Annotated in this window: 46 protein-coding genes, 1 tRNA gene and 1 pseudogene; 18 read left to right on the top strand and 30 right to left on the bottom strand. The window is 67.9% G+C overall.

Translation table 11 applies throughout. The features are described from left to right. A partial coding sequence (locus AB0E63_RS38645) for an ISAs1 family transposase (protein ID WP_360377454.1) occupies positions 1-872 on the bottom strand: 872 nt, incomplete at its 3' end. Continuing rightward, positions 835-954, bottom strand: a pseudogene (locus AB0E63_RS38640) (hypothetical protein); the annotation flags it as partial. The pseudogene AB0E63_RS38640 and the gene AB0E63_RS38645, both read right to left, overlap by 38 nt. A gap of 297 nt (positions 955-1,251) precedes the next feature. On the opposite strand from AB0E63_RS38640, the gene AB0E63_RS38635 reads away from it, so the two are divergent. Continuing rightward, positions 1,252-1,635, top strand: a complete 384-nt coding sequence (locus AB0E63_RS38635) for a VOC family protein (RefSeq protein ID WP_360377451.1) — start codon at positions 1,252-1,254, stop codon at positions 1,633-1,635. An 83-nt stretch (positions 1,636-1,718) separates the two neighbouring features. Here the strand turns inward: AB0E63_RS38635 and AB0E63_RS38630 are convergent, their stop codons facing one another. Beyond that, positions 1,719-2,006, bottom strand: coding sequence for a hypothetical protein (locus tag AB0E63_RS38630; protein ID WP_360377449.1), 288 nt, complete (start codon positions 2,004-2,006; stop codon positions 1,719-1,721). Positions 2,007-2,180: 174 nt separating this feature from the next. Here AB0E63_RS38630 and AB0E63_RS38625 point away from each other — a divergent pair, with 174 nt between their 5' ends. Continuing rightward, complete coding sequence (locus tag AB0E63_RS38625; protein ID WP_360377447.1) at positions 2,181-2,483, top strand: hypothetical protein; 303 nt, start codon at positions 2,181-2,183, stop codon at positions 2,481-2,483. An 81-nt stretch (positions 2,484-2,564) separates the two neighbouring features. Here AB0E63_RS38625 and AB0E63_RS38620 read toward each other — a convergent pair whose 3' ends face one another. Then, positions 2,565-2,822, bottom strand: a complete 258-nt coding sequence (locus tag AB0E63_RS38620) for a hypothetical protein (protein WP_360377444.1) — start codon at positions 2,820-2,822, stop codon at positions 2,565-2,567. A gap of 672 nt (positions 2,823-3,494) precedes the next feature. Between AB0E63_RS38620 and AB0E63_RS38615 the strand changes: the two genes are divergently transcribed. After that, positions 3,495-4,250, top strand: a complete 756-nt coding sequence (locus AB0E63_RS38615) for a hypothetical protein (protein WP_360377442.1) — start codon at positions 3,495-3,497, stop codon at positions 4,248-4,250. Positions 4,251-4,535: 285 nt separating this feature from the next. Then, positions 4,536-4,775, top strand: a complete 240-nt coding sequence (locus AB0E63_RS38610; RefSeq protein ID WP_360377441.1) for a hypothetical protein — start codon at positions 4,536-4,538, stop codon at positions 4,773-4,775. 145 nt (positions 4,776-4,920) lie between these two features. Here the strand turns inward: AB0E63_RS38610 and AB0E63_RS38605 are convergent, their stop codons facing one another. Next, positions 4,921-5,472 (bottom strand): CPCC family cysteine-rich protein, encoded by a 552-nt coding sequence (locus AB0E63_RS38605; protein ID WP_360377439.1) that lies wholly within the window; start codon positions 5,470-5,472, stop codon positions 4,921-4,923. Positions 5,473-5,489: 17 nt separating this feature from the next. Then, the gene (locus tag AB0E63_RS38600) at positions 5,490-6,374 is read right to left on the bottom strand and encodes a hypothetical protein (protein ID WP_360377437.1); all 885 of its coding nucleotides are present in this window, start codon (positions 6,372-6,374) and stop codon (positions 5,490-5,492) included. A gap of 787 nt (positions 6,375-7,161) precedes the next feature. Between AB0E63_RS38600 and AB0E63_RS38595 the strand changes: the two genes are divergently transcribed. Continuing rightward, on the top strand, positions 7,162-7,599 hold the full coding sequence (locus tag AB0E63_RS38595) for a hypothetical protein (RefSeq protein WP_360377434.1): 438 nt from the start codon (positions 7,162-7,164) through the stop codon (positions 7,597-7,599). 80 nt (positions 7,600-7,679) lie between these two features. On the opposite strand, the gene AB0E63_RS38590 is transcribed toward AB0E63_RS38595, so the two are convergent. Together AB0E63_RS38590 and AB0E63_RS38585 are read right to left on the bottom strand one after the other, a co-directional pair. Further along, positions 7,680-7,886, bottom strand: a complete 207-nt coding sequence (locus AB0E63_RS38590; protein ID WP_360377432.1) for a hypothetical protein — start codon at positions 7,884-7,886, stop codon at positions 7,680-7,682. A 388-nt stretch (positions 7,887-8,274) separates the two neighbouring features. Beyond that, positions 8,275-8,592 carry a hypothetical protein gene (locus AB0E63_RS38585; RefSeq protein ID WP_360377429.1) on the bottom strand — a complete coding sequence of 106 codons (318 nt, stop codon included), beginning with the start codon at positions 8,590-8,592 and terminating at the stop codon, positions 8,275-8,277. 315 nt (positions 8,593-8,907) lie between these two features. Here AB0E63_RS38585 and AB0E63_RS38580 point away from each other — a divergent pair, with 315 nt between their 5' ends. Together AB0E63_RS38580 and AB0E63_RS38575 are read left to right on the top strand one after the other, a co-directional pair. After that, positions 8,908-9,576, top strand: a complete 669-nt coding sequence (locus tag AB0E63_RS38580) for a Type 1 glutamine amidotransferase-like domain-containing protein (RefSeq protein ID WP_360377427.1) — start codon at positions 8,908-8,910, stop codon at positions 9,574-9,576. 254 nt (positions 9,577-9,830) lie between these two features. Further along, entirely contained in the window at positions 9,831-10,601 is a 771-nt protein-coding gene (locus tag AB0E63_RS38575; protein ID WP_360377424.1) for a hypothetical protein, read from the top strand. Between the two features lie 24 nt (positions 10,602-10,625). Here the strand turns inward: AB0E63_RS38575 and AB0E63_RS38570 are convergent, their stop codons facing one another. From AB0E63_RS38570 to AB0E63_RS38535, 8 genes are all read right to left on the bottom strand, one after another. Next, positions 10,626-11,150 carry a hypothetical protein gene (locus AB0E63_RS38570; RefSeq protein WP_360377421.1) on the bottom strand — a complete coding sequence of 175 codons (525 nt, stop codon included), beginning with the start codon at positions 11,148-11,150 and terminating at the stop codon, positions 10,626-10,628. A gap of 214 nt (positions 11,151-11,364) precedes the next feature. Beyond that, positions 11,365-12,213: a VOC family protein gene (locus AB0E63_RS38565; protein WP_360377419.1), complete on the bottom strand. Its 849-nt coding sequence runs from the start codon at positions 12,211-12,213 to the stop codon at positions 11,365-11,367. Positions 12,214-12,547: 334 nt separating this feature from the next. After that, a tRNA-Ala gene (locus AB0E63_RS38560) sits at positions 12,548-12,620 on the bottom strand. Between the two features lie 477 nt (positions 12,621-13,097). Further along, positions 13,098-13,745, bottom strand: coding sequence for a histidine phosphatase family protein (locus tag AB0E63_RS38555; protein WP_360377417.1), 648 nt, complete (start codon positions 13,743-13,745; stop codon positions 13,098-13,100). Beyond that, on the bottom strand, positions 13,742-14,119 hold the full coding sequence (gene rsfS / locus AB0E63_RS38550) for a ribosome silencing factor (protein WP_360377414.1): 378 nt from the start codon (positions 14,117-14,119) through the stop codon (positions 13,742-13,744). The genes AB0E63_RS38555 and rsfS overlap by 4 nt, the downstream gene beginning before the upstream one ends. A gap of 7 nt (positions 14,120-14,126) precedes the next feature. After that, on the bottom strand, positions 14,127-14,738 hold the full coding sequence (gene nadD, locus AB0E63_RS38545) for a nicotinate-nucleotide adenylyltransferase (RefSeq protein WP_360377411.1): 612 nt from the start codon (positions 14,736-14,738) through the stop codon (positions 14,127-14,129). 20 nt (positions 14,739-14,758) lie between these two features. Next, a complete protein-coding gene (locus AB0E63_RS38540; RefSeq protein ID WP_360377409.1) occupies positions 14,759-14,917 on the bottom strand; it encodes a hypothetical protein in 159 nt (52 codons plus the stop codon). 79 nt (positions 14,918-14,996) lie between these two features. Next, positions 14,997-15,125, bottom strand: coding sequence for a hypothetical protein (locus tag AB0E63_RS38535; RefSeq protein WP_360377407.1), 129 nt, complete (start codon positions 15,123-15,125; stop codon positions 14,997-14,999). A 143-nt stretch (positions 15,126-15,268) separates the two neighbouring features. Here AB0E63_RS38535 and AB0E63_RS38530 point away from each other — a divergent pair, with 143 nt between their 5' ends. Continuing rightward, the gene (locus tag AB0E63_RS38530) at positions 15,269-15,718 is read left to right on the top strand and encodes an Lrp/AsnC family transcriptional regulator (RefSeq protein ID WP_360377404.1); all 450 of its coding nucleotides are present in this window, start codon (positions 15,269-15,271) and stop codon (positions 15,716-15,718) included. Here the strand turns inward: AB0E63_RS38530 and AB0E63_RS38525 are convergent. After that, entirely contained in the window at positions 15,651-16,850 is a 1,200-nt protein-coding gene (locus AB0E63_RS38525; RefSeq protein ID WP_360377401.1) for an MFS transporter, read from the bottom strand. The genes AB0E63_RS38530 and AB0E63_RS38525 overlap by 68 nt on opposite strands. Positions 16,851-16,906: 56 nt before the next feature. On the opposite strand from AB0E63_RS38525, the gene AB0E63_RS38520 reads away from it, so the two are divergent. Next, positions 16,907-17,794, top strand: coding sequence for a winged helix-turn-helix transcriptional regulator (locus AB0E63_RS38520; RefSeq protein WP_360377399.1), 888 nt, complete (start codon positions 16,907-16,909; stop codon positions 17,792-17,794). On the opposite strand, the gene AB0E63_RS38515 is transcribed toward AB0E63_RS38520, so the two are convergent. Next, positions 17,781-18,668 (bottom strand): alpha/beta hydrolase, encoded by an 888-nt coding sequence (locus AB0E63_RS38515; RefSeq protein ID WP_360377397.1) that lies wholly within the window; start codon positions 18,666-18,668, stop codon positions 17,781-17,783. The genes AB0E63_RS38520 and AB0E63_RS38515 overlap by 14 nt on opposite strands. A 66-nt stretch (positions 18,669-18,734) precedes the next feature. On the opposite strand from AB0E63_RS38515, the gene AB0E63_RS38510 reads away from it, so the two are divergent. Continuing rightward, complete coding sequence (locus AB0E63_RS38510; protein WP_360377394.1) at positions 18,735-19,313, top strand: PadR family transcriptional regulator; 579 nt, start codon at positions 18,735-18,737, stop codon at positions 19,311-19,313. Beyond that, a complete protein-coding gene (locus tag AB0E63_RS38505; protein WP_360377392.1) occupies positions 19,310-20,017 on the top strand; it encodes a 4'-phosphopantetheinyl transferase superfamily protein in 708 nt (235 codons plus the stop codon). Before AB0E63_RS38510 ends, AB0E63_RS38505 begins: the two co-directional genes overlap by 4 nt. Here the strand turns inward: AB0E63_RS38505 and AB0E63_RS38500 are convergent. The 12 genes from AB0E63_RS38500 to AB0E63_RS38445 all read right to left on the bottom strand — a co-directional run bounded on the left by AB0E63_RS38500 (position 20,002) and on the right by AB0E63_RS38445 (position 33,715). Next, the gene (locus AB0E63_RS38500) at positions 20,002-21,246 is read right to left on the bottom strand and encodes a glutamate-5-semialdehyde dehydrogenase (protein ID WP_360377390.1); all 1,245 of its coding nucleotides are present in this window, start codon (positions 21,244-21,246) and stop codon (positions 20,002-20,004) included. The two genes, AB0E63_RS38505 and AB0E63_RS38500, sit on opposite strands and share 16 nt — an antisense overlap. 43 nt (positions 21,247-21,289) lie before the next feature. Beyond that, positions 21,290-21,685, bottom strand: a complete 396-nt coding sequence (locus AB0E63_RS38495; RefSeq protein ID WP_360377387.1) for a spore germination protein GerW family protein — start codon at positions 21,683-21,685, stop codon at positions 21,290-21,292. A 47-nt stretch (positions 21,686-21,732) separates the two neighbouring features. Then, positions 21,733-21,918, bottom strand: a complete 186-nt coding sequence (locus tag AB0E63_RS38490) for a hypothetical protein (protein WP_360377384.1) — start codon at positions 21,916-21,918, stop codon at positions 21,733-21,735. Between the two features lie 51 nt (positions 21,919-21,969). Continuing rightward, a complete protein-coding gene (gene proB / locus AB0E63_RS38485) occupies positions 21,970-23,082 on the bottom strand; it encodes a glutamate 5-kinase (protein ID WP_360377381.1) in 1,113 nt (370 codons plus the stop codon). 3 nt (positions 23,083-23,085) lie between these two features. Further along, the gene (obgE, locus tag AB0E63_RS38480) at positions 23,086-24,669 is read right to left on the bottom strand and encodes a GTPase ObgE (RefSeq protein WP_360377379.1); all 1,584 of its coding nucleotides are present in this window, start codon (positions 24,667-24,669) and stop codon (positions 23,086-23,088) included. A 111-nt stretch (positions 24,670-24,780) separates the two neighbouring features. Continuing rightward, on the bottom strand, positions 24,781-25,041 hold the full coding sequence (gene rpmA, locus AB0E63_RS38475; RefSeq protein ID WP_112245816.1) for a 50S ribosomal protein L27: 261 nt from the start codon (positions 25,039-25,041) through the stop codon (positions 24,781-24,783). Positions 25,042-25,053: 12 nt separating this feature from the next. Further along, a complete protein-coding gene (gene rplU / locus AB0E63_RS38470; RefSeq protein ID WP_012919954.1) occupies positions 25,054-25,371 on the bottom strand; it encodes a 50S ribosomal protein L21 in 318 nt (105 codons plus the stop codon). Between the two features lie 185 nt (positions 25,372-25,556). Then, positions 25,557-28,865, bottom strand: a complete 3,309-nt coding sequence (locus AB0E63_RS38465; protein ID WP_360377376.1) for an Rne/Rng family ribonuclease — start codon at positions 28,863-28,865, stop codon at positions 25,557-25,559. A gap of 145 nt (positions 28,866-29,010) precedes the next feature. After that, on the bottom strand, positions 29,011-29,838 hold the full coding sequence (locus tag AB0E63_RS38460) for a TIGR03936 family radical SAM-associated protein (RefSeq protein ID WP_360377373.1): 828 nt from the start codon (positions 29,836-29,838) through the stop codon (positions 29,011-29,013). Positions 29,839-29,898: 60 nt separating this feature from the next. After that, the gene (locus AB0E63_RS38455; RefSeq protein ID WP_360377371.1) at positions 29,899-30,399 is read right to left on the bottom strand and encodes an anthrone oxygenase family protein; all 501 of its coding nucleotides are present in this window, start codon (positions 30,397-30,399) and stop codon (positions 29,899-29,901) included. Between the two features lie 91 nt (positions 30,400-30,490). Then, entirely contained in the window at positions 30,491-31,411 is a 921-nt protein-coding gene (locus tag AB0E63_RS38450; RefSeq protein ID WP_360377369.1) for an aminoglycoside phosphotransferase family protein, read from the bottom strand. Between the two features lie 48 nt (positions 31,412-31,459). Then, positions 31,460-33,715, bottom strand: a complete 2,256-nt coding sequence (locus tag AB0E63_RS38445) for a M64 family metallopeptidase (RefSeq protein ID WP_360377366.1) — start codon at positions 33,713-33,715, stop codon at positions 31,460-31,462. A gap of 148 nt (positions 33,716-33,863) precedes the next feature. On the opposite strand from AB0E63_RS38445, the gene AB0E63_RS38440 reads away from it, so the two are divergent. The 7 genes from AB0E63_RS38440 to AB0E63_RS38410 all read left to right on the top strand — a co-directional run bounded on the left by AB0E63_RS38440 (position 33,864) and on the right by AB0E63_RS38410 (position 42,332). Beyond that, on the top strand, positions 33,864-34,667 hold the full coding sequence (locus tag AB0E63_RS38440; RefSeq protein ID WP_360377364.1) for a lysophospholipid acyltransferase family protein: 804 nt from the start codon (positions 33,864-33,866) through the stop codon (positions 34,665-34,667). Positions 34,668-34,706: 39 nt separating this feature from the next. Further along, on the top strand, positions 34,707-35,585 hold the full coding sequence (locus AB0E63_RS38435; RefSeq protein WP_360377362.1) for a prephenate dehydratase: 879 nt from the start codon (positions 34,707-34,709) through the stop codon (positions 35,583-35,585). A gap of 97 nt (positions 35,586-35,682) precedes the next feature. Further along, positions 35,683-36,213 carry a GNAT family N-acetyltransferase gene (locus AB0E63_RS38430; protein WP_360377360.1) on the top strand — a complete coding sequence of 177 codons (531 nt, stop codon included), beginning with the start codon at positions 35,683-35,685 and terminating at the stop codon, positions 36,211-36,213. Continuing rightward, positions 36,129-36,626 (top strand): hypothetical protein, encoded by a 498-nt coding sequence (locus AB0E63_RS38425; RefSeq protein ID WP_360377358.1) that lies wholly within the window; start codon positions 36,129-36,131, stop codon positions 36,624-36,626. Before AB0E63_RS38430 ends, AB0E63_RS38425 begins: the two co-directional genes overlap by 85 nt. 473 nt (positions 36,627-37,099) lie before the next feature. Beyond that, complete coding sequence (locus tag AB0E63_RS38420; RefSeq protein WP_360377355.1) at positions 37,100-39,460, top strand: P-loop NTPase fold protein; 2,361 nt, start codon at positions 37,100-37,102, stop codon at positions 39,458-39,460. Positions 39,461-39,729: 269 nt separating this feature from the next. Continuing rightward, entirely contained in the window at positions 39,730-42,045 is a 2,316-nt protein-coding gene (locus tag AB0E63_RS38415) for a M43 family zinc metalloprotease (protein ID WP_360377353.1), read from the top strand. Positions 42,046-42,155: 110 nt separating this feature from the next. After that, positions 42,156-42,332 (top strand): hypothetical protein, encoded by a 177-nt coding sequence (locus AB0E63_RS38410; protein ID WP_360377350.1) that lies wholly within the window; start codon positions 42,156-42,158, stop codon positions 42,330-42,332. The last annotated feature ends 153 nt before the right edge of the window (positions 42,333-42,485 follow it).

Below are 42,485 nucleotides of genomic sequence, written 5' to 3'. Positions count from 1 at the left end.
GACTTGTCTTCTTGGTAGGTCACGTCGCGGACCCAGTGCAGACGGTTCTCGATGTGCCAGTGCCCGCGCACCCAGGCGGCCAGCGTTGCGGGATCGGCGGTACGGGCATCGGCGCTGGTGATCAGGTAGACGACCTCGATGGTCTTCTTCCCGTCCTTGGTGACGGTGCGCCGCAGTTGGGCGATCTGGGCGGCGCCGTTGAACTCGATCCACGCGGGTACGGCGGCGACCTTGATGGTGCGGCGGACCCGGCGGCCGTGATCCTTCGACACGATCGAACTGGAGGGGACATCGGCCCAGGGCAGCTTCTTCAACCGCTTGTACAGGGTGGGCATGTTGCCCTTGACTGTCATCACGTAGTCCGCGCCGCGGGCGATGATCAGCTCAGCGGTGTCGGTCTGGGTATGCATCGCATCGACGGTGATGACCGCGCCAGCCAGGTTCGTGAACGCCGCCAGGAGATCCCGGACCGCGGGGATCTCGTTCGACTTCGCCGCGACCGCGACCTGCCCGAGGACGGCTCCGATGCCGTGCGCCATCGCGGCGACCAGGTGCGGCGCCTTCCCGTCCTTGTCCCGTGCGCCGCGGACGGTCTTGCCGTCGATCGCGACCACCAACCGGCCCGTGACCTGGGCGTACCGGGTCCACAACCAAGCACCGAGGATGTTGTCGAGTTTGTCCGCGTCGACCGCGGTGAACGCCCTGCGGAACGTGGACTCCTCCGCCGCTCCCCGAGCCGCGCCCAGTGTTGCCAGGGCGTCGGCGCCGGCATCCGCGGCGCCACTGCCCGATCGCCGCGAACGACCGCGATCCCGCGACCACCGCGGCGATCCCGACCGCCAACAGGCCGACCAGCGAGTGCCGACGACCACGCTTCTTGCGGGGATCGGGGATCTGGGCAAGCAGATCGAGCAGGTACTGGCTACCGGCAGCAGGAATGGACGAAGATGTCATCGGCGCGTGGCGGTCCTCGTGCGTCGACGGTGAGCGTGAGAACTTCCATCGAACCGCTCGAGCCCCACCCGCCACCCACAGACACGCCGAGCCGCCTACCGGCCCCGCGAAATCCCGCAGGTCACAGCCTCACTTCTCGACCTTGCCGGATCCCTGCCTCCGCACCCGGACCGCGTGACGATCCCGTACGCGGCGACTGTCGCGCATCACCTGGCGGACCTGGTCGCGGATCAGTCGGCATAGGTGCAGAGTGGTGACCACGCGCCAACTGAGAACCGGACCCGCCAGGAGAGCCCGATGAGTATCGAGCTGAACCACACGATTGTGCACGTGAAGGACCGATGGTCCGCTGCTCGCGATGTCGGCGAGGTACTCGGTCTGCCGGAGGCGAGAGCGTACGGCCCGTTCGCCGAGCTGAAGTTGGACAACGCGGCGAGCCTGGACTTCATGGACACCGAGGGCGAGATCCACGGCCAGCACTACGCGTTCCTGGTGAGTGAGGAGGAGTTCGACCAGATCCTCGGTCGCCTGCGGGACGACGGCCGCCAATGGTGGGCAGACCCCTTCAAGCGCCAACCACAAGAAATCAACCACGCAGACGGCGGCCGCGGCCTCTACTGGGAAGGCCCCGACGGCCACTGGCTAGAGATCATCACCCGCCCATACGGCAGCAGCGGCTAATCCGACCCGCCCCATGCACGCCCGGACTCGACCTACCGAACCTGCCGCCGATAGTGCGCTCAACTTCCGATGAGGGGATGCCCTTACGTCAGCCTGAGAGCATCCTCGAGGTCTGATACGCACACACGCAGGTCTTCGAGGGTGTCGAGGTCGTAATGACGAGCATCCCAATGCTCGGGGTTGCCCCACTCCATCTCCGCCTCGCCCGAGACCCAGACCGTCAACTGCCCGGTGGCCTCGTCCTTGCTCAAGATGAGCCAGGCCGCTGGCTTGTCCGTTAGCGGGCCGTCAACGACTTCACAAACCGCCCCGCCCTCTGCCCAGTGTCCACGTCGTTCGTCGACGATGTCATGCAGCGCAGCGAGGTTCATGCCGAGTTGAGTGCGTCAACTGCGCGCGGCTGGTAGAACTCTGCAGGTGTCTCGGATGGAGGGTGACAGAACATGGCTGTAGACGGCGAGGAGCTCGCGGGCAGTTCACGTACGGCCCCAGTTCGACCAATGTTGCGTGCACCAGCCACGGAATGGTGCCTCGCTCTCCTGCCGGTGACGTGGGTCGCGTATGACGTCCTTGCGTTCGAACTGTTCGGCGCAAGCGACGCCGCGATGGGGGCACTCCTCTTCGCAACGCTCACGAACTGGGTAGTGGTCGGCGCGGACTCTGCGGCGCTACGGCGAGCCGGCGTACGGGTCTCAGCGTGGTGGGGCATCTTGCTTCTCCCCGTCTATGTGATCCTGCGTACGAGGCGGGCGGGCAGGTCGCCAATCGTCCCCGCTGTGTTCTTTGCTCTCGCGGTGGCATACCTGTTCTCCGGCGATCTCGTCCTGGATGGACTCGACCTGCCCTAACCTCAAGCGCGGCCACATAGCCCAAGCGGCGCCGGGTGCCAGGAGCGAGTCGGCCCGGCGGTCCTGCCGACAGTTCGGCCGTCACCGGCAACCGCGAGCGCGCATCTGCTCGGCGAACCACGGCGTCGCGTACTCGCGCACGTCATCGAGGACGTCAGCGACTACGGCGGCAACGTCGACATCGCCGTACACCCGCCACCACTTGTCTGATCCGTCCAGAGTCAGTTTGCCGATGCGGGCACATACGGCGAAGTCGCCGCCGTAGATCAAGCCCGGAGCGGGGCGCTCCGGAAGGTGCGGGCGCGCAGACCTCGCCTCCGCCCAGTCCGAGGTGTTCACGACCTGAAGGTTGGCCGTGAACTGCACTTCCCTGTGCGTCGCTGTACGCCAACTTCTGCAAGCCAAGCTGCGCCCAACAATGTGCACAAGGCAACGAGTAGCGTCCCCCAGATCTTTGAAACCCAAACTCCCGTATGTCGCCCGACTCAGGGAGTCCTTGACATGATCGTGGTACATCGCCTGTGCAGTCACGTCGACTGCGCTCGCCGGCACTCGCCTTCTGGTGCGCCAACGCAGCCACTTCCGTCCACCTGCCGAACCTACTGGCCGGGCGCTGGCGATTCCAGCAGCGCGCACGTCTGCCGCGAAGAGCTATGGGCAGTCCGCGTGTGCCAGGGCGGTCCCGCAACGCCGTCAGGCCAGACTGCCCAGCGCTTCTGGTGCGATTCGCCAGTCGCAGCGTCCGGCGGACGACTTCGTCAACAACCCTTGGCGTTGTACGTGATTCGCGAGTCGGCCAATCCGTGTAACTCGACAGACCCGGATTGGAACCTCGCATCGAGAGGGCCATCTGGAAGCCGGAACGGAGTGGGGTAGAGCGTGCCGCATTGATCGTGCACATCGACAGATACCCAGATGCGGTCGACAGGACGGACCTGCAGCACGCGAGGCGCCTGCAGGCGTGTGATACAGATCCTTCCGTCCGTGCTGCACGCTTTGGAGGTGTCGTGCGTGACGATTCGAGACACGATCGAGGCCGCGGCCATGACTACCAGCACGACCAGCGCTCCGGCGGCCATCCATGCAACGCGCGCTGTGGTCGCGACGCCATCGGTCACAGATTCGTCCATACCGCTGATTTTGCCCCGGCGAAGTGCCACCGGTTGGTGTCCGACTGAACAAGTAGCCGCCGAGAGTGAAGCGCGCTCATGCCGAATTCAGGAAGTTCCCCTGGAGACCTGCTGTCCTCATCCTGCTGTAGAAGCGTGCGCGCTGCGGCTACTGTCAGGCTATGGTCAGGCGTGCCCGAAGAGTCGTTACGAACCGATGTCGAATGCCAGCGGGTATTGCAGGCTTGTGGTGGTCGTGATGGTCGACGACTCAGGCACTGCTCGAGATGATTCGGCCCCTGGCGGTACAGACCACGCCAGCGATCTTGTAGTCCCCGGTTTGACGGTTCAGCGTCGAGCTCTGGACTTCGCGATGCAGGCGCAGCAGATGGGGACCTTGGAGATCGATCCTTCGACGAACTCCTTGGTTGTACGCACCGGGGACGCATTGGTCGACGTCGCCTGGCCGCTAGGCTGGAGTGTCGCAATCCGGGGCGGCGAGATCTCCCTGATCGACGCCGCCGGGCGAACGGCCCGCAGGCTGGGCGACGAAGTGTGGGTCGAGGGAGGTTCCATAGACGCCGACCAGGCCAAGGTCGTTTCGTGTACCGGAAGCAAGCAGGTATTCGTCGCGTCCGGGCGGTTCAGTGGTCCGTGAGTTCTCCCCGCCCAGCATCTGGACGCTTTCCGTGCCCGGCGAACCAACTACCAGGAGCCGCCGTGCTGGCGTCTGATCGCGGGCCTCTTGACCAACAACGCACGGACATGCCGCCGTCCGGACGACCGGCGTCGCCTAGTTGACCCTGCGATCAGGAGTAGAGCCCTGACCATAAGTCTTGAGCGGGGCCGTTCGTTCGCTCAACAGGATGGCGCCGCCATCGGCACACACTCCGCCCACAGCCAATGAGCGAACACACGAACCTAGCCATGAAACACTCCAGCGGTGACACATGAACGCCCGACCTCCGTGGATCCGGGGTGGACCATCCGGCACTTCTCGCAGTCGAACCCGTCCGGCAGCGGCTCGGGTGACGTGGCTGCGCTGCTGCGTAGGGTCGCCGACACGCTGGACTCACTCGGCGATGTTCAGGTGGAGGACCTCACCTTCAAGTCGAACGTCGCCGCCGGTGAGGACGATCTGACGATTACCGTCTACTACGACGCCCAACCACGCCGACGCTAACCATCGGAGCGTCGCGCGCTCTGCCGGCGGTCGCGCAACTCATTCCATGCGCCCCGTAGCCACCTTTACCGGATCCGCCGCCGAGAGGGAGGCGCGGTCATGCCGAATTGAGTGCGTTTCGACTCACTGCGGTTGATCGGGACAGTTAACCGTCTCCAGGTCGGGATCGCTCTTGACCACGTCTGTCAGGGCCTTGGATCCAGAAGGTGGTGTCGCGGTACCGCCACCAATACAGAACGGTGCGGTCGTCGGGCCACGTGGTCAGCTGGACGCCGCGTGGTTCGAACTCGTCCTGGCGAGGATTGATGGGACGCCAGTTCGGATCGACGGGCTCGTCATCCTTAGCCGCTCGAACGTGCGGGATGGACCGTTTATCACTGGCGTCAAGCCGCTGGAAGTTGCGTTGGGCTTCGATCAGGGATGCTTTGTTCGCGCCGCCTGCCCAGTCCGGCCAGCGTAGCTGGACCGCGTCATCCTCCCAGAAGCACACTGGACAGATCAGATGCGAACCTGGAGGCTCGTCGAGGGTTAGATGCCCGCAACAGACGCACGGATACTTGACGATCACGCTGGACCGGGTAGGGGCACAGTAGCGCGGGTCCACAACAGCGCGCGCCACGCACGGAAGCGGCTGAGCCCAACAACACGGACATGCCGCCGGCAGTGCACTCAACTGCCGATGTGCGGACGGTCGCATGATCTTGTCGGGCGGGCTCAGCTAGGAACTGTGTCGTTCCGTAGCGAGTGGCGGTGAAGCGTCACTCCCGGTGGAGCGAGGCGGTTGAGGTCGCTGACTGCGAGCACTTGGCGAGGGCTCAGCCATTCCTGACCTGGTTTATGCAGTGCCCAGCCACCTCCAAGAGTGACCGCTGCGTGATGCAGGTTGCCATCGGCGTGGCGCCATACCAGCACGGTTCCCGGCCGATCGTCATTACCTCCCGCCAGGCAGTGAGCTGCTAGCCACCCTTCGAAGGGGACATCGTTGGCGCCCTGGGCGCCTGCGGACGCCATCACGGTGGCGAAGCAGAATGCTGCGTCGTCTCCAGTGAAGGAGCCTCCTCTGCTCCCGCTGGCGAAGGTTCCGCTGAGTTCTCGGGCACGGGGAAGTTTGGATGCGGCCGCATGCCAGATTTCGGCCGGCACCGACGTGCGCTGGCAGGGTAGCTGGCCGTCACTGACAACGCGCTTGAGGACGGCATCGAACTGGGGCTCCACCAGGGTCGGCCACCAGACGAACCGATACCCGTCAGCCTGCTTGTGCAGCACCTGCGCATCGAGGATGTCCGCCCAATCGCTGATGGTGGGCACGGCTCCGCGCCGGTGTCTTACCTGCGCCCGGACGAGCCGGGCGCGTACATCGCTGGGCTGAGCGTGAAACTCCTGCTCGTCAAGCCACACGACCTCCAGGCCCTCGGCAAGGTTCCAGACCTCGTAGGTGTCGCGGAGCTCTGCTTGCAAGTCGTGTGTCGGGTGGTCAGGCTTGAGCCCGAGATCCACAACCTCGGCAGCGGTCAAGAAGAACGGCTGACAAGTCGGCGCCAGCCATCCAACCCAGCGTCGAACCAAAGTGGCGTCGACATCGATCCCCAACACGTCCACCGGCACACGGTACAAGCCGGGCGACAGCCGGTGCGACGCATATTCCCAGGCTGGCAGTCGCCGAGGGGACCGGACCCCGAACGGCCCTCACCGGCCGTCAATGATCAGGGCTCGCCGGCGTCGACACGCTCACCGGGCAGTGAGTCGAGCGGCGACAATGGCCGGGTGACCAGTGAGCCTGCGCCTGGCGGCCGTGGTCCGGATGATCAGTCGAGGTCATTGGTGAGCGCTGAGGATCCATGCCGCTCGGATCGGACCCCAACCCGACCCCAAGGACCCCTGCCAGCGAGCATCAGCTGCCAAGGCGATGCAGGTACTCGGGATTCGGGCTGGGTGGCAGCGAGCACGTGCAGGCTCCTACGGATCAGTGTGTCTAGCCCTTAGTTCGCGAAGCGCCCGACGCGGTGGTATCGACGGAGGAAGCCCGCTGTGCAGCGGCCTACCGACGAGCCTCGAGCCGCGCTGCGGCGGTTCGAACTGGATCGGTTAGAAACGTCCGCTCATGCCGCGATCCACGCTCATGTCGATGAGAGAGGCTCCTCAGGTAGCGGACGTCTTCGCAGCAGGCACGAGAGCGATCGGGTAACCGTGGCTCCGGGATGGGTGCGGTCGCGGACGGCAAGCTAGGTTGTGCGCCGTGAGTCAGTCGATCCGCGCGCCGCGGGCAAGGCGAACAGCGCCTCGTCTGGTTCGCCGCTCCCGCGTGCTGTGTGCGGTCGCGCTTTCGATGTTCACCGCCCTGGCCGGGTGTGCATCAACCTCCGCAGATCCCGCAGGAGAGGCTGCCATGAACCAGGCACCTGAGCGTTTCACGATCGTTCCTGACGACTATCACGTGCCCTACGCCGGCACCGCCGAGGACGGCCGCAAGTTCTTCCTCAGCGAGGAACTGTTCGACCTCGGATCGGGCTATGTCGGGCTGTTCTTGTGGAAGGCCGACGGGACGTTCGACGAGGTGAGAGTCGACAAGGTTCGTCGCTCCGAGGGCGTGCCCCCTGGCCAGGCGGCGTCGGCCGGTGCGGACGATCCCGTCGCGTCCCGGCTCGCTGAGCTCGGCAAGTACGTCCTCGAGCCGATCGAGGTCGAGCCGTTTTCCGTTGAGGTCGACGGTGTGACCTTTGGCTGGGTGGGCAGTCAATTCGACGGCATCTACTCGATCAACATCGAACCCGGCGACTTCATCGCGTACTACGAACCCTGGGACGGGCTCGAGTACGACACGTAGCGCCTCGATTCACCACGGCGTCGCCGACGTGGACACACGCACAGGCCGCGATCCGCGCGCGTCATGCCTGAGTCGTGATCTCAATCCTCGTCAGCGACCCAGTAGACGCCGGACCCGGCGTCGCCCATGACCGCGATCCCGGCGTCGAATGTGAACTCGGTCGCAGGCGTCCAGGAGAATGGAAACGTGTCCGGCATGTCTGGGGTGTTGGTTGCGAACCGCGAGTCGGACTTGCCGAAGCTGCGAAGGAACTCGCCAGCGAGCCATTTCGCCCGGTGCTCAGTCATCGCTTCGCGCTTGTACGCCAAGTCCTTGTGAAGGATCGCGACGAGGAGTCGCCGGGCACGGCGGCGTCGACCTCAACTTCAGCCATAAGGCCAGGCCACGAGAGCCGGACGGTGAACACGACCATGTCGTCGTCTGCCAGGTACGGATTCGACGGGTCGCGGTAGGCAAACTGCGGCGACGCAAGCTCCATGCGCGCCCAGCGATCCCCGCTGCTTCATCGAAGCGCGAGCCTCAAGCCGTCGTCAGCCTCCTCAAGCACGGCGAGATATTCTCACGACCTCAGGCGCGCAACGCACGTACTTGCCGCCGACCGTGAAGTGCGGAACTGCCGATGTGAGGATGTCCCGAATAGCCATGCTCGTGCGCCGTCAAAGTGGCGATACGTGCCTACGCCGAGGGAGATTCGCCGACTAACGCGATAGTGACAGTGTCCTCCGGGGAGAGCGTCGCCAGGTTCGGCGGCTCGCCTCCGCTCCGCGCCACGAGAGCCTCAACCGCTTCCTTGAATCCCTCGACCCCATCGGTGATCGACAGGAAATCGCCACTGACATGGTCAACCTCCACCGTGATGAGGCGCTTGGCGTCCGGCGGCAGCAGCAACACGGAGATGCCCGCCCCCGTCACCTCCGACCAGGGGTAGCCAAACCTCCTACCGGAATCGGTCAGCCAGACTCCGTCCTCGTCAACGTTCAGACGGTCGGTCACCTGTGTACCCTACCGATGCGCCATGGTGATGGCCTCCGATGCTCGGCTCTCGCGCCCTCAAGGTGGTCAAGTAGTTGGCAGCCTGCGGAAGCCTGAGTCGCACTCTCATGCGGCCATCCGCGCGATCGTGCGGATGACAGTGCGCGCATCCGGGGCTCGCCGGAATCCTCTGGCAGGGTGTCGGATCTGGAACGCAGCGTTCGTAGTACAGGTGAAATGGCGGCCAATCGAGGGCGCTAAGACAAGGAGCCAGGCGATGACGTACGCACGGTCTACATGCCCCACGAATCCGTCGCACATGACTCGGGAGGCGTCGTGAAGCTCCTACTCACGTCGGGAGGCGTGACGAACAGCAGCATCCGCGATGCGCTGGTCGACCTGCTGGGCAAGCCGATCTCCGACTCCCGCGCGCTCTGCATCCCCACGGCGCAGTGGGGCCACCCGATGCTCGGGCCTGCCTCGGTGCGAAGCTTCGTCGCCGGCGAGCCTCCGTGGCACATGATGACCAGCCTGGGCTGGGCGTCCTTGGGCGTCCTGGAGCTCACCGCGCTGCCCAGCATCGGCGAGGAGCGGTGGGTGCCGTGGGTCCGAGAGGCCGACGTGCTGCTGGTGGACGGCGGCGACGCGACGTACCTGTACCACTGGATGCGGCAGTCAGGGCTGTCGGAGGTCATCTCGACGCTGCCCGAGACGGTCTGGGTAGGGCTCAGTGCCGGGAGCATGGTGATGACACCGCGGATCGGTAACGACTTCGTCAACTGGCCGTCCGCGCCGGACGACCGCACGCTCGGGGTCGTCGACTTCTCGATCTTCCCGCACCTCGACCACGAGCAGATGCCGGAGAACACCATGGTCGATGCGGAGAGATGGGCCGCCGGCATCGCAGGTCCGGCATACGCCATCGACGACCAGACCGCCATCAAGGTGACCGACGGCACCGTCGAGGTCATCTCCGAAGGCCACTGGAAGGCCTTCGCCGCATAACCGCCGACTGCTATCGGACTATCCCAGCGCTCCCTCCGGTGTGTCAGTGGGCGGGGGTCGCATCCCGAGATCGGCCGACCATCGCTCGATCCCTTCCAGACAAGGAAATTCTCCCAATACCACTCCGGCCTGTGCACTGCACGGGGCGCTGAGGATCGCAGACCCCGCACGAAGAACTGGAGCGGTTCAACAGGTCGCCCGCGCTGTAGCCTCTGGCCATGCGAGGAGCCTCCATGCGTCGGCACTCTGCCGCGTTGGTCGTCGAACGCCTGGTCGACCACTATCACCGCACCCACGCTGACGACCTCAGCTGGATGTACGGCCAGGGATCGGTGATCACGGGCCTGGCCGACGAATCCGATCTCGACCTCATCCTCATCTGGAACACGGATGTGCCCAGTGCGCCAACATTGCCGGGGCAGTCGAACGTCACGGTGCACGGACGGTTGGCGTTGGAGCAGTCGAACGTCGACGGCTACGACGTCGACCTGATGCATGTGCCTCGCCGTACGTTCGAGAATTGGATCAGCGAACTCGAGCGAGGCGACGGCTGGGCGGGTGCAGCGTGGCCGCTGCCGGTCTACGTCGCTGCGGGCCTGGCCGAGTCTGAGTTGTTGCTCGATCAAACCGGCGTGGGAACTGAGTACCGCTCACGAGTCCAGATCCCAGCGGCCCCGCTCGTCGCGAAGGTGCGGCACCAGCTCGAAATCGCGGTGCCGGGCTTCATCAAGGAGCTAAGTCGGGCAGCCGATCGCGACAACCGGTGGCTCCACGCGGACCTTGCGGTTCAGCTTCACAAGCTCGTCTACACCGCGTGGTTCCTCTTCGAGGGGCACTATCCGCCATTCCCGAAGTACTTGCCGCAGTGGTACGAACGTTTCGGCATGGACCGTGAGATCCAAAGGCTCGAAGCCACGTTCTGGGCCGCACGCGACCCCGCCGAAAGCACGGCAGCGCTCGAGTCCCTGGCAGCCGCTGTACTCAACCTGACGCTTGCCTTTCCACACGATCCCAACTGCCAATGACCTCCGTCGTCGGCGTCCGAGTTCTCACGGGCACTCGTCGGTGATGAACTCGCTCAGCGGGGTCACCCGGAACTTCGGGGGAATGGCGTCGTACGACGGAGTCGGGTCGGCGGGTGGAGGGTCGTGGCGGACCTGGCCAGGCTCGACGGTCTTGAGATCTCCAAGGGTGAACTTGGTGCCGCGGCCGTGCCACTCGTGTCGTTTGCCCCAGGCCTGGATCACGTACTTGCCATCAGCACGCAAGGCCGGCACTTCTCCCGTGACCTGCCAGCCGTTCCCACCGGTCCGGATGGGGATCTGAACCACCGACTTGTCCGGGCGCGAGTTCACGTACGTCGCCACGGGCGTGGGTGCGGTTTCCTCCCGCCGAATCTGGTCGTAGAACTCGAGCTGGGCGATGTCGCCGCCACAGTTCTGCAGCACGATCACCGGTGTACCCGCGTCGTCGACCGACATGCCGACCACGCCGCGGGATATCCGCGGTCCGCAAGCGGTCATGAGGCTCATCCCGCAGACCACCACCGCGGCGAGCAGAGTCGATCTGCGCATCCCGTCAGCGTAGGGCAATGAGGGTCTGCACCTGTGGGTCTACAACGTGCCGGCGGTCTGATCGCCGGTTAACCCCAAGCAGCGGAGTGCCGATCGAGGACACAGCGCGCCTGGTCGGCCACGTCAGCACCAACGCCACGGAGAAGATCTACCAGCACGAGCTGCGACCGGTGATGACGAGAGGAGCCGCGACAACGGATCAGATGTCTTAGCTTCAGAAGCAGAACGGGTGTCCAGCCGGATCGGCGTAGACGGCATTCTGGAGGTGGATCGCGCCCAGCTCTTCGGCTCGTGCCATCGCGGCCTTGGCTGCCGGGGTTTGAAAGTGGGGAATCTCGTGGTCGACCGTGAACCGGTAGTCAACATGCAGTTGCGCCGGATAGGCGGGGTCGGGCCACCGCGGAGCGGGGAACTGTGCGTGCTGAAAAGCAAGGTTGGGCAGATCATCGTCGTCGAGGTCGATCACGACTCGCTCAGGTGAGTCTTCGAGTCGCTCCTGTACACCGACGAAACCCTCGTAGAACCTCGCCAGCGAGCGCGGGCTGAAGCAGTCGTAAACCAGGTGGGCGACTGTCGGCTCTGTCGCCGCTCCGGACGGGTCTGGGTAGAGGCAGAGCGGGTGCCCAGCGGCATCGGCATAGACCCGATGGTCGGCGTTGTCCTGAAGCAGAGCCCCGCCTGCGGCTGTGACGCGCGTCCCGGCGGCGTCCAGATCCTGTACGGCGATGTCAAAGTGGATCTGCTGTGGGTACTCCGGATCGGGCCAGCGCGGCGGCCTCTGATCCAACCAGCCGTCATCGTCGAACCCGATCCGGAACTTTGGGCTTCTCGACAGGAAGGACGTTCCGTAGGCGTCGTACCGGTGCCAGCCAAGCATCTCGTGGTAGAAGTCGGCCAGTACCACCCTGCCGTCCTCGCCACCGAGCAGATCGGGACATCCAATGTAGACAGTCATGCCGGCGTCGTCTGCAAGAAGATGTACCACCCGCGCCTCCTGACCTCGACTCACCAGTGCGTTGCCTTGCTGCCATCGAGCGGCAAACGCGAGCCCGCCGGCCACCATAGGTACCCCACCTGTACCTGTCGACCTCGTTGCGGGTCGACTCCTAAGTTCAAAGCGAGCCCATGCCAGTCGATACGCCGGGTCGACAGATACGTGATGCCGAGCTCATTCCCAGAGCTCCCGCGTGCCGACGGTGCGTCTGAGCGTCGAACAGATCTCGCTCCTGCTAGGCCACAAGAGCACTCCGGTCCCGGCGATCGTCTACCGCACCACCTGCGACCGGTCCTGACCGAGGAAGCCGAGACGACGGACGAACTGCTCCCGCAAACCGATGGACACTCAGGTCATGCGAGAGGCCGGTCTCCCGAGTGGGAAACCGGCCTCTGACCTGCGGTGGAGCTTAGGGGATTCGAACCCCTGACCTCTTCCATGCCATGGAAGCGCGCTACCAACTGCGCCAAAGCCCCGCGGTGTCTTGCGACTCCGGAAGTTTAGCGGATGAGTGCCTTCGAAGAAAAATCGGGTGGGGCTGCTCCGCGACAGCCGCTGGATAACGCTGAACAACGGTCTCACGGCGCCCGACTTGGCCCTCCAGGCGCCGAACCCCACTCGATCCTCCTCGCCGGCGCACCGCAGCACATCCGCCAATCAAAGCAGTCCGGAGACCCGATCGGCGCGACCTGCGGAAGCCGCGCCAAGCGGGTTGCTCGCGCCCTGAGTCGCCCCTGCTGCGACCGCGTTGCACCACGCCGAACACAGCACTCCGGACGGCGGTCTGCGGCAGGCGCCGAAGGCGGCCCGAAAGACTGCCGCCGCGCAGCGCTGTCCTCTGGCGCCCACCACACTCGCTCGCGCCAGACACAGCACGCCGGACAAGCGGTTTGCGGCTGCCGCCGGAGGCGGCCTGAAGAACTGTCGCCGCGGAGCGGGGTCCTTTGGGGTACTCAGCGTTGGGGGTCGTCGCTCATTACTGGTTCGGGGAGGGAGCCGGCGTTCCATTCTTCGATGCGCCAGCGGTGGTTGCGGCTGGGCAGCAGCGAGACCCAGTTGCAGTTGGAGAGGCCGCCGAAAGCGGGCCAGTGGGCTTGGGGGATGCCGAGGAACAGGCAGATGCCGACGCGGGCCGCGAGGCCGTGGGTGGCGATGACGATGGTGTCCTCGGGGGCGCCCAGGTCGGCGATCCGCTCCAGAGCGGCCGCGAACCGGGCGGCGACCTCTTCCACCGTTTCGCCGGCCTCGCCGCGGCGTTGGGGTTCGCCGGAGCGGATGCGGGCGGCTGCTTCGGGGTGGATGGCGGCGAGCTCGGCCATGGTCATGCCGGCCCAGTTGTCGACGTCGATCTCGCGGAGGGCTTCGTCGTACTCGATCTTGAGGTCCGTCAGCACAGAGAGCTCACCGGCCGTCGCGGCTGCGCGCTGGAGGTCGCTGGCGAACAGGCGCGTCGGGGCGAGGGCGGCCAGGCGCGCGGCGGCCTCCCGTGCCTGGGCGATGCCGACCTCGTCGAGGGGGATGTCGGCTTGGCCCTGGATCTTGTCCTGCAGGTTCCACTCGGTCCGGCCGTGCCGCCAGACGATCAGCCGCCCCGCTGTCATTCAGCCGAAGGGATCGGGGACGGCAGCGGGATCACCGGGCAGTCACGCCACAGGCGCTCGAGGGAGTAGAAGCTGCGCTCCTCGTCGTGCTGGACGTGGATGACGATCTCGAGGTAGTCGAGCAGCACCCAGCGGCCTTCCCGGGCGCCTTCGCGGCGGACCGGCTTGGCGTCGAAGTCGACGCGGAGCTTCTCCTCGACGGCGTCGACGATGGCGCGGACCTGGCGGTCGTTGGAGGCGGACGCGACCAGGAAGGCGTCGGTGATGGCGAGTTGCTCGGACACGTCGAAGGCGAGGACGTTCTCGGCCTTCTTGTCGTGGGCCGCTTCGGCGGCCGCGGTGAGCAGCTCGATGGCGCGTTCGCTGGCTGGCATGTGGTTCCTAACGGTTGGTGTAGAGCTCACGCTTGGCGATGTACTGGACGATGCCGTCGGGCACGAGGTACCAGGTCGGGTTGCCCTTGGCGACCCGGGCCCGGCACTCGGTCGACGAGATCGCCAGCGCCGGCACCTCGAGCAGGGTGATCCGGTCCATCGGCAGCTGGTCCAGCGGCAACTCGAGGCCCTCGGTCCCGGGCCGGGTGCAGCCGACGAACTGGGCCAGTTTGAACGTCTCGTCCACGTCGCGCCAGGTGAGGATCTGGGCGAGCGCGTCGGCGCCGGTGATGAAGAACAGTTCGGCGTCCGGATACAGCCTGGATAGGTCACGCAAGGTGTCGATCGTGTACGTCGGACCCGGCCGGTCGATGTCCACCCGGCTGACCGAGAACCGCGGGTTCGAAGCGGTCGCGATCACGGTCATCAGATACCGATCCTCGGCCGCGGAGACCTTCCGGTCGGACTTCTGCCACGGCTGGCCGGTCGGGACGAAGATCACCTCGTCCAGATCGAAGTACGACTGCACCTCGCTGGCGGCGACCAAGTGGCCATGATGGATCGGGTCGAACGTGCCACCCATCACGCCTACGCGCCGGACCCGCTCGACAGAAGCCATATCAGCCAGTATTCAGCCGCTCAGCTGTGCGGCCGGCCCTTGCCCATGATGACGGTGACGAGCAGCAGCAGGACGAGCACGAACAGCGCGAACCCGCCGTACCACCACGGCGAGATGTGCGAAGCCTCGGTACCGGCTTCTTCGAAGGCCGCCACCTGCGGCACGAGGAGCGAGAACATGATGCAGAGCCTATCTCCTAGCCACCGACACAACAGCGACCGGTGGCCCGGGCGGGCCCACCGGTCGCGGACAGATCGGTCAGCTGTGGCGGATGTGACGGGTCAGCAGCCGGCGCCAGGCAGACGGTACGGCGTGGGCACGCCGGGACTGCGCGGCGATCCGGTGCAGCTCGTCGATGTGGGCACGGGCAACTTCGGGGGTGATCATGATTCCTTCACTGGGTTGGTACCTCGGGTCCGGGGCGGGCTACCCCGACACCTCACATTATATGGTTTGCACTACGCTCTCACAAACGAATTAAAGGCTCACAAGATTCCCAGCCTTCGAATCTGTGGTGAACGGGAGGATTCATGGACGCGATCGATCGGCAGCTGATCGAGGCACTCCGGCTGAACGGCCGCTCCAGCTGGGCCGAGCTGGGCCGGGTGGTCGGGCTGTCCGGCCCGAGCGTCCAGGAACGGGTCCGACGGCTGGAGGAGCGCGGCGTGCTGCTCGGGTACCGCGCCGTGGTCGCGCCGGCGCAGGTCGGGCTCGGCACCAGCGCGTTGATCGGGCTGTTCCAGCGCGACGACGTGGAGACCGACGACATCGTCGAGCAGGTCCGGGAGATCGTCGCGGTCGAGGACTGCTGGTTCGTCGCCGGCGACCAGGAGCTCGTGGTCAAGGTCCGCGTCGCCGACGTCACCCAACTCGAGGCGGTCGTCGGCTCCCTCCGCCGGGTCAACGGCGTGGTCAGGACCCGGACGACGGTCGTACTGTCGACTCGCTGGGAAGGCCGGCCCGCACCCCTTCCGGAGTGAGCACGAGTACGGCGGCCGCCGCGAGGGCGAGCGTGGCCGCCACCGGGAAGAGCAACCCGGGCGTGTGCTCGTAAGCGACTCCACCGAGCGCCGGGGCCAGGAACATGCCGCTGATCGACGCGGCGGCGTACAGGCTGGAGTAGCGGCCGACCATGCCATCGGGGGCAGCATCGGCGACATGAGCGGTCGCGGTCGGTTTGTAGAGCATCTCCCCCGCCGTGATCACGACGATCGCGACCGTCGCACCGGCGAGCGCCGGCCAGACGCCCAGGGCAGCCAGTCCCACTCCGACCAGAGCGAACCCGACAGCGATCACCCGCGGCCCCGAGTGCCCACGCAGCCGTACGGCGAGCGGCGCCTCACAGCACACGATGACCACGGAGCTCAACCCGATCAGTACGCCGTACGCGACCGCAGGCGAACCGTGGTCCCGCAGCACCAACGGCATCGTCGCGAACACCTGCCGATACACGGTGTCGACCACCACGATCGTCGCCAGCAGCACCAGAACCGATCGATCCCGGCGCAAGACCCGCCAGAGCCCGGCAGCAGAGACCGTCGAGGCGCGCCGCGCACTCGGCACCCAGCGCCAGATGATCGCGGCCAGCACCAAGCTGCTCACCGCATCGACGACAAACACCAGCGAGAAGTTGTACGCCGCCAGCAGTCCACCCAGCGGCGGTCCGATCGTGAAACCCGCGTTGCTCGCCGTCCGCGACAACGCGATTCCTTCCCGCCGGCGCTCGGCCGGAAGTGCGGTCGCGACCAGCGCACTCAAGTTCGGCCGGCTCGCGCCGCCGAAGAGCCCGGCCAGTACGGCGACCCCGGCGAGCGACCAGTTCGGCACGAGCGGCATCGCCACGCAACTCACGGCCCAGGCGAGCTGACTGACCACAGCCGCCGTACGCAGACCGAAGCGGTCGCCGAACCAGCCGCCACCAAGATTGCCGCCGAGCAGTCCGACGCCGTACGCCGCAGCCGCGAAGCCGGCCTCCTGGGCCGACATCCCGCGGTCCTCGACCAGGTAAAGCGTGAGGTAGATCCACGCCAGCGCGCCGGCCGAGCTGACCAACTGGCCGACCATCACCGCCTTGAGCCAGGCCGGTAGTTCCGCGATGCGGCGCCAGTACATGAGGTCCCCCAGGTAGAGTGAGTTCCTAAGAGGAACTTACTCACGGCGTTAGCGTGGTGGCAACCGGATTGGGGGTCGACGTGCGGCGGAGCAGCTTCTCGCCCGAGCCGGACTGTGCGATAGCCCAGTCCCTCGGTGTCATCGGCGACGGCTGGGAACTGCTGATCGTGCGTGACCTGGCCCGCGGCCTGAACCGGTTCGACCAACTCGCCGACTCGCTGCACATCTCGCGCAAGGTGCTGACCGAGCGACTCACCGGCCTGCTCGACAGCGGGATCGTCGAGCGCTCGGCGTACCAGGACCGTCCGACCCGCTACGCCTACCGCCTCACCCCGCGCGGCCGCGCACTGCTGCCGGTGCTGGTCGCGCTCCAGGACTGGGGCGACCGCTGGCTGCTCGGCGACGGCTCACTCACCGGTACGAACGACGCCGACGAGCAACCCGCGCACCGGATCCACGACCTGGTCGGACGGCCCGTCCCGCAGATCACCCTGCCGTCCATCGCAGGTACGGCGCTGGACGTGGTCGACCCGAACTCCCGCGCGACCGTCCTGTTCGGGTACCCGGCGACCGGCCGACCGACCCCGCTGCCGGACGGCTGGAGCGAGATCGCCGGCGCCAGCGGCTGCACGCTGGAGAACCGCCTCTTCGCCACGCGCTACGACGATTTCGCCGCCAAGGGAGTCGCGGTCCGCGGAGTCAGTACGCAACGGACCGACGAACAGCAGGCGTTCGCCAAGGCCGAGGAGATCCCGCACACCCTCTTGTCCGACCTCGAACTGGAGCTCACCGCGGCGCTCCGGCTGCCGACGTTCCGCGCCGGCGGGTACGAGCGGCTCAAACGCGTCGTACTCGTGATCGGTGACGATCGCATCGTCAAAGCCGTGCGATACCCGGTCACGGACATCGCGGACGCGGTCGACTGGGCCGTCAAGACTGCTTGAAGAACGCCTTGAGCTCGTCGGCGATGCGGCCGACTGCCTTGGCGCTGCCGCCCGGATTGGTTCCCCCCGGGTCGCTCGACGCACCATGGTCGAGGCCGTCGAACTCGACCCGCCGGCAGTGCGGAAGCGCCTTCTCCAGCGCGTCCCGCCACGGCTTCAACGCAGCCAGGCCCTTGCTGCCACCCATGAGCAGGACCTCCGCCGAGACAGCGCGGTATGCCTCGAAAGTCCCCGCGAGTTCGGCGATCAACGCGCCCTCGTGGTGAATCGTCGGCGCGAGCGTGCGCATCGTGACCGCACCAGGGGCGGCCTGCCGCTCGTCCTTGACCAGCATCTTCTCGGTCATCCGCGTCATCAGCCGCCGCGGGATCACTTTCAGGAACGCCGGAGCCAACTGCAATCCGTACATGCTGGTCACCATCGCCCCAGCAAGGTTGCCCGCAGCAACCTCACGGTCGAAGCGGGCCAGCCATTCCCAGTGCGGCGTCGGATTGTCGACAATCGCAGGCTCATACAATCCGACTTTCGTCAGGCCAGGCAGCGTCCGCGCCGCCTCCAGCACGACCGCGCCACCCGCACTCACCCCGAAGGCGAACTCGGCGCCCGTCGACGTCAGCACGGCCTCGAGATCCTCGACCTCGGTACGCACGGTGTGGTCCGGGCGATGCGGACCGGACAGACCGCGGCCGCGGCGATCCGGGAGGTAGACGGTGAAGTCGCCGGCCAACGCCTCCGCGAGCAGCGTGTGGCTGCGCGCCGACTCCATGCTCCCGTGCAGTATGACGATCGCCGGTCCCTGCCCGGTCTTCCAGTAGCCAATGGTGGTGCCGTCGCGGGACTCGACCGCACCCTCGGTCAGTTCTGCTGTTCTCATGATCCGATAGTCACACATCCTCTAGTTGCATTGCAACTAGTATCTTTGATCCCGTAAGCTGACGACGTGACCTTCCGACGCTCACCGCTCGCGCTCGCGATCCTCGGCCTGCTGGAGAACGGGCCGCTGCATCCGTACGGGATCCAGCGGCTGATCAAGCAGTGGGGCAAGGACCAGGTGGTCAACGTCGGCCAGCGCACCAGCCTGTACCGGATGATCGTCCGGCTGGAGGAGGCCGGGCTGATCACCGCCGGCGCCACCGAGCGGGACGAGCGCTACCCGGAGCGGACGGTGTACCACCTGACCGAGGACGGGCGGACGGTCTGCCGGGAGTGGCTGGCGGAGATCCTGACCACGCCGCGCAACGAGTTCCCCGAGTTCCCGGCGGCGCTGTCGTTCGTGATGCTGGTGACGCCGCAGACGGCCGCGGAGCTACTGGCCGAGCGCCGTGATCACCTCACCAAACGCATCGCGGAGCTGGACGCTGAGCTGACGCTCGAGGTCGAGGGCGCGCCGATCCCCCGGTTCGCGCTGCTCGAAACGGAGTACCAGCGGGCGGTCACGGTGGCCGAGGCGGAATGGATCGACGGGATTGTCGACGATCTGACAACCGGATCGTTGACCTGGAAACCCGGCCCGGTATGACGGTCGAGGCGGGCGCGGGCGTGGCAGGCGACGGCCGGACCGGGCCGGCGGCCGACGGTCGGACCGAGCCGGTGACCGAGGTGTGGTGGGCTCGGATCGATCAGGCGCGGGACGAGTTCGCGGATGATCTCGACGAGGTCGAGCGCGGACGGCTGGCGGCGTACCTGCGGGACGAGGACAGGGCGCGGTTCCTGCTCGGGTGCACGATCGTACGGCGGTTGCTCGCCGCACGGTTTTTGTCGCCTGCAGCAAAGGTCCGGTTGGATCGGACCTGCCCCGACTGTGGGAAGCCGCACGGCAAGGTCCGCGCGGACGGCGTCGAGCTGTCGGTGACACACTCCGGCGACCTGGTCGGTGTCGCGATCGGCGACCACCCGGTCGGACTCGACGTGGAGAAGATCGACCCGGGGATGGATGTCGACGGGGTGGCAAGGATGGCGCTGGCCCCTGAGGAAGTCCAGGAGTTGAGGCGGTACGACGGGATCGAGAGGGTTCGCGCGTTCACGACGTACTGGACGCGCAAGGAGGCGGTCGTGAAGGCGACCGGCGACGGGCTGAGGACGGATCTGCGCAGAGTCGCAGTCCCCGACGGAATTCAACTGCAGGAGCTGGCCGTCGGTCCCGACCATCGGGCGGCGCTCGCGGTGGTGTGCGCCGAACCGCCCGTCGTCAACGTCAAGGACGCGAGTCAGCTCCTGATCTGACCCTCGCCGGTGACGACGTACTTGGTGGACGTCATCTCGGGCAAGCCCATCGGCCCGCGGGCGTGGAGTTTCTGGGTGGAGATGCCGATCTCGGCGCCGAAACCGAACTCGCCGCCGTCGGTGAAGCGCGTACTCGCGTTCACCACGACCGCGGCCGAGTCCACCGCCTGCACGAACCGGCGGGCGGAGGCCTGCGAGCGGGTGATGATCGCGTCGGTGTGGCCCGAGCTGTACCGGCGGATGTGCTGCACGGCAGCCTCCAACGACTCCACGACCGCCGCGGACAGGTCCAGCGAGTTGTACTCCGCGCCGAAGTCCTCATCCGTCGCGGCGACAACATCCTTGCCCGCAGCAACTACCACCGGATCACCGTGCACGGTCACCCCAGCGTCGGCCAACGCCGGCAGGGCGGCGGCCAGGAATTCGTCGGCCACCGACGCATGCACCAGCAGGGATTCGGCCGCGTTGCAGACACTCGGGCGCTGCGTCTTGGAGTTCAGCAGGATCGTCAGAGCGAGGTCCAGATCCGCCTCGGAGTCCACGTACACGTGGCAGTTGCCGACACCGGTCTCGATCACCGGCACGGTCGACTCGGTGACCACGGTCTGGATCAGCCCGGCGCCACCGCGCGGAATCAGTACGTCGACCAGCCCGCGGGCCTGCATGAGCTCCTTCACCGCGGCGCGATCCGTCGGCACGCCCTGGATCACGTCAGCCGGCAGACCAGCTTCGGCGACGGCGTCCCGCAGTACGGCGATGATCGCCTCGTTGGACGCGGCCGCAGAAGACGAGCCGCGGAGCAGGACCGCGTTGCCGGACTTGAGGCAGATGCCGGCCGCATCCGCGGTCACATTCGGGCGGGCCTCGTAGATGATGCCGATCACGCCGAACGGGACGCGGACCTGGCGGAGCTCCAGACCGTTCGGCAGGGTGTACCCACGGACGACCTCGCCGACCGGATCGGTCAGCCCGGCCAACTGCTCCAGGCCGGCGGCCATCCCGTCCACGCGAGCCGGGTTCAGCGCCAGGCGGTCCACCGTCGACTCCGGCGTACCGGCTTCACGAGCCGCGGCGACGTCCTTCGCGTTCGCCGCGACGATCGTGTCGGTGTGCGCCCGCAACGCCGCCGCCATCGCGTGCAGCGCCGCATCCTTGGTCGCCCGCGAGGCCTCCGCCAACGCGTACGACGCCTCCCGCGCCCGCCTCGCCAACTCGATGATCTCGCTCACGCCAACATCCTAGGTCTCTCCCCGTCCGTCCCCCTCAGCCGTCTCACTCGGGACGGCGGCCACCCCGGGTTCGGTCTCGCCGACGGCTCTTGAGGAGTGCGCGGATGGTCAGCAGTACGGCCATTCCGAGCAGTTGGAAGCCGAGGATCACCTTCGTGGCGTCGACGGCCGGGGTCCAGGTGACCTTGCCGTCGCGAAGGACATACACGCCGGCCGGCTTGGCGATCAGGCCGAACCCGCCGCCGGAACCGTCCATGTCCTGCCCACCCGTCTGCTGACCGGTACCACCGCCTCCCCCGCCGCCGCCACTGATGCGTGCCACCGGCAGTATGGTCACGCCGTCCTTGCTGACGGGATTGCCGAAGACCATCCCGGCTTTGACGTTGTCGACCACCCCCTGCAGGATTTCGAGGACGTCCGTCCGGGTTGACTTGGCCATGTCGCCCACCTCTCGATCTCCGACCGGCGCAACGGTCGCCGGCTGCTTCAGCGATGCAGGAACTTCAGTAGGTCGTAGACGACGAAGGCCGGCCAGACGAGTGCCTGGAGGATGCCGACGACGACTCCCCAGAAGCTGTCGGCTTGCTGGATGTAGTACACGAGGGCGCCGATCAGGCCGAGTCCGTAGACCGCGTCCCCGCCACCGGCGCCCCGGTTGCCTTTTCCGCTCATACCACCGAGCTTGGGGAACATCGGCCCGGCGGGCAAGGGTCCCTGGCCCCTTTACAGCAGGACCAGGTCGTCGCGGTGGACTACCTCTCGTTCGTAGGCGGCGCCGAGTTCCCGGGCTAGGTCCCGGGTGGAGCGGCCCAGGAGGTCGGGGAGTTCGGTGGCGTCGTAGTTGACCAGGCCACGGGCGATGACGACGCCGGACGGGGAGACCAGGTCGACGGGGTCGCCGGCGGAGAAGGTGCCCTCGACGGCGGAGATTCCGGCCGGGAGGAGCGACGTACGGCGTTGTGTCACGGCCCGGACCGCGCCTTCGTCCAGGCGCAGGATGCCCTGGCCGGAGGTGGCGTGGGCCAGCCAGAGCAGACGCGTCTTGCGGCGGCGACCGGTGGGATGGAAGAGCGTGCCGACGGGCACTCCCCTCAGAGCCTCGCCGACCCGAGCGGCAGACGTCAACACGACCGGAATCCCTGCCTCGGTGGCGATCGCGGCCGCCTCGACCTTCGTGTGCATGCCGCCGGTGCCCACTCCGGATGACCCGTTCCGGCCGATCCTCAGCGATTTGAGGTCGGCGGGTCCGCGGACCTCGGCGACCATCGACGTACCGGGCTTGCGCGGATCCCCGTCGTACAGCCCGTCGACGTCCGACAGCAGCAACAACAGATCAGCGTGGACGAGGTGACTCGTCAGCGCCGCCAGCCGGTCGTTGTCGCCGAAGCGGATCTCGGTGGTGGCGACCGTGTCGTTCTCGTTCACGATCGGTACGACGCCCAGCTCGAGCAGCCGCGCGAACGTCCGGTACGCGTTGCGGTAGTGACTCCGCCGAGTCACATCGTCGACAGTCAACAAAACCTGCCCGACGCGCAGCCCGTGCGCCGCGAATGCGTCGCTGTACCGGGCCATCAACAGACCCTGGCCGACCGAAGCGGCCGCCTGTTGGGTGGCCAGGTCACGCGGTCGCGATCGCAGGCCCATCGGGGCCAGGCCGGCGGCGATCGCACCGGAGGAGACGAGCACGACCTCGGCCCCCTCCACCCGCCGCGCCGCGAGGGCGTCGACGAGCAGCCGGAGCCGTTCGAGGTCGATCTTGCCGCGCTGGGTCAGCGACGACGAGCCGACCTTGACGACGATCCGCGTGGCCTTGACGACCTCCGCGCGTTCCTTCATGGGTCAACCGTTCTGGTCGAGTTCCTGCTGAGCTTCGAGCTCGCGCGCGTCCTTGGGCGCGAGCTTCTCCGCCTTCTCCGCCGCTCGCTTGGCCTCGGCCGGAGACAGGTCGACCTCGTCCTCGACCCAGCCCTGCCCGTACTCCGAACGATCGGTGACGAGCTCGCCCGAGCGGTGAGCGTGGTAGTCGGTGTCCTTCTGCTTACGCCGCTGGACGGCCGGACGCGGCTCCTCGAGCCGGTGGTCCTCACCGCGCCGGGCCAGGATCTCCGCCCCGGCCTGGACCTCGGGCGCGAAGTCGAACACGATCGCGTTCGGTCCGTCACCGATGACGACCGCATCGCCTTCGAGCGCACCGCGCTCCAGCAGTTCCTTCTCCACGCCGAGCCGGTTCAGCCGGTCGGCCAGGTAGCCGGTCGCCTCCGCGTTCGCGAAGTCGGTCTGCTTGACCCAGCGCTCGGGCTTGTCGCCCTGCACCAGCCAGCCGCCGTCGTCCGGCAGCTTCTTGACCTTGAACTCGGGCCCGCCCTGCACCTGCGGCCGGATCACGATCCGCGTGGTGTCGGGCTTGGACTCCTCGGCACGACGCCGTACGACGATCTCGGCCATCGCGAACTTCAGGGCCTCCAGACCTTCGTGCGAAGCGGTCGAGATCGGGAACACCCGCAACCCGCGCTGCTCCAGCTCGGCCTGCACCATCTCGGCGATGTCCCGGGCGTCCGGTACGTCGATCTTGTTCAGGGCAACGAGTCGCGGCCGGTCCTCGAGCCCACCGTGCGCCTCCAACTCGGCCTCGATCGTGTCCAGGTCGCTGAGCGGATCCCGGCCCGGCTCGTACGTCGCACAGTCGATGACGTGGACCAGTGCCGCGCACCGCTGCACGTGCCGCAGGAAGTCGTACCCGAGCCCGCGCCCCTCACTCGCGCCCTCGATCAGCCCGGGCACGTCGGCCACCGTGAAGGTGGTCTCCCCCGCGATCACGACACCGAGGTTCGGGATCAGGGTGGTGAAGGGATAGTCGGCGATCTTCGGCCGGGCCCGGCTGATCGACGCGACCAGTGAGGACTTGCCCGCACTCGGGAACCCGACCAGGCCGATGTCCGCGACGACCTTGAGCTCGAGAACGAGCGTGCGCTCCTCGCCGTCCTCACCGAGCAGGGCGAAACCGGGAGCCTTGCGGGCGCTGCTGGCCAGGGCCGCGTTGCCCAGACCACCCTTGCCACCCTGCGCCGCGACGAATTCCGCGCCGGAGCCGACGAGGTCCGCGAGTACGACGCCGTCCGCCGTACTGATGACCGTGCCGTCGGGGACCGGCAGGACGACATCACCGCCGTTGCTGCCGGCCTGGTGATCGCCCTTGCCCTGGGCACCATTCGTCGCGGCGCGGTGGCTGGAGCGGTGGTAGTCGACGAGTGTCGTGGTGTCCGGGTCGACGCGCAGGATCACGCTGCCGCCGTCACCGCCGTTGCCGCCGTCGGGACCGCCGAGGGGCTTGAACTTCTCCCGGTGCACCGAGGCACATCCGTGTCCGCCGCGGCCCGCGGTGACGAACACCGTCACGCGGTCGACAAAGCTGGGGATTGCCATCGATGTTCTCTACTTCCTGCTGGAGATAATGCCTCTTACATAGCTGAAGGGCGGATCGCGGTATTCCGCGACCCGCCCTTCTCAGAGCTTGAATACGTCCGGGTGGCGGTGTTACTCCGCCGGGGCCGGGACGATGTTGACGACGCGGCGACCGCGCCGGGTGCCGAACTCCACGTGGCCCTCCGCCAGCGCGAACAGCGTGTCGTCGCCACCACGGCCGACCAGGTTGCCCGGGTGGAAGTGGGTGCCACGCTGGCGGACGATGATCTCGCCGGCGTTGACCAGCTGGCCGCCGAAGCGCTTCACGCCGAGCCGCTGCGCGTTGGAGTCACGACCGTTGCGGGTCGAGGCAGCTCCCTTTTTGTGTGCCATGTCTGGATCAGCTCACTTCTTCTTCGCGTCGATCGCGGTGACCTTGACCTGGGTGTAGTGCTGGCGGTGCCCCTGGCGCTTGCGGTAACCGGTCTTGTTCTTGTACTTGAGGATGTGGATCTTCGGGCCCTTGGTGCGGCCGAGGACCTCAGCCGACACGGCCACCTTGGACAAAGCGGCGGCATCGGTCGTCACGGTGTCGCCATCGACGACGAGGACTGCGGACAGCGACACCGTGTCGCCGACCTGATCCGTCAGGCTGTCGATCTCGATGACATCGCCGACGGCGACCTTCTGCTGGGTGCCGCCACTGCGCACGATCGCGTACACCGTGGATCTCACTCTCTGCTGGTTCGGAAGTTCCTCTGGGGGCCTGCACAGACCTCTAGCGGCCCACACAAACATGGCACGCGGAACGCGCGCCGAAGCTCAAGTTTACGGGTCCCCTCACAGACGGGTCAAACCGGGTCGGACCGGGATGCTTCGTGCTGCTCGGGGACACCGTTCGTACCTCGTCAGTTGCTGGTGGAGACGAGCTCGGCGGAGTCGGTGGTGTCGCTGCCGGCGTCACCGTCCTGGGCCGCCTTGCCCCGGCTCCGGCTGCTGCGCCGGCGCCTGGTGCTCCCGGTCTTCGCCGACCCGTTCTGTCCCGCGTCCGCGGGTTCAACCGACTCGGTGCCGCTGGTGACCTCGGCTCCGACGGTCGTGGTCACCTCCGCCGTCTCGGCGGACACCGGGAAGCCGGTGGCCTCCGGGCTGACCGGCTCGTCGCCGGCCGCGGAAATCGGGTAGCCGGTCGGCGTCTCCGTCGTACCAGCGCCGTCCTCATCCTTCTTGGACGACGCGGCGGCGATCTGGGCCAGGCGCTGGGCGGCGTCACCGGTGGCCTGCGTGGCCTCCGGCTCGGCCTGCTCCTCGTCGCCACGGCCCTTGCCGCGGCCGCGACGACGAGACGACTTGCGTGGCTCGTCGGTCTGCGCGGCGGGCTTGTTCTGGTCCTGGCCGTTGCGGCTGTCGCGGCGGCGGGACTCCTTCGGCTCGTCGTGCAGGATCAGGCCGCGGCCACCGCAGTGGTCGCAGTTCTCGCTGAACGCCTCGAGCAGCCCGGTGCCGATCCGCTTCCGGGTCATCTGGACCAGGCCGAGCGAGGTGACCTCGGCCACCTGGTGCTTGGTCCGGTCCCGGCCCAGGCACTCCACCAGCCGGCGCAGCACGAGGTCCCGGTTCGACTCCAGCACCATGTCGATGAAGTCGATCACGATGATGCCGCCGATGTCGCGGAGCCGGAGCTGCCGGACGATCTCCTCGGCCGCCTCCAGGTTGTTCTTGGTGACGGTCTCCTCGAGGTTGCCGCCGGAGCCGGTGAACTTGCCGGTGTTCACGTCGACGACCGTCATCGCCTCGGTCCGGTCGATGATCAGCGAACCACCGGACGGCAGCCAGACCTTGCGGTCCAGCGCCTTCTTGATCTGCTCGTCGATCCGGAAGTTCGAGAAGACGTCGCCGTCCGACGACCACTTCTCGACCCGGTCGGCCAGGTGCGGAGCGACATCCGAGACGTACTCGCGGACCTGGTCGTAGGCGTCGTCCCCGGAGATCACCAGCTTGGTGAAGTCCTCGGTGAACAGGTCACGGACCACCCGGATCAGCAGATCCGGCTCACCGTGCAGCAACTGCGGGGCCTGGCCGCCCTTCGACTTCTTGTCGATGTCGTTCCAGTACTTCTGCAGCCGGCTGACGTCGGCGGTCAGCTCCTCCTCCGACGCGCCCTCGGCCGCGGTCCGGACGATCACGCCCGCCTCGTCCGGGACGATGTCCTTGAGGATGCCCTTCAGACGGTTCCGCTCGGTGTCCGGCAGCTTGCGGCTGATGCCGCCGTTGCCGCCGCGCGGGACGTAGACGACGTACCGGCCGGGCAGGCTGATCTGGTTGGTCAGCCGGGCGCCCTTGTGGCCGATCGGGTCCTTGGTCACCTGGACCAGCACGGCCTGGCCGGACTTCAGCACCTGCTCGATCTTGCGCGGGCCGTTGGCCCCGCCGAGCGTGGCCCAGTCCACCTCACCGGCGTACAGCACGGCGTTGCGGCCCTTGCCGATGTCGATGAACGCGGCCTCCATGCTGGGCAGCACGTTCTGCACCCGGCCGAGGTACACGTTGCCGATCAGCGAGACCTGCTCCTCCTGGGCGACGTAGTGCTCGACCAGGACGTTGTCCTCGGAGACGGCGATCTGGGTCAGGTCGCCGCGGGCGCGGATCACCATGGTCCGCTCGACCGACTCGCGCCGGGCCAGGAACTCGGCCTCGGTGACGATCGGCGCCCGGCGGCGGCCGGCGGCGCGGCCCTCGCGGCGGCGCTGCTTCTTCGCCTCCAGCCGGGTCGAGCCCTCGACCGCGGTGATCTCGTTCGCGGTGTTCTTGCTGCGCGGCTCCCGGACCCGAACGACGGTCTCGTCGGGGTCGTCCGGGGACGCGGAGCCGCCCTCCTCGCCCTTGCGGCGGCGACGACGCCGGCGGCGCCGGGACGAACTGCCCGTGGTGTCGCCGTCCTCGTCGGAGTCGGCCGACGAGTCCTGCTCGTCGTCCGAGCCGGACTCGGCCTCGGTCTCGTCCTGCTCGTCGTCGTCCGCCTGCTCGTCGGCGTTGTCGTCGGTGTCGTTCTCGTTGTCACCGGACTTGCGGCGACGACGGCCACCGCGGCGGCGACGGCGGCGACGGGTTCCCTCGCCGCCTTCCTCGCCGTCCTCGGACTGCGCGTCGGCCGCCTCGTCCGCCGCCTCGTCCTCGTCGGTGGTCTCGTCCGCCTGCTGACCGGTCGTCGCGCCGGCCTTGGCGCCGGCCCTGGTACGGGTCGACCGCCGGGTCGGCTCGGCAGCGGTCTCGGCGCCGTCGGCGTCGCGGGTGTCGGTCTCGCGAGCCCCGACCTCGCGGGTGTCACCCTCGCGGGTCTCGGCCTCACGGGTCTCGGTGTCGCGACCGCGGCGGCTCCGGCGACGGCGGGTCGTCGGCTGCTCCTCGGCACCCGGCTCGGCACCGGCAGTCGTCGTTGCGGCCTCGGGGGTCGCCTCGACCGGGCTGGTCGCCGTGGCCTGGGCGGGAGCCTGAGTCGGTACGTTGGTCGGCGCCTGGAAGAGCACGGCCGCGGCGGCCGGCGCACGGCGGCGCGTCCGGCGGGTAGACGACTCGTCGGCCGGGGCCGCGGTCTCGGTGCCCTCGGCGGGTGAGTCGGTGGCCGCGGCGTCCGCGGTCGGGAAGATGGCGCTCGGCGCCTCCTCGACGGCAGGCTGGGAGCCACGGCGCCGGGACGAGCGCTTCGCGGCGGGCGCAACCTCGGTCGCGCTGGAGCCAGGGGTGGTCTCGGCGTCGGCGACCGGGCCGTCGGTGACCGGCGAGTCAGCGGTCGTCAGGCCGGTCGCGGCGGTCTTCTTCGCGGTGCGCTTGCGGGTGGTCTTCTTCGCCGCCGGTGCGCTCTCAACAACCGGGCCGCCGTCGGCCGGAGTGGTCTCCGGCTCCTCGATCAGCTCCGGGAACGCGTCCTGGGCCGCGGTCTTCTTGGCCGGGCGCTGAGCGGTCTTCTTGGCGGCGGTCTTCTTGACCGTGGTCTTCTTGGCGGCCGCCTTCTTCGCGGCGGCCTTCTTCACCGGTGCCGGGTCGGCGGTCTCGCCGTCGGACTGGGTGGGGACCTCCTCGGCAGCGGCGATCTTCTTGACCGTCCGCTTGCGCGTCGTGGTGGTCTTGGTAGCGGCCTTCTTCGCAGTTCTGCGGGCGGCCGGCTGGGCGGTGGCAGCCGGGTCGGCTGCTTCGGTGGTCGGCTCGTTGTCGAGCATGTGGTGCGGTCTCCTCAAGCCTTCCGGCGCATCCTGCGACCCCTGTCACGGGTCCGGGCGCAGCCACTTCGAAGGCGGTCACGGTTCGCTGTTCCGGCAACGGTGCCGGTACGGCGGAAGCCTGCTGGATCCGCTCCGCCCGTGCTCAGGGCTCGGTGGGAGCGGCGGCGTCGCCCTCCGCTGAATGCGTCTGGTGAGGACCTGCCTGGCCGGTCGCGGTCGCCTGGGTGGCGTCGCGGTCACGAGCGAGCGGGTCGTCCACCGTGCCGGTCGCCGCGATGAGCGGGCCCTGGGCGAGCCTGGTCAGAAGAGCCGGGCCCGTCACCGGGAGCGCCGCTACCGCCAGCAATCCGGCGAGAACGTCGTCGGGTCTCACGGCCGGGGTTCCGTGCCGTAACACCACTTGCAGTATCGCACACGTCTCAACAGACCCCGGTTCACTGCCGACGGTGAGTCGGAGAACGGCGTCCCGACAATCGAACGATCGAAGTCCCCGTTTGGTCATGCGCTCGACCAGAATTTCCTCCCGGGCGAGGAACGCCTCCACCGCGCCGGTGGCCGCCTCCGGATCCACGCCGGGCAACGAGATCAGCCACTCGCTCGCCTCCAGCCGCTCGGCCAGCCCGCCGGGGCCTGCGACAACCACCTCGAGTACGTCGAGACCGGGCGGCAACGCCTCGTCCAGGGCGGACCGGACCTGCTCGGCGTCCCGCTCCTGTGTGAGCGAGATCTCCAGATACTCCGCCTCGGAGGCGGCTCCGGTCGGCGCGGCACCGGCGTACGAGATCTTCGGGTGCGGGCTGAAGCCGTGCGAGAACGCCACCGGCAGCTCGGCCCGGCGGACGGCGCGCTCGAACGCCCGCTGGAAGTCGCGGTGTGAGGTGAATCGCAGCCGCCCGCGCTTGGCGAACCGGACCCGCAGTTTCTGGACCGCGGGGAGTTGCTGCGACGGCGGAGCTTGAACAGGTGGCACCACCGCATTGTGTCAGGCTTCCCCGCGGCAAGCGGTTGCCGCGGGGTCTGATGGCCGATTTCAGGGCTGGACGGCGGACTTGCCGGTGACGTAGAGGGCCCAGCTGAGGAGGCCGAAGGCAACAGTTCCGAGGATGGTGCGGATCAGGTTGAAGGTGCGCCACTTGGCCTCGTCGAAGGCGGTGCGGACGGCGGCGACGTCGATCGTGTTCGGATCGCCGGCGGCCTTGATGGCGTCATTGAGCGGGACATTGATCGCGATCGTCAGGATCATCGTGACCAGGTAGAGCACGAAGGCGATCGCGATCCACGGCAGCGCCTTCTCTGTGAGGGACAGCAGGCCGGCCAGCAGCGTGAACAGCAGCGCGCCGACGAACCCGAGCCCGAGGAACAGCGGATTGACGATGGCCCGGTCGACCGCCTGGAACGCGCCGACGAAGGTCTTGTCGTCGGTCTTCGCCAGGCCTGGCATGACCGCGTTCGCGTAGCTCGCGTACACGCCGGCCACCAGTCCGGTCGTCATCGTGGCCGCCATCAACGACGCCACCCGCAGTCCGTTCATCTCTCTCCTCCAGTACGGCGGGAACGCCCCGCACCGGAAAAGCTATTGGACCGGACCTTTCACGGACATGTCGCCGAAACTCACATCCATGTCAGCGCGACTCAGTCGCGGCGAAGTCGGCCAGGATGTCGGCGACGAACGCGTGGGCACCGCTCACCGCTTCCGGATCGCGGGTCCGGTAGTACGGGATCGCGATCATCGTCAGGGACAGCGCCCAGCCGCGCCCGCGCGCCCAGGTGTCGTCATCGACGTCCAGGGCGTCGCGGAAGGCGCGCCGCGAGTCGCCTTCAAACGAGTACCAGGCCGCCAGCAGATCGCCGGCCGGGTCGGCGGCCCGGGCGGTGGCGAAGTCGATGACCGCGGTGAGCCGGCCGTCGGCCACCAGCAGGTTGCCCGGCATGAGATCGCCGTGGATCCACTTCGCCGACCCGGGTCCCGCGGCCGCCAGCGACGCGCCCCAGGCGGCGAGCACGAGTCCGGTGTCGAACTCGTCCCGCAACTCGTCGAGCGCCGTACGGAAGAGGTCGTCCCGCGGTGCGAGCGGCGTACCGCGGCTGAACGGGTCGTCCGGTGGTACGGGCGCTCCGGTCGTGTCGACCGCCTGCAGACAGCGGACGAACCCGGCGAGGTCGCGTGCGGCGGCCACCGGGTCGGCGAGTTGAGCGAGCTGGAAGGACTCGCCGGCCAGCCACCGGTACACGCCCCAGGTGAAGGGATAGCCCGCACCCGGCGCCCCGATCGCCAGCGGCTCGGGTACGGCGAGTGGAAGGTGCGGGCCTAGTCGCGGTAGCCAGAGCAGGTCGTTCTCCACCTGGCCCTGAGCCCACGCGGTGCGCGGCAACCGGACAGCGAGGTCGGAGCCCACGCGGAACGTCACGTTGTCGGTCCCCGACGAGGTGACGACCCGAATCGGCAGCGCGGCCCACTCCGGGAACTGCTCCGCCAGTAGGCGCGCCACCAGCGACGCGTCGATATCTACTTCGTCATCGTGCAGCTTCGCGACCTGGGACACGGCAACGGAGCCTCACACCGACCCGTTCGACGGTCAACCGATTTCCCTTTACAGACGGGCGCATTGGCCGGACCGCGGGCCGGAGACCTGGTTCGGCGCCTCGAGGTTGACCGGCGCCGGGGCGTTACCGGAGCAGGTCAGCGGACCGTTGATCGTGTTCCCAGCCAGTACGGCGGCCGCCGACTTGGTCACGGACACCGGGCCCTTGACCGCGGTCCCGACCACGACGACGGACTGCGTGACGCCGTCGGCCGACACCAGTCCCCCGACCGTGCTCCGCAACAACTGGAGGTCGGCGGCTCGCTCTGCCTGGACCGGTCCGACGATCCGGCTGTCCGTGGCGACCAAGGACGCGCCGGCGCCGACCACGACCGGACCGTTGACCGTTGCACCGACCAGGCAGGTCACGCCGGTTCGCACGTAGAGCGGCCCGTTCCAGACGTTCGTGATCGTGGTCGTGCACGTAGGGGCCGGGCGCAGCAACGTGACCGCGAACCGGCGCGGCGTACCGATGTTGCCTGAGGCATCGATCGCGCGGTACTCGACCTGATGCCGGCCATACCCGGGCGGTGCGTCGTCCCACGGCACCACCCGTGGTACGCCGAGTTTGCCGTAGACGAGCTGGTCGATCTCGGTTCCCGCGGCGGTGAAGCGGAACGGCGCGGACGCGTCGGTGGGCCAGCCGTAGTAGTTGTACCAACCGTCCCCGTCCACCCGGAACTCCGGTACGACGTACCCCGGGCTGTCGTCCGTCGCTGCCAGGCCCATCGTGAACGCGTCGTTGTAGATGTACTCCGGACCCGTCGCCTTCTGCACCGTGAGCAGCGGTTCGGACATCGTCGACCGCACCTCGGGCTCGACGCCGTCGACGGTCCAGACCAGGGTCTCGGTGCCGGCACGGGCGGTCAGCGTGTGCGGGCCGGTCAGTTTCAGCGGCGCGAGGTCCAGGTCGCGGTCGTTTCCGGGGTTAGCGACCGGCTTTCCGTCTACCAGCCACTCGACGGCAGGCTGCGACGTGTCGGACTGCGTCGTCTCGGCGTACACGACCTCGTCGGCGCTCACCGGATGCTCGGTCGACGTCGACCCGGTGAAATTCACCGGCTCGCCCGACGGCGTGGGGTGGAGGGTCGTGTTGACGGTCCACGAGCGCGAGGCGGTCGGGCGTACTGCGGGGTCCCGGATGAACGTCGTATTGTCGACAATCGACGCGGTGAGCGTGTGCAGACCCGGCGCGAGCTCGACGGTCGAGAGGTCGACCGCACGGGCGTTCGCGGTCGGGAGCGCCGTACCGTCCAAGGTCCACGTGACGTCGAGCTCGTGGTTCACCGGGTGCAGCGTCTGCAGCCAGACGACCTGGTCGGCGGCGACCTGCCCAGTCGGCGTGCTGCCCTGGAACAGCGAGGCTCGGGCCGAGATCCGCTGCGTCATCCGCTCCCGGGAGACCTGGTCGAAGTAGTACCCGAGCGCCTTCATCATCGAGTGCGCGCTGGGACGCCAGACCCCGGATCCGGCGTACATCCCGCCCTCGTAGCGGCCGATCGCGCCTCCGGACTCGGACGGCTCGCCGAGCCAGCGGAACCACTTCTGCTGCTGGTCCCGCATCTGCTGCTCAGTCAGCAAGGTGTGGTGAATGGACGACGGTTCAGGTCCTTCGTACGGCGCTCCGCGCGCACCGCGGGCGTAGTAGTCGTACTCGTCCTGCAGACCACCGAGTGAGTGGCCGAGCTCATGCGGGGTGATCAGGGCGGACAGCGCGTTGCCGCCCGAGGCGGTCGCGTAGCTTCCGCCGGCGCCGCCGTACGTGTCGCTGTTGCCAATAGCAAGAATCTGGCGGTTGGCCGACGTCGTGCCCGGGACGAGGTCGGCGTACTGGGCGGCGGCGGTGGAGCTGACCGTGAGCAGGCGCTGGACGCTGCCCGGGTTGCAGCCGCCCCAGAAGCCCATCTGCAGCGGGGTGTCGACCTTGGGCGACGTGAGGCCGGGATCGCAGTCGACCCCGCTCTGCGGCGAGGTGATCTCGACCGCGTACACGTTGACGTAGTTGCGGTACGACTTGAACGGCTCGATGCTCCACAGGATGTTCAGGTGCTTGTCGACCTGCTCGCGGAACTTCGGCAGCTCGGCCGCGGTGTAGCCGTGGCCCATCACGACCAGGTTGAACCGGGAGGCGGCCGGTCCGGTGACCTGGATCGGCACCACGGTGGCCGCCGGCGCTTCCGTCGTACCCGCTGAGGCCGTCGTACCGGCGCCGGCGAACACTGCCGCCAGCACCCCCAGTACTGCTGTCAGTCCTCTGGTCCGCACAAGTCCTCCCCAGCCGGGCGACGCTGCCGTCAGCAGCTTACGAAGATCCGCCGCCGGGTGTGAGGCGTTCCCGCGTGGCGGCGTGCGGGCCATCCGGGCCGTCGTGCGGCATCATGAGGGATCGGGGAACTGTGAGGAAAGGACATCGATGACGGAACCGGCGCAGTCGCGGCGGCCTGAGCCGGACGCTGCGGTCGTGGATGCCGGAGACGGCGACGGCGACGGCAAGGGCATCTACTGGGTGCTGAAGAATGTGCTGCTCGGTCCACCGGTCAAGCGCATCTTCCGGCCGAACGTGGTCGGCGCCGAGAACATCCCCGAGCTGGGTCCGGCGATCATCGCCAGCAACCACCTCTCCTACGCCGACTGGATCTTCATGCCGCTGGTGCTCCGGCGCCGGGTCACGTTCGTGGCGAAGTCCGACTACTTCACCGGCGCCGGGATCAAGGGCCGGTTCCAGCGCGGGTTCTTCAAGGGCACCGGCCAGGTCCCGATCGACCGGTCCGGCGGGTCCGCGTCCGAGGGCGCGATGCGGGCCGGGATGAAGGTGCTCGAGCGCGGCGAGCTGTTCGGCATCTACCCCGAGGGCACCCGCTCGCACGACGGCCGCCTCTACAAGGGCCGTACGGGCGTCGCCCGGCTGGCGCTCGAGGCGAAGGTCCCGGTCATCCCGTGCGGTGTGATCGGTACCGACGTGGTCGCCCCGCCCGGCAAGGTGGTCGCCTCGTTCGCCTCCCCCACGATCAAGTTCGGCGAGCCACTGGACTTCTCCCGGTACGAGGGGATGGAGAGCGACCGGCTGATCCTGCGCGCGGTCACCGACGAGATCATGTACAAGATCATGGAGCTGTCCGGCCAGGAGTACATCGACATGTACGCCACCAAGGCCAAGGCGCTGGAAGGCCGCGCGGTCACCGGAGCGCCGAAGAAGGTCCGCAAGACGGACACCTGATCCGTCTTGTGAGACACGGCAGGTCTAGTCTGGTGGACTGTGGACGGACCGATCGCTTACCAGGGTGAGCCAGGCGCCAATTCGGCGATGGCGTGCACCGAAATGTTCCCGGACCGCGAGCAGCTGCCCTGTACGACGTTCGAGGACGCCCTCGAGGCGGTCAGCAGCGGCCGGGCCGGGCTCGCGATGATCCCGGTGGACAACTCGATCGCCGGCCGGGTGGCCGACATCCACCACCTACTGCCGGAGTCCGGGCTGCACATCGTCGGCGAGCACTTCCTGCCGATCCACTTCCAGTTGCTCGCCGTACCGGGCGCGTCGATCGACACGATCCGGACCGTCCGCAGCCACGTGCACGCGCTCGGGCAGTGCCGCAAGATCATCCGCGAGCACGGCTGGTCCACGGTGGTTGCCGACGACACCGCCGGCGCCGCCCGCGAGGTGGCCGAGCTGGCCGATCCCACGGTCGCCGCGTTGTCCCCGCGTGCCGCGGCGTCGCTGTACGGCTTGGAGACGCTGGCCTCCGATGTCGAGGACGAGCACCACAACACCACCCGGTTCCTGGTGCTCTCGCGGGAGCCCGACGTACCTCCGGTCGGATCGGGTCCGATCATCACCAGCTTCGTCTACCGGGTCCGCAACGTCTCGGCCGCGCTGTACAAGGCGCTCGGGGGCTTCGCGACCAACGGCGTGAACATGACGAAGCTGGAGTCGTACCAACTGGGCGGCATGTTCTTCGCCACCCAGTTCTACGCCGACATCGAGGGCCACCCAGAAGACCCCAACGTCGCCCTGGCCCTGGAGGAGCTCGCCTTCTTCTCCGTCGAGGTCCGCATCCTCGGCGTCTACCCCGCCAACTCCTTCCGAGCCCAAATAGCCGAACCCGCCGCCAACCGCGCCCTCCGCCCACACCACTAATTCCCGCGCGCTGCACGCCGCGGCGCCGTAGGGTCCGCGGGTGCGCATTGTGACGGTCGACGGCCGGGATCCTGAGGTTTTCAAGCGGTTTTACGAGGTGAAGTTCGACGTGCGGCGGGAGGAGCTCGAGTTTCCTGTCGGACTGGGGTTGGAAGAGGCTCGGGTGTTGTTCACCGGTGACCACTCGGACCAGCGGGCGGACGGGCTGGGGCTGGTCGACGGTGACACGTGGGCCGGGATCGCGTGGCTCGACTGGTGGTTGCTCGACAACACCGACACCGTCGACGTGGAGCTCGCAGTGGTTCCGTCGTACCGGCGCCAAGGGGTCGCGACGCGGCTGCTGGAGGCGGTGATCGAGCTGGCCCGGGCCGACGGGCGTCGGGTGCTGTCCGGGTTCAACGCCGCCGGTGATCCGGTGACGGGCGACAGTCCTGGTACGCGGCGTTCGCCGCCGCGCGCGGGTTCGTCCGAAAGCATGCCGAACTGCACCAGGTGCTCGAGCTGCCGCTGGCCGTGGACGCGCTCGCAGCGCTGGATCGACCGGTGCCCGGCTACGAGATCGTGCAGTGGCGTGAGTGCGCCCCCGACGAGTGGCTCGAGGAGTTCGCCGATCTGCAGACCGGGATGAGCGAAGACGTACCGACCGGCGAGCGCTCAGTTGAGGCGGTTACCTGGACCCCGGCGCTGATCCGCGAAGCCGAGGCCCGTCGTGTTGCGCAAGGCCGATTCACCTATTCGACGGCCGCCGTCCACACCGCGTCCGGCGCGCTGGCGGCGTACACCCAGATGGGCGGCACTCCGGAGACTCCGGACCGTCTCAGCCAGTACGACACCTACGTTCACCCGGCACATCGCGGCCGCGGCCTGGGCGTCGCCGTCAAGGTTCCCAACGTCCGCGCTCTCCAGGCCGGCCTCGACCACCCCGCCGTACTCCACACCTGGAACGCTCCCGAAAACACCCCGATGATCGCCGTCAACGAAAAGCTCGGCTTCCGGCCGACCGCCCAGCGGACCACCTGGGAACTCGAGCTGGACTGCTAGTTTGCTGGAGGAAACCCATTAGGACGGTCACCCCCCACCCCGAGAGCCTGATCGGCAGGCTCACGACTGTGGGAGGCGATCCTCGTGTTTGTCTCACTGACAACGAGTCATGGGACTCGTTGAGCGCCCTGGGCAAGGAACTGGCATCCTCCCGAGCCCTCACCGGTCGGCCGGGGTTGGACGCAACGTGGGGCTTGCCGCTGGTGTTCTCGGGAGTCGGCTTCCAACTCGGCCGCCTCGGACCAGCCGCGTTACTCGACAAGCTCCCACAACAAACCACTCTCGAACGAGCAATCGTCACCCACCTCCGCCGAGGCGACCACTGGCACAACCAAACCGGCTGGATCCCCATCAGCTGAGGTCAGCCCGGGGTCTCGACACTGTCCGTAGTCACTGTCAGCCTTTGGTCAGCACCTGTGCGCAGGATCGGTCGACGAGGGGGTACGGCCATGGCTACGAGGGAACCTCCGGCGGTGGGGACCAGCCGGGTCGAGCTCGTGCTCGGCGACATGTTCGGCGGCGACGACGCTGTGGTCGTCGTCCCGTGCAGCACGTTCGGCAGCATTGCACCGAACCTCAGCGAGCGCCTTGTATCCTTCCCGATCAGCACACCGGACCACCTGGAACCGGGGGAAGTCGTACCTGCCTGGCGAGCCGGTGCGAAGGGGGTGACGAAACCGGTCATCCTGCTGGCGGCCGTGGTCGCGGATGACCAGAGCACGAAGCTGGACTGGGTCCGGTCGGCGGCGGGCCGGGCGATGGTCCTCGCTGAGGATCTCGGGCGTACGATCGCGTTTCCACTGCTCGGGTCTGGCGCGGGAGCCCTGCCTGCAGCTGATTCGTTCCGTGCCATCGTGGATGCCGTCGGTCAGAGCACCAGTGCGGTGTCGGCACGGATCTACGTCCTCGAGCAGTCGCAGTACGACGAGCTGGCCCGGCTGGACCTCACAGCAAATCCCGCCGGGGGCCAACCCCAGGCAAAGACCGCCTCCTCCTTCGGCATCTCCTCCGCCGCGCCCTCCTCGTCCTCGTCTTCCACGGACACCGCGCCGTCCTCGCCTTCCAAGGACACCGCGCCGTCCCCGACCTCCGCCGACACCGCGCCGTCCCCGACCTCCTCGTCAGCGAGCGCCAGTCCCCCGTCGTCAGCGTCCGTCGGCCCCTCGTCGTCTGCGTCGGTAGGGCACTCCCCCGTCGGCGAGCCGGTTCAGCCGACCGTGCGTACGGCGCCTCGGCGGGAGGAGTTCGTGCCGACGCACACCGACGGGCCGGCGGTGGTGGACGAGCTGGGTAGGCAGGGGTTCGCGCGGGTGCTCGCCCGCCGGATCCGGGACGCCCGGCTGGAGGAGAAGCACAACAACGCCACCGCACCGGACCCGCGGGCCAGGCGTGGTGGCGCCTTCATCATCCATCTGCACGCACCCTGGGGCGCCGGCAAGACGTCCGTCCTGAACTTCCTGGCCGCCGAGCTGCGCCAGGACGATCCGGCCGCCCAGGCGACCCGTTCCGTCGTCGTCGACTTCAACGCTTGGCGGCACCAACGAATCGAGCCACCGTGGTGGTGGCTGATGACCGCGCTGTACTCCGGCGCCGTCCGCGAGCTCGCAACGTTCGACCGGAAACGCGCGGTGATGCTGCGGATCCGCGAGTGGATCTGGCGATCCAAGGGCGGTTGGCCCGGCTACCTCGCGCTGATGGCCGTCGCCGGACTCGTCGTACTCGCGTGGCGCACGGACTTGTTCGGTACGACGACCGGCCAGAAACTCACCCCCGACACGTTCCGCGGAATCCTCGTCACCGCCGCCGCGATCATCACGCCCGCGCTGACCGTGTGGGGCCTGGTGCACGCGATGGGCCGATGGGTGTTCAGTACGTCGGCCCGCGGCGCCCGGAGGTTCATCGCGAACACGAACGACCCGATGCGCCTGGTCCAGGAGCACCTCGCCGACCTGACCCGGTGGATCCATCACGACATCGTGGTCATGATCGATGACCTGGATCGGTGCAAAGGCCCTTATGTCGTCGAGCTTCTGGAGGGAATCCAGACGCTCTTCCGGGACATCCCGGTCACCTACGTGATCGCCGCCGACCGGGACTGGCTGGCCGACAGCTATGCCGACGAGTACGCGAGCTTCGTCAGCGTGTCCGGCGAACCGGGCCGGCCGGTCGGCTACCTGTTCCTGGAGAAGACCTTCCAGATCTCCACCGGACTACCGCAGGCGACCAACCGGATCGATGCGTTCTGGGAGCGCATTCTCCGCTCGCCCACGGTGCCGGGCGAACACGACATCGAGCAGGCCCGGCGGACGGCTGCCGCGGATCTGGGTGACCTGCCGCCCGACGCCGTACGACTAGAGGTCGCCAAGAACCCCGGAAACACGACGGCCGAGATCCAGGCCCGGCGTGAGGTGGTCGCGGTCGAGATGGTCAGCGAACGCGCCCAGCAGGCCAACACCCATACGCTGCAGCCGTTCCGCGCCTTGCTCGGCAACGACCCCAACCCGCGCTCGATGAAACGGCTCGTCAACGCTTACGGCATCGCCCGAGGCATCGAGACCCTGCAGGGCGTGAACCTCGAGGACGACCACCTCCGCGAACAGGAGACCGCCCTCTGGACAATCCTCAGCCTCCGCTGGCCCAAGCTCAGCACCTACCTAGCCCACTACCCCGACCGCCTTACCGAGATCGGCGCCAGGAAACCCGCCGGAGACATCCCACCCGGCCTGCAACCACTCTTCACCAGCCCCGAAGTTCTGTCTGTCGTCCAAGGCGACGCCCGCGGTATCCAAGCCCAGCTGACAACCGAAACCCTGCGCCGCATCACACTCCCCTGACAGGCCCGCGTTGCTCTTGAGGTTTCAAGCAAGTCTTCAACGGGGGGTGGGGGTTTGGCGGAGTTGACTGCCGGTGCGCGAAAGCTTGTGTGCGGGCGGTGAGGAGAGCAAGGTGAAACGTGAGCAGCGACTTGGGGGCCGGCTGCTCGGTAGGGGGAGGTGGCACGTGTCGCCTTCGATCGATTGGGCGGGCTGGGGGAAGAAGCTCTTCGGTCCGGGACCGGGTGCGGTCCCGACCTGCTCGTGCGCCCCCGCTGGAAGGGGGAGAGATGCCGAGGAAGGCCAACGGGCGCGCGGACAAGCACCGCGACGACGACTACCGGATGCCGGGTGAGGCCCAGGCAGCCGAGTCGGGCGCGAATGGACAGCCCGCGGCGAATGGCATGCCGATGACCGGGATGACCGGTGCACCGGCCTCGGGCGGCGCCGGCATGAGCGGCGGCCAGCCCAGTGGAGCGGGCATGACCGGCGGCGGCCAACCGGCCGGCGGCGTGAGTGGCGGCGGCCAGCCAGGTGGAGCGGGCATGAGTGGTGGCGGCCAGGCCAGTGGTGCCGGTATGAGCGGCGCGGACGGGCGCACCGAGTACCCGAGCCAGCGGCAGTGCGGTGTGATGGATGTGCACCGGCGGCTGCTGACGACCTCAGCCGAGTACGCCGCCAACCGGGCGGCGCTCGAGACGGCGACGATGGACTACGTCTCCGGTCCGCAGCGTTTCTCCGGGATCGCCCGCATCCCGTGCGTCGTCCACGTGGTCTGGAACACCGCCGCGCAGAACATCTCGCAGGCCCAGATCGACAACCAGATCGACGTTCTGAACCGCGACTTCCGGGCGACGAACCCCGACACGAGCATCGTGCCGGGGGTGTTCAGCGGCCTGATCACGGACAGCCGGATCGAGTTCTTCCTGGCGACCCAGGACCCGAACGGGAACCCGACCACCGGCGTGACCCGGACCCAGACCAGTACGGCGAGCTTCGGCACCGACGACAAGGTGAAGAAGTCGTCCACCGGCGGTATCGACCCGTGGCCGACAGATCACTACCTCAACATCTGGGTCTGCCAGCTCGGCGGCGGTCTGCTCGGGTACGCGCAGTTCCCGGGCGGTCCGGCGAACACCGACGGCGTGGTCATCCTGCACAGCGGGTTCGGCACCGGCGGTACGGCGGCCGCACCGTTCGACCTCGGGCGGACGACGACCCACGAGGTCGGGCACTACCTGAACCTGTTCCACATCTGGGGCGACGACGGCAGTGGCTGCAGCGGCAGCGACGAGTGCGCCGACACCCCGAACGCGGCCGGCCCGAACTTCGGCGTACCGACGTTCCCGCACGTGACGTGCAGCAACGGGCCGAACGGTGACCTGTTCTACGACTACATGGACTACACCGACGACCGCGGCATGGTGATGTTCACCGCCGACCAGGTGGCCCGGATGCAGGCCTGTCTGGACACCGTGCGCAAGAGTCTGCCGATCTTCGGCGGCGGCATCAGTACGCCGGAACCGGCCGGCTCGGTGGTGGCGTGGGGCGCGAACCGGCTGGACGCGTTCGTGCTCGGCACCGACCTGGCGATGTATCACAAGTGGTGGGACGGCTCGAACTGGGGACCGTCCGTCGCGGGCTACGAGTACATGGGTGGTATCTGCATGAGTGCTCCTGAAGTCGCGTCCTGGGCACCGAACCGCCTCGACGCGTTCGTCCTCGGCACCGATCACGCGCTGTACCACAAGTGGTGGGACGGGGCGAACTGGGGACCGTCCGTCACCGGGTACGAGTACCTCGGCGGCGTCTGTCAGAGCCCGCCGCGACTGGCCACCTGGGGCCCGAACCGGCTGGACGCGTTCGTCCTTGGCACCGACCGCGCGCTGTACCACAAGTGGTGGGACGGGGCGAACTGGGGACCGTCGGCCACCGGGTACGAATACATGGGCGGCATCTGCATGAGCCCGCCCGAGGTCGTTGCCTGGGGCAAGGACAGGCTGGACGTGTTCGTGCTCGGCACGGACAACGCGGTCTACCACAAGTGGTGGGACGGGGCGAACTGGGGACCGTCCGTCACCGGCTACGAGTACCTCGGCGGCATCTGTGCTTCGCCGCCACGGGTCGTTGCCTGGGGCCAGAACCGGCTCGACATGTTCGTCATCGGCACCGACTCCGCTCTGTACCACATGTGGTGGGACGGCTCGTCCTGGTCGAGCTGGGAGTACATGGGCGGCGTGTGTACGACGGCGCCGACCGTTGTCTCGTGGGGCTCGGACCGGCTCGACGTGTTCGTGCTCGGCACCGACTCCGCGCTGTACCACAAGTGGTGGGACGGATCCGCGTGGGGACCGTCGGTCACCGGCTACGAGTACCTGGGCGGGATCTGCACCGACGAGCCGCGGGTTGTCTCGTGGGCCCAGAACCGGTTGGACGTGTTCGTCACCGGCACCGACAAGCAGCTGTGGCACAAGTGGTGGGACGGCTCGAACTGGGGACCGTCGGTCACCGGGTACGAACCGCTCGGCGGCGTCATCAGCGACTTCAAGGTCACCATCCCGGAGTCGATGCCTGCCGCTTCCGCCATGCAGGGGGTGACCAGCTGAGCGGATCACCGGTCGGGCGCTGGACGCACTCGTTCGAGGAGGACCACGACGGGGTCAGCGTCTACCGCCGCGACGACTTCGCCTTCCCGCCGGCCCGTGGCCGGCGGGGGGTGGAGTTCCGCCCGGACGGCACCATGGTCGAGTACGCGATCGGCCGGGGTGACGCACCGGAGGCACGTCCGGCAGGGCGCTGGGACGCCGGCGGCCGGCTGGATCGCGGCTCCAGCGGAACCGGCCAGATCGTCAAAGCCGAGCCCGACCGCCTCGAAATCAGCTGGCAGGACTAGCTGAGCTTTTGGCCGGGCCTTCGGCGCCGGCAGGGTCATGGGGCCTTGGCTCCCGGCCTTCCCTCGTCGCTCCAGTCGCTTCGCTCCCTCCGCTCCTCAGTCCAGGCCGGGAGGCCCCATGACCACAGCACCTGTTCGTTATCTCGTCGTACC

Source organism: Kribbella sp. NPDC026596, assembly GCF_040638415.1.
In the GTDB taxonomy this organism is placed as follows: domain Bacteria; phylum Actinomycetota; class Actinomycetes; order Propionibacteriales; family Kribbellaceae; genus Kribbella.
This window is presented reverse-complemented; position numbering and strand designations above follow the sequence as displayed.

Excerpts from the sequence above, each read along its gene's own strand:
- AB0E63_RS38635 (WP_360377451.1), top strand. The coding sequence starts at position 1,252 with ATGAGTATCGAGCTGAACCACACGATTGTGCACGTGAAGGACCGATGG.
- AB0E63_RS38630 (WP_360377449.1), bottom strand. The coding sequence starts at position 2,006 with ATGAACCTCGCTGCGCTGCATGACATCGTCGACGAACGACGTGGACAC.
- AB0E63_RS38605 (WP_360377439.1), bottom strand. The coding sequence starts at position 5,472 with ATGCGACCGTCCGCACATCGGCAGTTGAGTGCACTGCCGGCGGCATGT.
- AB0E63_RS38595 (WP_360377434.1), top strand. The coding sequence starts at position 7,162 with ATGAACCAGGCACCTGAGCGTTTCACGATCGTTCCTGACGACTATCAC.
- AB0E63_RS38590 (WP_360377432.1), bottom strand. The coding sequence starts at position 7,886 with ATGACTGAGCACCGGGCGAAATGGCTCGCTGGCGAGTTCCTTCGCAGC.
- AB0E63_RS38570 (WP_360377421.1), bottom strand. The coding sequence starts at position 11,150 with ATGCGCAGATCGACTCTGCTCGCCGCGGTGGTGGTCTGCGGGATGAGC.
- AB0E63_RS38565 (WP_360377419.1), bottom strand. The coding sequence starts at position 12,213 with ATGGTGGCCGGCGGGCTCGCGTTTGCCGCTCGATGGCAGCAAGGCAAC.
- AB0E63_RS38555 (WP_360377417.1), bottom strand. The coding sequence starts at position 13,745 with ATGACAGCGGGGCGGCTGATCGTCTGGCGGCACGGCCGGACCGAGTGG.
- rsfS (WP_360377414.1), bottom strand. The coding sequence starts at position 14,119 with ATGCCAGCCAGCGAACGCGCCATCGAGCTGCTCACCGCGGCCGCCGAA.
- nadD (WP_360377411.1), bottom strand. The coding sequence starts at position 14,738 with ATGGCTTCTGTCGAGCGGGTCCGGCGCGTAGGCGTGATGGGTGGCACG.
- AB0E63_RS38540 (WP_360377409.1), bottom strand. The coding sequence starts at position 14,917 with ATGTTCTCGCTCCTCGTGCCGCAGGTGGCGGCCTTCGAAGAAGCCGGT.
- AB0E63_RS38535 (WP_360377407.1), bottom strand. The coding sequence starts at position 15,125 with ATGATCACCCCCGAAGTTGCCCGTGCCCACATCGACGAGCTGCACCGG.
- AB0E63_RS38530 (WP_360377404.1), top strand. The coding sequence starts at position 15,269 with ATGGACGCGATCGATCGGCAGCTGATCGAGGCACTCCGGCTGAACGGC.
- AB0E63_RS38525 (WP_360377401.1), bottom strand. The coding sequence starts at position 16,850 with ATGTACTGGCGCCGCATCGCGGAACTACCGGCCTGGCTCAAGGCGGTG.
- AB0E63_RS38515 (WP_360377397.1), bottom strand. The coding sequence starts at position 18,668 with ATGAGAACAGCAGAACTGACCGAGGGTGCGGTCGAGTCCCGCGACGGC.
- AB0E63_RS38505 (WP_360377392.1), top strand. The coding sequence starts at position 19,310 with ATGACGGTCGAGGCGGGCGCGGGCGTGGCAGGCGACGGCCGGACCGGG.
- AB0E63_RS38495 (WP_360377387.1), bottom strand. The coding sequence starts at position 21,685 with ATGGCCAAGTCAACCCGGACGGACGTCCTCGAAATCCTGCAGGGGGTG.
- AB0E63_RS38490 (WP_360377384.1), bottom strand. The coding sequence starts at position 21,918 with ATGAGCGGAAAAGGCAACCGGGGCGCCGGTGGCGGGGACGCGGTCTAC.
- proB (WP_360377381.1), bottom strand. The coding sequence starts at position 23,082 with ATGAAGGAACGCGCGGAGGTCGTCAAGGCCACGCGGATCGTCGTCAAG.
- obgE (WP_360377379.1), bottom strand. The coding sequence starts at position 24,669 with ATGGCAATCCCCAGCTTTGTCGACCGCGTGACGGTGTTCGTCACCGCG.
- rpmA (WP_112245816.1), bottom strand. The coding sequence starts at position 25,041 with ATGGCACACAAAAAGGGAGCTGCCTCGACCCGCAACGGTCGTGACTCC.
- AB0E63_RS38465 (WP_360377376.1), bottom strand. The coding sequence starts at position 28,865 with ATGCTCGACAACGAGCCGACCACCGAAGCAGCCGACCCGGCTGCCACC.
- AB0E63_RS38455 (WP_360377371.1), bottom strand. The coding sequence starts at position 30,399 with ATGAACGGACTGCGGGTGGCGTCGTTGATGGCGGCCACGATGACGACC.
- AB0E63_RS38440 (WP_360377364.1), top strand. The coding sequence starts at position 33,864 with ATGACGGAACCGGCGCAGTCGCGGCGGCCTGAGCCGGACGCTGCGGTC.
- AB0E63_RS38415 (WP_360377353.1), top strand. The coding sequence starts at position 39,730 with ATGCCGAGGAAGGCCAACGGGCGCGCGGACAAGCACCGCGACGACGAC.